The 54,971-nt window shown below is 68.9% G+C and carries 56 protein-coding genes (2 of these 56 cut by a window edge); 35 read left to right on the forward strand and 21 right to left on the reverse strand.

Translation table 11 applies throughout. The features are described from left to right. Positions 1 to 285, reverse strand: partial view of a MarR family winged helix-turn-helix transcriptional regulator gene (locus ACZ6DT_RS30770; RefSeq protein ID WP_465601954.1) — the 5' portion only. Its footprint begins 159 nt before the window's first position; 285 of the gene's 444 nt are visible here — the first part of the coding sequence; its start codon is at positions 283 to 285; the stop codon falls past the left edge of the window. 181 nt (positions 286 to 466) lie between these two features. Here ACZ6DT_RS30770 and ACZ6DT_RS30775 point away from each other — a divergent pair, with 181 nt between their 5' ends. Next, entirely contained in the window at positions 467 to 730 is a 264-nt protein-coding gene (locus ACZ6DT_RS30775) for a hypothetical protein (protein WP_465601955.1), read from the forward strand. 293 nt (positions 731 to 1,023) lie between these two features. On the opposite strand, the gene ACZ6DT_RS30780 is transcribed toward ACZ6DT_RS30775, so the two are convergent. Then, on the reverse strand, positions 1,024 to 2,244 hold the full coding sequence (locus ACZ6DT_RS30780; protein ID WP_465601957.1) for an FAD-dependent monooxygenase: 1,221 nt from the start codon (positions 2,242 to 2,244) through the stop codon (positions 1,024 to 1,026). 103 nt (positions 2,245 to 2,347) lie between these two features. Between ACZ6DT_RS30780 and ACZ6DT_RS30785 the strand changes: the two genes are divergently transcribed. Continuing rightward, entirely contained in the window at positions 2,348 to 3,271 is a 924-nt protein-coding gene (locus ACZ6DT_RS30785; protein ID WP_465602075.1) for a TetR/AcrR family transcriptional regulator C-terminal domain-containing protein, read from the forward strand. A gap of 127 nt (positions 3,272 to 3,398) precedes the next feature. On the opposite strand, the gene ACZ6DT_RS30790 is transcribed toward ACZ6DT_RS30785, so the two are convergent. Continuing rightward, on the reverse strand, positions 3,399 to 3,809 hold the full coding sequence (locus tag ACZ6DT_RS30790) for a MerR family transcriptional regulator (RefSeq protein WP_465601959.1): 411 nt from the start codon (positions 3,807 to 3,809) through the stop codon (positions 3,399 to 3,401). A 64-nt stretch (positions 3,810 to 3,873) separates the two neighbouring features. Here ACZ6DT_RS30790 and ACZ6DT_RS30795 point away from each other — a divergent pair, with 64 nt between their 5' ends. Continuing rightward, a complete protein-coding gene (locus tag ACZ6DT_RS30795; protein WP_465601961.1) occupies positions 3,874 to 4,782 on the forward strand; it encodes an NAD(P)-dependent oxidoreductase in 909 nt (302 codons plus the stop codon). A gap of 76 nt (positions 4,783 to 4,858) precedes the next feature. Here the strand turns inward: ACZ6DT_RS30795 and ACZ6DT_RS30800 are convergent, their stop codons facing one another. Both ACZ6DT_RS30800 and ACZ6DT_RS30805 read right to left on the reverse strand, forming a co-directional pair. Further along, positions 4,859 to 5,986: a C40 family peptidase gene (locus ACZ6DT_RS30800; protein WP_465601963.1), complete on the reverse strand. Its 1,128-nt coding sequence runs from the start codon at positions 5,984 to 5,986 to the stop codon at positions 4,859 to 4,861. Then, complete coding sequence (locus ACZ6DT_RS30805; RefSeq protein ID WP_465601964.1) at positions 5,986 to 6,945, reverse strand: nucleoside hydrolase; 960 nt, start codon at positions 6,943 to 6,945, stop codon at positions 5,986 to 5,988. Before ACZ6DT_RS30805 ends, ACZ6DT_RS30800 begins: the two co-directional genes overlap by 1 nt. A gap of 53 nt (positions 6,946 to 6,998) precedes the next feature. Here ACZ6DT_RS30805 and ACZ6DT_RS30810 point away from each other — a divergent pair, with 53 nt between their 5' ends. Then, complete coding sequence (locus tag ACZ6DT_RS30810) at positions 6,999 to 7,757, forward strand: acyltransferase (protein ID WP_378373345.1); 759 nt, start codon at positions 6,999 to 7,001, stop codon at positions 7,755 to 7,757. 55 nt (positions 7,758 to 7,812) lie between these two features. Here the strand turns inward: ACZ6DT_RS30810 and ACZ6DT_RS30815 are convergent, their stop codons facing one another. Continuing rightward, positions 7,813 to 8,379, reverse strand: coding sequence for an NADAR family protein (locus ACZ6DT_RS30815; RefSeq protein WP_465602076.1), 567 nt, complete (start codon positions 8,377 to 8,379; stop codon positions 7,813 to 7,815). A gap of 92 nt (positions 8,380 to 8,471) precedes the next feature. Here ACZ6DT_RS30815 and ilvA point away from each other — a divergent pair, with 92 nt between their 5' ends. Further along, complete coding sequence (ilvA, locus tag ACZ6DT_RS30820) at positions 8,472 to 9,728, forward strand: threonine ammonia-lyase IlvA (RefSeq protein WP_465601966.1); 1,257 nt, start codon at positions 8,472 to 8,474, stop codon at positions 9,726 to 9,728. A 103-nt stretch (positions 9,729 to 9,831) separates the two neighbouring features. Here ilvA and ACZ6DT_RS30825 read toward each other — a convergent pair whose 3' ends face one another. Further along, positions 9,832 to 11,259 carry a short-chain fatty acyl-CoA regulator family protein gene (locus ACZ6DT_RS30825; protein ID WP_465601967.1) on the reverse strand — a complete coding sequence of 476 codons (1,428 nt, stop codon included), beginning with the start codon at positions 11,257 to 11,259 and terminating at the stop codon, positions 9,832 to 9,834. A gap of 227 nt (positions 11,260 to 11,486) precedes the next feature. On the opposite strand from ACZ6DT_RS30825, the gene aceA reads away from it, so the two are divergent. The 3 genes from aceA (at position 11,487) to ACZ6DT_RS30840 (ending at position 15,190) form a co-directional block, all read left to right on the forward strand. After that, entirely contained in the window at positions 11,487 to 12,773 is a 1,287-nt protein-coding gene (gene aceA, locus ACZ6DT_RS30830; protein WP_465601969.1) for an isocitrate lyase, read from the forward strand. Positions 12,774 to 12,875: 102 nt separating this feature from the next. Further along, positions 12,876 to 14,480, forward strand: coding sequence for a malate synthase A (gene aceB / locus ACZ6DT_RS30835; protein ID WP_465601970.1), 1,605 nt, complete (start codon positions 12,876 to 12,878; stop codon positions 14,478 to 14,480). 578 nt (positions 14,481 to 15,058) lie between these two features. Beyond that, on the forward strand, positions 15,059 to 15,190 hold the full coding sequence (locus ACZ6DT_RS30840; RefSeq protein WP_465601972.1) for a hypothetical protein: 132 nt from the start codon (positions 15,059 to 15,061) through the stop codon (positions 15,188 to 15,190). A 123-nt stretch (positions 15,191 to 15,313) separates the two neighbouring features. Here ACZ6DT_RS30840 and ACZ6DT_RS30845 read toward each other — a convergent pair whose 3' ends face one another. The 4 genes from ACZ6DT_RS30845 to ACZ6DT_RS30860 form a co-directional block, all read right to left on the reverse strand. Continuing rightward, on the reverse strand, positions 15,314 to 16,567 hold the full coding sequence (locus tag ACZ6DT_RS30845; protein ID WP_465601974.1) for a glycosyltransferase family 4 protein: 1,254 nt from the start codon (positions 16,565 to 16,567) through the stop codon (positions 15,314 to 15,316). A gap of 107 nt (positions 16,568 to 16,674) precedes the next feature. Then, entirely contained in the window at positions 16,675 to 17,163 is a 489-nt protein-coding gene (locus ACZ6DT_RS30850) for a glutathione peroxidase (protein WP_465601976.1), read from the reverse strand. Positions 17,164 to 17,176: 13 nt separating this feature from the next. Then, entirely contained in the window at positions 17,177 to 18,688 is a 1,512-nt protein-coding gene (locus ACZ6DT_RS30855; protein ID WP_465601977.1) for a 1,4-alpha-glucan branching protein domain-containing protein, read from the reverse strand. Then, a complete protein-coding gene (locus ACZ6DT_RS30860; RefSeq protein ID WP_465601979.1) occupies positions 18,685 to 19,458 on the reverse strand; it encodes a class I SAM-dependent methyltransferase in 774 nt (257 codons plus the stop codon). The genes ACZ6DT_RS30855 and ACZ6DT_RS30860 overlap by 4 nt, the downstream gene beginning before the upstream one ends. Positions 19,459 to 19,528: 70 nt before the next feature. Between ACZ6DT_RS30860 and ACZ6DT_RS30865 the strand changes: the two genes are divergently transcribed. After that, positions 19,529 to 19,951, forward strand: a complete 423-nt coding sequence (locus tag ACZ6DT_RS30865; RefSeq protein ID WP_465601980.1) for a hypothetical protein — start codon at positions 19,529 to 19,531, stop codon at positions 19,949 to 19,951. Here ACZ6DT_RS30865 and ACZ6DT_RS30870 read toward each other — a convergent pair. Beyond that, positions 19,932 to 20,783 carry a DegV family protein gene (locus tag ACZ6DT_RS30870; protein WP_465601981.1) on the reverse strand — a complete coding sequence of 284 codons (852 nt, stop codon included), beginning with the start codon at positions 20,781 to 20,783 and terminating at the stop codon, positions 19,932 to 19,934. The genes ACZ6DT_RS30865 and ACZ6DT_RS30870 overlap by 20 nt on opposite strands. A gap of 243 nt (positions 20,784 to 21,026) precedes the next feature. On the opposite strand from ACZ6DT_RS30870, the gene ACZ6DT_RS30875 reads away from it, so the two are divergent. The 4 genes from ACZ6DT_RS30875 to ACZ6DT_RS30890 all read left to right on the forward strand — a co-directional run bounded on the left by ACZ6DT_RS30875 (position 21,027) and on the right by ACZ6DT_RS30890 (position 24,682). Then, the gene (locus ACZ6DT_RS30875; protein WP_465601983.1) at positions 21,027 to 21,812 is read left to right on the forward strand and encodes an electron transfer flavoprotein subunit beta/FixA family protein; all 786 of its coding nucleotides are present in this window, start codon (positions 21,027 to 21,029) and stop codon (positions 21,810 to 21,812) included. A gap of 25 nt (positions 21,813 to 21,837) precedes the next feature. Further along, on the forward strand, positions 21,838 to 22,797 hold the full coding sequence (locus ACZ6DT_RS30880; protein ID WP_465601985.1) for an electron transfer flavoprotein subunit alpha/FixB family protein: 960 nt from the start codon (positions 21,838 to 21,840) through the stop codon (positions 22,795 to 22,797). Positions 22,798 to 22,973: 176 nt separating this feature from the next. Further along, a complete protein-coding gene (locus tag ACZ6DT_RS30885) occupies positions 22,974 to 23,756 on the forward strand; it encodes a GNAT family N-acetyltransferase (RefSeq protein ID WP_465601986.1) in 783 nt (260 codons plus the stop codon). After that, positions 23,753 to 24,682, forward strand: a complete 930-nt coding sequence (locus ACZ6DT_RS30890) for a lysophospholipid acyltransferase family protein (protein ID WP_465601987.1) — start codon at positions 23,753 to 23,755, stop codon at positions 24,680 to 24,682. The genes ACZ6DT_RS30885 and ACZ6DT_RS30890 overlap by 4 nt, the downstream gene beginning before the upstream one ends. Positions 24,683 to 24,866: 184 nt before the next feature. Here the strand turns inward: ACZ6DT_RS30890 and ACZ6DT_RS30895 are convergent, their stop codons facing one another. Further along, complete coding sequence (locus tag ACZ6DT_RS30895) at positions 24,867 to 25,001, reverse strand: hypothetical protein (RefSeq protein WP_465601989.1); 135 nt, start codon at positions 24,999 to 25,001, stop codon at positions 24,867 to 24,869. Positions 25,002 to 25,109: 108 nt separating this feature from the next. Between ACZ6DT_RS30895 and ACZ6DT_RS30900 the strand changes: the two genes are divergently transcribed. From ACZ6DT_RS30900 to mnmA, 3 genes are read left to right on the forward strand one after another with little or no spacing between them, the layout of a single operon-like run. Further along, positions 25,110 to 26,507 (forward strand): MFS transporter, encoded by a 1,398-nt coding sequence (locus tag ACZ6DT_RS30900; protein ID WP_465601991.1) that lies wholly within the window; start codon positions 25,110 to 25,112, stop codon positions 26,505 to 26,507. Positions 26,508 to 26,556: 49 nt separating this feature from the next. Continuing rightward, entirely contained in the window at positions 26,557 to 27,756 is a 1,200-nt protein-coding gene (locus ACZ6DT_RS30905) for a cysteine desulfurase family protein (protein WP_465601992.1), read from the forward strand. A gap of 5 nt (positions 27,757 to 27,761) precedes the next feature. Next, positions 27,762 to 28,853, forward strand: coding sequence for a tRNA 2-thiouridine(34) synthase MnmA (gene mnmA, locus ACZ6DT_RS30910; RefSeq protein WP_465601993.1), 1,092 nt, complete (start codon positions 27,762 to 27,764; stop codon positions 28,851 to 28,853). A gap of 75 nt (positions 28,854 to 28,928) precedes the next feature. Here mnmA and ACZ6DT_RS30915 read toward each other — a convergent pair whose 3' ends face one another. The 3 genes from ACZ6DT_RS30915 to ACZ6DT_RS30925 form a co-directional block, all read right to left on the reverse strand. Beyond that, on the reverse strand, positions 28,929 to 29,372 hold the full coding sequence (locus tag ACZ6DT_RS30915; protein ID WP_465601995.1) for a GNAT family N-acetyltransferase: 444 nt from the start codon (positions 29,370 to 29,372) through the stop codon (positions 28,929 to 28,931). Further along, a complete protein-coding gene (locus ACZ6DT_RS30920; protein WP_465601997.1) occupies positions 29,369 to 30,406 on the reverse strand; it encodes an MBL fold metallo-hydrolase in 1,038 nt (345 codons plus the stop codon). The genes ACZ6DT_RS30915 and ACZ6DT_RS30920 overlap by 4 nt, the downstream gene beginning before the upstream one ends. An 84-nt stretch (positions 30,407 to 30,490) precedes the next feature. Beyond that, entirely contained in the window at positions 30,491 to 31,285 is a 795-nt protein-coding gene (locus tag ACZ6DT_RS30925) for an LURP-one-related family protein (RefSeq protein WP_465601998.1), read from the reverse strand. Positions 31,286 to 31,405: 120 nt separating this feature from the next. On the opposite strand from ACZ6DT_RS30925, the gene ACZ6DT_RS30930 reads away from it, so the two are divergent. The 4 genes from ACZ6DT_RS30930 to ACZ6DT_RS30945 are packed head-to-tail and all read left to right on the forward strand — an operon-like array spanning position 31,406 to position 35,790. Then, complete coding sequence (locus tag ACZ6DT_RS30930) at positions 31,406 to 32,443, forward strand: methionine synthase (protein WP_465602000.1); 1,038 nt, start codon at positions 31,406 to 31,408, stop codon at positions 32,441 to 32,443. 21 nt (positions 32,444 to 32,464) lie between these two features. Then, positions 32,465 to 33,157, forward strand: a complete 693-nt coding sequence (locus ACZ6DT_RS30935) for a hypothetical protein (protein ID WP_465602002.1) — start codon at positions 32,465 to 32,467, stop codon at positions 33,155 to 33,157. A gap of 10 nt (positions 33,158 to 33,167) precedes the next feature. Continuing rightward, complete coding sequence (ligA, locus tag ACZ6DT_RS30940) at positions 33,168 to 35,300, forward strand: NAD-dependent DNA ligase LigA (RefSeq protein WP_465602004.1); 2,133 nt, start codon at positions 33,168 to 33,170, stop codon at positions 35,298 to 35,300. Continuing rightward, entirely contained in the window at positions 35,293 to 35,790 is a 498-nt protein-coding gene (locus tag ACZ6DT_RS30945; RefSeq protein WP_465602006.1) for a GNAT family N-acetyltransferase, read from the forward strand. The genes ligA and ACZ6DT_RS30945 overlap by 8 nt, the downstream gene beginning before the upstream one ends. 99 nt (positions 35,791 to 35,889) lie before the next feature. Here ACZ6DT_RS30945 and ACZ6DT_RS30950 read toward each other — a convergent pair whose 3' ends face one another. After that, a complete protein-coding gene (locus ACZ6DT_RS30950; RefSeq protein ID WP_007031618.1) occupies positions 35,890 to 36,543 on the reverse strand; it encodes an ACT domain-containing protein in 654 nt (217 codons plus the stop codon). Positions 36,544 to 36,787: 244 nt separating this feature from the next. Here ACZ6DT_RS30950 and gatC point away from each other — a divergent pair, with 244 nt between their 5' ends. The 6 genes from gatC to ACZ6DT_RS30980 all read left to right on the forward strand — a co-directional run bounded on the left by gatC (position 36,788) and on the right by ACZ6DT_RS30980 (position 42,797). After that, the gene (gene gatC / locus ACZ6DT_RS30955; protein ID WP_005162012.1) at positions 36,788 to 37,087 is read left to right on the forward strand and encodes an Asp-tRNA(Asn)/Glu-tRNA(Gln) amidotransferase subunit GatC; all 300 of its coding nucleotides are present in this window, start codon (positions 36,788 to 36,790) and stop codon (positions 37,085 to 37,087) included. Further along, on the forward strand, positions 37,084 to 38,601 hold the full coding sequence (gene gatA / locus ACZ6DT_RS30960) for an Asp-tRNA(Asn)/Glu-tRNA(Gln) amidotransferase subunit GatA (RefSeq protein WP_465602008.1): 1,518 nt from the start codon (positions 37,084 to 37,086) through the stop codon (positions 38,599 to 38,601). Before gatC ends, gatA begins: the two co-directional genes overlap by 4 nt. Then, positions 38,598 to 40,103: an Asp-tRNA(Asn)/Glu-tRNA(Gln) amidotransferase subunit GatB gene (gene gatB / locus ACZ6DT_RS30965; protein ID WP_465602009.1), complete on the forward strand. Its 1,506-nt coding sequence runs from the start codon at positions 38,598 to 38,600 to the stop codon at positions 40,101 to 40,103. The genes gatA and gatB overlap by 4 nt, the downstream gene beginning before the upstream one ends. After that, the gene (locus tag ACZ6DT_RS30970) at positions 40,096 to 40,605 is read left to right on the forward strand and encodes a hypothetical protein (RefSeq protein ID WP_465602011.1); all 510 of its coding nucleotides are present in this window, start codon (positions 40,096 to 40,098) and stop codon (positions 40,603 to 40,605) included. The genes gatB and ACZ6DT_RS30970 overlap by 8 nt, the downstream gene beginning before the upstream one ends. 72 nt (positions 40,606 to 40,677) lie before the next feature. Next, positions 40,678 to 41,373 (forward strand): cupin, encoded by a 696-nt coding sequence (locus ACZ6DT_RS30975; protein WP_465602013.1) that lies wholly within the window; start codon positions 40,678 to 40,680, stop codon positions 41,371 to 41,373. A gap of 26 nt (positions 41,374 to 41,399) precedes the next feature. Continuing rightward, positions 41,400 to 42,797, forward strand: coding sequence for a DUF6351 family protein (locus tag ACZ6DT_RS30980; protein ID WP_465602014.1), 1,398 nt, complete (start codon positions 41,400 to 41,402; stop codon positions 42,795 to 42,797). A 6-nt stretch (positions 42,798 to 42,803) separates the two neighbouring features. Here the strand turns inward: ACZ6DT_RS30980 and ACZ6DT_RS30985 are convergent, their stop codons facing one another. Then, positions 42,804 to 44,027 (reverse strand): PQQ-dependent sugar dehydrogenase, encoded by a 1,224-nt coding sequence (locus ACZ6DT_RS30985; RefSeq protein WP_465602015.1) that lies wholly within the window; start codon positions 44,025 to 44,027, stop codon positions 42,804 to 42,806. A 62-nt stretch (positions 44,028 to 44,089) separates the two neighbouring features. Here ACZ6DT_RS30985 and ACZ6DT_RS30990 point away from each other — a divergent pair, with 62 nt between their 5' ends. The 3 genes from ACZ6DT_RS30990 (at position 44,090) to ACZ6DT_RS31000 (ending at position 46,522) form a co-directional block, all read left to right on the forward strand. Further along, the gene (locus tag ACZ6DT_RS30990; RefSeq protein ID WP_465602017.1) at positions 44,090 to 44,995 is read left to right on the forward strand and encodes a 2-hydroxyacid dehydrogenase; all 906 of its coding nucleotides are present in this window, start codon (positions 44,090 to 44,092) and stop codon (positions 44,993 to 44,995) included. A gap of 32 nt (positions 44,996 to 45,027) precedes the next feature. Beyond that, entirely contained in the window at positions 45,028 to 45,852 is an 825-nt protein-coding gene (locus ACZ6DT_RS30995; protein WP_465602078.1) for a DUF72 domain-containing protein, read from the forward strand. A gap of 127 nt (positions 45,853 to 45,979) precedes the next feature. Next, positions 45,980 to 46,522 carry a DoxX family protein gene (locus tag ACZ6DT_RS31000; RefSeq protein WP_465602080.1) on the forward strand — a complete coding sequence of 181 codons (543 nt, stop codon included), beginning with the start codon at positions 45,980 to 45,982 and terminating at the stop codon, positions 46,520 to 46,522. 88 nt (positions 46,523 to 46,610) lie between these two features. Here the strand turns inward: ACZ6DT_RS31000 and ilvD are convergent, their stop codons facing one another. Together ilvD and ACZ6DT_RS31010 are read right to left on the reverse strand one after the other, a co-directional pair. Beyond that, the gene (ilvD, locus tag ACZ6DT_RS31005) at positions 46,611 to 48,455 is read right to left on the reverse strand and encodes a dihydroxy-acid dehydratase (RefSeq protein ID WP_465602018.1); all 1,845 of its coding nucleotides are present in this window, start codon (positions 48,453 to 48,455) and stop codon (positions 46,611 to 46,613) included. 62 nt (positions 48,456 to 48,517) lie between these two features. Continuing rightward, positions 48,518 to 48,976 carry a PH domain-containing protein gene (locus tag ACZ6DT_RS31010; protein WP_465602019.1) on the reverse strand — a complete coding sequence of 153 codons (459 nt, stop codon included), beginning with the start codon at positions 48,974 to 48,976 and terminating at the stop codon, positions 48,518 to 48,520. Positions 48,977 to 49,321: 345 nt separating this feature from the next. Between ACZ6DT_RS31010 and ACZ6DT_RS31015 the strand changes: the two genes are divergently transcribed. The 5 genes from ACZ6DT_RS31015 (at position 49,322) to ACZ6DT_RS31035 (ending at position 54,135) form a co-directional block, all read left to right on the forward strand. After that, on the forward strand, positions 49,322 to 51,196 hold the full coding sequence (locus ACZ6DT_RS31015) for an acetolactate synthase large subunit (RefSeq protein WP_465602020.1): 1,875 nt from the start codon (positions 49,322 to 49,324) through the stop codon (positions 51,194 to 51,196). After that, positions 51,193 to 51,699, forward strand: coding sequence for an acetolactate synthase small subunit (gene ilvN, locus ACZ6DT_RS31020; protein ID WP_364036122.1), 507 nt, complete (start codon positions 51,193 to 51,195; stop codon positions 51,697 to 51,699). The genes ACZ6DT_RS31015 and ilvN overlap by 4 nt, the downstream gene beginning before the upstream one ends. A gap of 37 nt (positions 51,700 to 51,736) precedes the next feature. Next, a complete protein-coding gene (gene ilvC, locus ACZ6DT_RS31025; protein ID WP_410652044.1) occupies positions 51,737 to 52,750 on the forward strand; it encodes a ketol-acid reductoisomerase in 1,014 nt (337 codons plus the stop codon). A gap of 88 nt (positions 52,751 to 52,838) precedes the next feature. Then, positions 52,839 to 53,102 (forward strand): DUF397 domain-containing protein, encoded by a 264-nt coding sequence (locus ACZ6DT_RS31030; protein ID WP_465602023.1) that lies wholly within the window; start codon positions 52,839 to 52,841, stop codon positions 53,100 to 53,102. 253 nt (positions 53,103 to 53,355) lie between these two features. Then, complete coding sequence (locus ACZ6DT_RS31035) at positions 53,356 to 54,135, forward strand: hypothetical protein (protein WP_465602024.1); 780 nt, start codon at positions 53,356 to 53,358, stop codon at positions 54,133 to 54,135. Positions 54,136 to 54,209: 74 nt separating this feature from the next. Here the strand turns inward: ACZ6DT_RS31035 and ACZ6DT_RS31040 are convergent, their stop codons facing one another. After that, positions 54,210 to 54,536 (reverse strand): rhodanese-like domain-containing protein, encoded by a 327-nt coding sequence (locus ACZ6DT_RS31040; RefSeq protein ID WP_465602026.1) that lies wholly within the window; start codon positions 54,534 to 54,536, stop codon positions 54,210 to 54,212. An 81-nt stretch (positions 54,537 to 54,617) separates the two neighbouring features. Here ACZ6DT_RS31040 and ACZ6DT_RS31045 point away from each other — a divergent pair, with 81 nt between their 5' ends. Beyond that, positions 54,618 to 54,971: the 5' portion of a TetR/AcrR family transcriptional regulator gene (locus ACZ6DT_RS31045; RefSeq protein WP_465602081.1), read on the forward strand. Its footprint extends 252 nt past the window's final position; the window shows 354 of its 606 coding nt (coding positions 1-354); its start codon is at positions 54,618 to 54,620; its stop codon lies beyond the right edge, outside the window.

A 54,971-nucleotide genomic window follows, 5' to 3' on the forward strand; every position in this document is an offset into this window, starting at 1 on the left:
GGCGCGGCCCTGCGGCGCCGTCGTCGGGCGGGTGACCAGGCCGCGGTCCTGCAGGCCGCGCAGCACCAGGTTCATCGACTGCCGGGTGACGAACACGGCCCTGGCCAGTTCCGCGTTGGACAGCCCCGGGCGCTGCGAGAGCACTTCGAGGCAGGAGTACTGCGGCACGGTGAGGTCGAGCGGTCGCAAGGCGGTTTCCATCGCCATCCGGAGCGCCGTCGCCGCTCGCTTCAGCAGGTACCCCACCGCCAGGTCCAGCGGTCCGACCGTCTCGCCTCGACTCATGTCAGCATCATGACACGAGTTCGACTTCAGCGACGCCGAAGCGGTCAAGGCGCGGATCGCGGCGGAGTTCGCCGACTGGTCGCCGGAGCTCACCGCGCTGATCACCGAAAGCGACGTCGCGCCGATCCACCGTCCTGCCTACGCCTTGCCGTCCGGGCTGCGGTGGGCACGCGTTCCGGGCGTGACCCTGCTCGGCGACGCCGCGCACCTCGCGCTGGCGAACGGCGAGGGCGCCGATTCGGCGATGCTCGACGGTGCCGAACTCGGCAAGGCCCTCGCCGCGCGTCCGGACGACGTCGAGGCCGCGCTCGCCGCGGACGAACAGGCCATGTTCGTCCGCGGTGAAACGCCCATCCAGGAGGACTTCCTGCTCGAAAGCGTCTTCGGGGAGGACATCCCCGAACGGCTGCTCGACCTGTTCGGGATCGAGGAGCGGAAGGCCTGAGGGTCTTTGACCACAGCATCGTCTCGGGCCAGGATCGGGCACGTGCTGAAGCAGATCACGCACCGGGGTGTGCCCCGCTGGTCATCGAAGCACGCCGGGGTGCTCGTCGTCGGCGACATGCTCTCCGGCGTCCTGGTCCCGATGCTCGATTTGGCCTCCGCAGACCCGATCGAGGACTACTTGGCCGCGCTGCGGCTGCCACGGGTCGGTCGGCGGAGCCGGCCAGGTTCGCGCACGCGTCGAGCTGGACCGGGCGTACGTGCGCGCCTTGCGCGAGGTCGTGACGCGGCCCGTCACTCGTGCGAACGCGGCCCCGCGTACGGCTTCAGGGTGATCGAGTTGGCCGCTTTCTGCATCCCGCCCAGCATCTTGCCGCCGCCGGGCAGGTGCGGAAGCATCCGCATGAACCGGTTCCGCATCCGGATCCCGCGGCGGGTGCGCGGGGCGTAGCCGCCGGCGCCGCCGGGCGGCCGCTTCATGTTCATTGTCACGTACTCGCGCATTTCGCTGTCATATCGGGGAAAGGCGACACGGTGGTCGCCCTTGGCCGTGGCGAGTTCGCCCGCGAGCACGTACGCGCCGACCAGCGCCATGCTCGTGCCCATCCCGAGCGAGCCGCCGAAGGCGGAGTCGCCGAGCAACACGGTGCGGCCGCGGTACCAGTGGTCGACGCGGACCTCCCCGACCCGCGCGAAGTACAGGTCATCGGTCTGCCGCAGCTGATCGAGCAGCGCGGGGATCTCCCATCCCGCTCCGGCGAACACGTCGGCAAGCAACTTCTTCTGGGCCTGCGAGTCCTGCCGGTCGAAGGCCAGTTCCGGCGAAACGAACCCGAGCAGTGCCCGGACCTCCCCGGTCGCCCCCAGTGGGTACAGCACCGCGACCCGGCCGTCGACGCCGTTGCCCGCGGGCAGGTTGTACATCACCTCCCAGCCGTCCAGGTCGAGTGCGGTGCGGGCGGGAAAGTACGAGGTGTAGTAGCCGAGGTCCCGCACGAATTCCTTGTCCTGCCCGAAGGTCAGCGCTCGCACGCCGGAACGCAGCCCGTCCGCGCCGACCACGAGGTCGAAGGAGCGCGGCGGTGCGTTGTCGAAGGTGACCTTGACGCCTTCGGCACTCTCATCGATCTCGGTGATCACGGTGTCGTACAGGATTTCCAGGTCCGTGCCCGCCGCCTCGTGCAGGATCCGCACGAGGTCGCCGCGCAGGATTTCGATCTCGGCGACGATCCCGCCCGAATCACCGAAGTCGTCACCTCCCATCGCCGCCACGCGTTCCCCTTGCTCGTCGAGCCAGGCGATTCCGTGCGTGCCGGTGTGGTGGGCCTTGACGGCGTCCGTGATGCCCATCCGCGCCACCGCGTCGCGGGCCGTGCCGCGGATGTCGATCGCCTGCCCGCCGGATCGCAGGGCGGGGGAGCGTTCGACCAAGGTGGGTTGGAAGCCGTAGCGGCGTAGCCAGTACGCCAGGGAAAGTCCGGCGATGCTCGCGCCGGAGACCAGAACAGTGCGCATGCGGGCACCGTACAACCCTCTGGGTACGGTGTATATTTGCTCTAGTGCGATGCAGTTCAAAGCTAACTTATGCGCTTAATCGCACTAGTACGATGGGAGCTTGATGGAAAGCGAGGCGCCGTACCGGAGGATCGCCGCGGAGATCCGCGACAGCATCACGAGCGGACGGCTGCGCCCGGGCGACCGGATCCCGCCGACCCGGCAGATCACCCGGGAGTGGGGAGTCGCGATGGCCACCGCGAGCAAGGTGATCGCTGTCCTGCGCGACGAAGGCCTGGTGGACACCAAACCGGGCTCGGGAACGGTCGTGCGATCACGGGATCGCGCGTTCACCCCGGCGGCTTCCCGCCGTCTGGAGCTGGACCGTGACCGGATCGTGCGCACGGCGATAGCGATCGCCGACGCGGAGGGCATGTCCGCGGTGTCGATGCGCCGGGTGGCCACCGATCTCGGCGCGGCGACCATGTCGCTGTACCGTCACGTGTCCGGCAAGGACGATCTGATGCTGTACATGGTGGACCTGGTGGCCGCCGAGAAGACAGTGCATGCCCGGCCTCCGGCGCACTGGCGCGAATGCCTGGAGTTCACTTCCCGTCTGCTGTGGACGATCTGCCGCCGTCATCCCTGGGTGGCCGAGGTGCTGTCCACGACCAGGCCTCGGGCCATTACCCCGAACCTGTTGCTCTACGCGGAATGGGTGCTGACCGCGTTGCGCGGTCTGGGGCTGGGCATGGACGACATGATGTACGTCCACCTGAACCTTTTCAGCCACATCCGCGGCCTGGCCCTGTCCCTCCAGTCGGAGGCGCGGGCCCGGCAGGACACCGGCATGACCAGCGACGAATGGATGAACACCCAGCTGGCCGAGTTCCGGGAAGTCGTCGCCACCGGCCGGTACCCGACCATGGAATATGTGGTGACACAGGAATTCGAGCAGGACATGGACACCATGTTCGAATACGGCCTGCGGCTGTTGCTCGACGGCGTCGAGCGGCGGCTCGCGCGGTGTCGTTCCGCTCCGAGATGAACATTCGGACTGACTCTTTCTGTGGGTTCCGTTGCGCGCTTTCCGGAGTATCCGCGCATTTGCCTTGGTTCCCACGAACGGACATCGGCGCCGAGTTCAGCCGCTACCCACACGGCTCACATGTCCGTCACGACGGCGCGGCACCGGTCGTCATCGCAAGGCAGCTATCCGGCTCGGCGTCCTCGTGCGACGGGCTGGCCGTGATGACGGTGTCCAACACGGCGCGCGCGGCCATGAGATCGGCTACGGCGCGGTCGATCCGTTCGCGTTCCCGGTACAGGTCGGGAAGCAATTCAGGGCAACCCGGCGCCAGTCCCTGGCCTTCGCCGACCATACAGGGCAGCAACTCTGCGATCGCGCGGGTATTGAGGCCCGCGGCCAGCAGAGTGCGGATGTTCTGAACGGTGCGCGCATCCTCTTCGGCGTACTCGCGATACCCGCTGGGCCGACGGCATGGCGTCAACAGGCCCTGCTCCTCGTAGTAGCGCAGCAGCCGGACGCTGACCCCGGTCCGCTGGGACAAAGTTCCGATACGCACGTGCCGATCACCACACCGATTCGAGTTGACTCTCTCACCGATGTGAGACTCTAACGTCTCGCTCATGACGACACAGCGATCAACAGGCCCGTACAGCAACCCCGTCACCGTCGTTGGCCTTGGCCCCATGGGCATGGCCCTCGCCGAGGCGCTCCAGAAGCAGGGTCACCCCCTGACCGTGTGGAACCGCACCCCGGAGAAAGCCGAAGGTCTCGTCACCAACGGCGCCCACCTCGCGGCAACCGTCTTCGAGGCGGTGTCCGCGAGCCCCGTCACGATCACCTGTCTCAAGGACTACGAGACCGTGTACCGGGCCTTCGATTCCGCCGGTGACGCGGTGAAAGGCCGCGTCCTGGTGAATCTCAACTCCGGTACGCCGACGGAGGCACGCAGGGCACGCGACTGGGCGGCCGAGCGTGGGGCGGAGTACCTCGACGGTGCGATCATGGTGCCGCCGCCGCTTGTCGGACACCCCGAGTCCGTTTTCCTGTACAGCGGTTCGCGGGACGTCTTCGACAAGGCCGGGGTGGTGCTGGCGAGTATGGGTGACCCGCGGTACCTCGGCTCCGACCCCAGCCTGGCGGTGCTGTACAACACGGCACTGCTCGAGATGATGTACGCGACCATGAACGGCTTCCTGCACGCGACCGCCCTGGTCGGCTCGGCGAACGTCTCGGCGGTCGAGTTCGCCGAACTCGCGCTGGGCTGGTTCATGCCCTCGGTGGTGGACTCGATCCTGGCCGAGCAGGCGCCCGACCTGGACAACGGCAACTACCCCGGTGACCTCGGCACCATGGAGATGAATTTGAACGCGCTCGATCACATCACCCGCACAAGCGTGGAACAGGGCGTTCACTCCGACCAACCGCGACTGATGAAGGAGATCGCCGAACGGGCGATCACCGAGGGCTACAGCGGAAAGAACTACCTGGCCGTGTTCGAGATCTTCAAGAAGGCGACGCCGGCCTCGTGACCCTCTTGAACAGACGGCAAGCGGGGGCGGCGAGGTCGTTCCAGTCCGAGTCTGGACGGGCGAACCACACCCGGGGTCAGGCCGTCGGGCGGCCCGCCCCGGCGTAGTCGTCACCCTGTTTCCGGTAGGTGTGCACCTGCACCGCCTGCCCGGTCTGCGGGGCGTCGATCATCTGCTGATTCCCGATGTACAGCCCGACGTGGTGGATCTTCGTGTTCGGCTCGCCGTAGAAGATCAGGTCGCCCAGTTGGGGATCGGTCACCTTGTTGACGCTGTGGTACTGCGTGTGGGCGGTGCGCATGAGCTTGACGCCGGCGCTGGCGTACGCGGCCGTCGTCAGGCCGGAGCAGTCGAATCCGGGGTCGCCGCCGCCGGTGCCGTTACCGCCCCAGACGTAGGGCAGCCCGATCTTGTCGATGGCGAAGTTGACCGCGCTCAGCGCCGCCGCGTTCGGTGGCTGCGGGCTCTGGCCGACCGTGCCGTAGACGTTCACGGTCGCGAGCGTGCGGTGCATCAACAATGGCGCGGGCTGCAACGTGCTCACCGCGTTCCACCACGTCTGGCCCTGGCCGAGGTCACGCCCGCCCGCGCACAGGGCGCGTCCGGCGGTGAGCGTGGCGTCGTCGATGTTCTGCGGGTTCGGCTTCCCGCCGCTCGCCGAGGCCTGGAACTGGTTCCACACCGACGGGGTCAGCTGCAGCGGGCCGCCGGCGTTCGCGGACGAGACGACCTTGTTGTAGAAGTCGCGGACCTCGACGGCGCCGAGCGGCACGGTCATCACGCCGTCGGCGTTCAGACCCGAACCGGTGGCGCGGCCGTGGTCGGAGGCGATCTTCCCGAGCGCGGCCAGCGTCACCCAGGAAAGACGGCAGCCCGGCGTTTCCTTGCTCAGCGCCACGGTGGTCTTCGCGTAGCCGGTCATCGCTCGCAGCGGGATGTCGAGCCACCCGCTGGTCTTCGAGACCCAGGCGTCGAACTCCTGCCCCATCTGCTGCGGCACCTTCGGCTGCTCCTTCGGCATCTCCGCGGGGGCGGACGACGACGAGGGCGGCGCGGGCGGGGCCGAGGACTGGACGGCGGCGGCTTCCGGCTTCGGCTCGTCCTTCGGCGCGAAGGTGATGGCGGCGACCAAGGCGGCGCCGGCGACGACGACGGCGGCGACGATCACCGGAAGTCTGCGACGGCGGGAGGTCTGCTGCTCCATCAGAGCCCCCCGGCGATGCGGCCAAGAACGAACTCGCGGAAGGCGTCGACATCGGTGGTCAGCGCGACGTCGATGGTGCGGCCCGGCACGGCCTGCGGATCGGTGCGTCGCAGCCTTCGCCGGTCTACGAGTGTCGCGCCGCGCGCGGGACCGAAGCCGCACTCGACGTCCACGGGGTAGGACTCGATGTCGAGGATGCCCGGCCGGATCGCCTCGGCCACCGCGACCGCGTCGTGCATGACCATCCCGGGGAGACCGAGGATCGGTGTGTAGTGCTCGACGTAGGTGGGTGTCAGCGCTTCGAGCGCCGCGCCGAGCGGGCCGGACGCGGCGAGCTTGCCGAGCCACGTCGTGTCGACCGAGCACTGGTGCGTGATGTCCAGCGGGACCAGCACCGTCGGGATGTCCTCGTCGACCAGCACCCGGCGCGCGGCTTCGGGGTCGCTCCAGATGTTGAACTCGGCCGCGGTGGTCGAGTTCCCCTTGGTCACCCCGCCGCCCATGACGACGATCCGGCCGATCTTCTCGCGGATGTCCGGATGGGCCGCCAGCAGCAGCGCGATGTTCGTGAGCGGGCCGATCGGGGCGATGGTCACCGGCTCGTCGGCGGCTTCCAGCAGATCCACCAGCAGGCGGACGGCGCCGCGCTCGTCGAGCGGGCGCTTCGCCTCCGGCAACGTCCCGGCGTGGCCGGAAAGGCCGTCCTGACCGTGGACGAACCCGGCGGGCTTGGCGTTGTCGTACACCAGCGGCCGCGCGGCGCCGGCCGCGACAGGGACGTCGTCTCGGCCGAAGAGTTGCAGCAGGCGGCGCGCGTTCGCGGTGGTGTGGCTCAGCGGCACGTTGCCGAACACCGTGGTCACGCCCAGGAGTTCGACGTCCTCGGATCGCGCGGCCAGTGCCAGCGCGAAGGCGTCGTCGACCCCCGGATCGGTGTCGATGATCAGCTTGGTACCCATGCGCGTGCTCCCCTTTGCGGTCGACGGCCTGATCACAGGTTACGGTCACCGGTATGACGTCCATGTGGGGTGCGCCCGCGCTGTCGCGGCTGCGCGCTTGGGGCCAGGCCCGTCGTGATCCGCGTCAGGCGAAGTTCCTGACCAAGGATTCGCTGCGCTGGGTGCTGCGAAACCGCGCGTACACACCTTGGTACCTGGTCCGTTACTGGCGGCTGCTGAAGTTCCGCGTCGCGAACCCGCACATCATCCTGCGGGGAATGGTGTTCCTGGGCAAGGACGTCGAGATCCACTGCCGTCCCGGTTACGGGCGGCTGGAGATCGGCCGCTGGGTGCACATCGGCGACGGCAACGCGATCCGCTGCCACGAGGGTTCGCTGCGCATCGGCGACAAGGCGGTGTTCGGACGGCAGAACGTCCTCAACGGCTACCTCGACATCGAACTCGGCGCGGCCACCCTCGTCGCGGACTGGGTGTACATCTGCGACTTCGACCACGTCACGACCGACATCACCGTCCCGATCAAGGATCAGGGCATCGTGAAGTCGCCGGTGCGGATCGGGCCGGACACCTGGATCGGCACCAAGGTCTCCGTGCTCAAGGGCACGCGGGTCGGGCGCGGCTGTGTCCTCGGCGCGCACGCCGTGGTGCGGGGCGAGATCCCGGACTACTCGATCGCCGTCGGCTCGCCGGCGCGCGTGGTGCGGAACCGGCAGGACGACTACGCGGCCGACGCCGCCCGCCGCGAGGCTGTCGCGGACATGGCGCGTAAGGCGAACAAGGCGCTCCAGAAGACCCTGGGCGTCGACTCCTGACACGTGAGTGCGGTCTTCGTCTCGTGTCGTCCGTTGGAACACCCATCGAACGGAGTCAGCCGCGCAGTTGCTCCCGGACCTCCATGAGCGCGAAGCCCAGAAGGTTCTGCCCGCGCCAGTAGTCGGGGCGCGTGGCGTTCTTGTCGTCCCGGGCGACGCCGCTGCCCCAGACCAGATCCATCCTCGACGCCTCGACGATCACCCTGTCGCCCGTGGCCAGCAGGAACTCGCGCTCCTCGGCGTGCTGGCGGAACTTCTCCAGGTTGCCGTCGATGACGATGTCGAAGCGGTGCCGCTCCCACAATTCGGCGTCGAAACCGGAGACCTCGCGGCCGAGGATCTTGGCGGTCTTCGGGTCCGCCGCCTGACGGATGGCCACCGCGGCCTCGTGGTCGCCGAACAGTTCCGCCTTGCTCGCCATCATGTAGTGCTCGGCCGTCGGGTACCGCTCGCCGCCCGCGACGAACGGCGCGTGCCACCACTGGCTCAGGCAGGCCGCGTTGACCCGGCCGCTCTTGAGCGGGGTGTGGCCGTAGAAGAGCTGGTACTCGGGCTCCGCGCCGCTGTGGACCAGCTCGCGCAACGCATCGAGACTCCGGACTCCGTCGACCTTGCTCACCATGGCGACCAGTGGACCACAGACCACCGACAACCCGTGAACTGGATCGGACCACTCTCCGTCGTGACCGGAGGCGGTCAGTACATTCAGCATTCGTGCAACGGATCGAAACGGTGAGCGCCCGAACGGTCGAAGAGGCCGCCAAGCGATTGGCCGGGGTGGTGACCCGCACGCCGCTCGAACCGAACGAACGGCTTTCGGCCCGGGTGGACGCCCGGGTCTGGCTCAAGCGCGAAGACCTCCAGACCGTGCGCTCGTACAAGATCCGCGGCGCCTACAACTTCATCGTCCAGCTCGACGCGGAGCACCGGGAACGCGGCGTCGTCTGCGCGAGCGCGGGCAACCACGCGCAGGGCGTCGCGTACGCGTGCCGTCGCCTCGGCGCGAACGGCCGGGTCTACGTTCCCGGCACGACTCCCCGGCAGAAGCGCGAACGGATCGCGACGCTGGGCGGCTCGCATATCGAGGTCATCGTCGTCGGCGAGACCTACGAAGACGCCTTCAGCGCCGCGAAGCACGACGCGGGGACCACCGGCGCGACGCTGGTCCCCGCGTTCGACGCGCCGGAGACGGTCGCCGGGCAGGGCACGGTCGCGATGGAGGTGGTCGCGCAACTCGGGTTCATCCCGGACGTCATGATGGTTCCGGTCGGGGGTGGCGGCCTGCTCGCCGGAATCGCCGCGTGGGCCGCGGAACGGGCGCCGGAGATGCGGATCGTCGGCGTCGAACCGGCGGGCGCGGCCTGCATGGCGGCCGCGCTGGCCGCCGGTGAGCCGGTGCGGCTCGAAACCGTCGACACCTTCGTCGACGGCGCGGCGGTCGCGCTGGCCGGAGCGGTGACGTATCCGCTGGTCCGCGACGGCGGCGTCGAACTCACCGACGTCGCCGAGGGCGCGATCTGCACGGAAATGCTCGCGATGTACCAGTCCGACGGCGTGATCGCCGAACCCGCGGGCGCGCTCGCGACCGCGGCGCTGGGCACGACGGTGAAGATCGACCCAGGACAGATCGTGGTGTGCGTCGTCTCCGGCGGCAACAACGACGTCAGCCGCTACGGCGAAGTGCTCGAACGGTCGCTGATCCACGAAGGATTGAAGCATTACTTCCTGGTGGGGTTCCCGCAGGAACCCGGCGCGCTGCGGCGGTTCCTCGACGAGGTCCTCGGGCCGGACGACGACATCACGCGGTTCGAGTACGTGAAGCGCAACAGCCGCGAGACCGGTCCGGCGCTGATCGGCGTCGAACTCGCGCGCGCCGGCGACCTGGAAGGCCTGCTGCACCGGATGGACGGGAGCCCGCTGCAGGTGGAGCGGGTGGCGCCGGGCAGTCCGCTCTTCCACTTCCTGGTCTGATCGCCTCTCGCGTTTCGTCCTCTGAATGCGGTACTTGCGCGTGCGACGACCGCATCCACCAGGCGGCCGTCGCCGGTCGCCCTGCCAGGGAGATCGGGACGGCTCAAGGCGCCTTGGGCACCGCCGGGTACGGGACGAAGGTGCTGGTGTTCTCGTCCACGGTCAGCTGTTTGCCGATCGTGGGGAACGCGCGCTGCGAGCAGGCAGGGCGTTCGCAGACTTTGCACCCCATACCGATCGGGGTGGCCGCGGCGCGGTCGTCGAGATCGAGCCCCGTCGAATAGATGAGCCGCTTCGCGTGCCGCAGTTCGCAGCCGAGGCCGACGGTGAACGTTTTGCCGGGGCTGCCGTAGCCGCCGATGTTGCGTGACACCGTCCGCGCCACCCAGAAGTAGCTCTTGCCGTCGGGCAGGGTGGCGATCTGGGTGAGGATCTTGCCGGGCTGGGTGAACGCTTCGTAGATGTTCCACAGTGGACACGCGCCGCCGACGCGGGAGAAGTGGAAACCGGCCGCGGACTGGCGTTTCGACATGTTCCCCGCCCGGTCGACCCGGACGAACGAGAACGGCACGCCGCGGTTCTTCGGACGCTGCAACGTCGAGAGCCGATGGCAGACCGTCTCGAACCCGACGCCGAAGTGGTCGCAGAGCCGCTCGATGTCGTAGCGGAACCGTTCCGCGCATGTCAGGAACGGTCCATAGGGGAGGATCAGCGCGCCCGCGAAGTAGTTCGCGAGCCCGACCCTGGCCAGCGAACGCGCGGCGGGTCCGGAGAACGCCCACGAGTCGGCGAGTTCGGTGATCAGGTCGTCGTATTCCAGCAGCGCGATCTGGGAAGCCATCCGGAACGCCTGCTGCCCGACGCGCAGGCTCGGCGCCAGCCGCAGCACACGCGGCCCGGGTTCGTACCGGTGCTGTTCGCCGTTGATCTCGTCGATGCCATCGCTGGTGACGTCGACGCCGTAGCGCTGGATCAGGGTCTCCTTCAGCGCCGCGAGCACCTGGCCACGCTGCAGGGGGATGTCGTGCGCCATCCGTTCGGCGCGTTCGTCCAGCTCGGCGACGTAGTTCTCCCGCTCGTAGAAGAAGTCGCGGACCTCTTCGTGCGGTAAGGCGGTGGCGGCGCTGCCGTGCATGCCGAGGCCGTTTTCCGTGGTCAGCGCGGCGGTGTTCTCCACGGCGTTGCGGTAGCTGCGGTGCAGTTTGACCAGGGCCTGGGCGATCGTCGGCAGGTTGGTGGCGAGGTCGTTGAGCTCGCTGTTCGTGACGCCCACGCCGAGGACCTCGTCGAGCAGCGCTTCTTTCACGTCCGCGACGAGCCGGGCGGTGTCGTTGTTCGCGAAGAACTCTGTGTCCACTCCGAACGCTTGCGTGATGCGAAGGAGCACCGGGACGGTCAGCGGACGCGAGTTGTGCTCGATCTGGTTGAGGTAACTGGGTGAGATCTCCAGCACACGAGCGAGGTCCGCCTGGCTCATCGACCGGTTTTCGCGCAGATGCCGCAGCTTCGCTCCGGCGAAGGTTTTGTCCACTGAGGCCTCTCTGTCCGCAAGGTTTCCTGACCTGAACGATTCAGTGAACGGTCAAGCACGTGGATTTGCCTTAGCTTGCGAACCTGTGATTCGCAACCTTTGCAAGATGCTACGGAAGATTCACAGAAATTGGCAAATTGGCGGCCTGGATCGGATTTCCCCTGTCATGTCAGGGTCAGGTCAGGAAAGGCGATCACTCGCAAACTTCGCAACACCGGGAGAATCCGATGACTCAGCACGCGCAGCAGCTGGAGCAGGCGGCCGCCGAACTGGCCAAGCAGTGGGAGACCGACCCCCGCTGGGCGGGCGTGAAGCGGTCGTACTCCGCGGCTGACGTGGTCAAGCTGCGCGGCAGCGTGGTCGAGGAGCACACGCTCGCTCGCCGCGGCGCCGAGAAGCTTTGGGACCTCCTGCACAACGAGGACTACGTCCACTCGCTGGGCGCCTTGACCGGTAACCAGGCGGTGCAGCAGGTCCGTGCCGGCCTCAAGGCCATCTACCTGTCGGGCTGGCAGGTCGCCGCCGACGCCAACCTTTCCGGCCAGACCTACCCGGACCAGAGCCTCTACCCGGCCAACTCGGTGCCGGCCGTCGTCCGCCGCATCAACAACGCGCTGAGCCGCGCCGACCAGATCAACTGGGCCGAAGGCAATACTGACATCGACTGGTACGCCCCGATCGTCGCCGACGCCGAGGCCGGCTTCGGTGGCCCACTCAACGCCTTCGAGCTGATGAAGGGCATGATCGCCGCCGGTGCCGCGGGTGTGCACTGGGAGGACCAGCTCGCTTCCGAGAAGAAGTGCGGTCACCTCGGTGGCAAGGTGCTCATCCCGACCAAGCAGCACGAGCGCACGCTGAACGCCGCCCGCCTCGCCGCGGACGTGCTGAACGTGCCGTCGCTGATCGTCGCCCGCACCGACGCGCAGGCCGCCACGCTGATCACCAGCGACGTCGACGAGCGTGACCGCAAGTACGTCACCGGCGAACGCACCGCCGAGGGCTTCTACAACGTCACCAACGGCATCGACCCCTGCATCGACCGCGGTCTGGCCTACGCCGAGTACGCCGACCTGCTGTGGATGGAGACCTCCAAGCCGGACCTCGAGGTCGCCCGCCAGTTCGCCGAGGCGATCAAGGCGAAGTACCCGGACCAGATGCTGGCCTACAACTGCTCGCCGTCGTTCAACTGGAAGAAGCACCTGGACGACGCGACGATCGCGAAGTTCCAGCGTGAACTCGGCCACATGGGTTACAAGTTCCAGTTCATCACCCTGGCGGGCTTCCACGCCCTGAACTACTCGATGTTCGACCTGGCGCACGGTTACGCCCGCGAGGGCATGACTGCCTACGTCGACCTGCAGGAGCGCGAGTTCGCTTCGGAGGACCGCGGTTACACCGCCACGAAGCACCAGCGCGAGGTCGGCACCGGCTGGTTCGACAACGTCGCGACCGCGCTGAACCCGGAGAGCTCGACCACCGCGCTCGCCGGCTCCACCGAAGCCGAGCAGTTCTGATCCCCCGCTAGTAGGTGCCAGGTGGCGGTCTCTCGACTCCCAGGGGGAGACCGCCACCGCCCTTCCCTCTCTATCCCTCGCGAAGCCCAGCGGAGGCACACCATGGTCGAGAAGCTGAACTACCGGATCGACGTCTGCGGACCCGCCGGTGACCGGTTCGACGAGATCCTCACCCCGGCCGCACTGGACTTCGTGGCCAAACTGGACAACGCGTTCGCCGGGCGCCGCCGCGAGCTGCTCGACGCCCGCCGTCTGCGCCGCGAGAAGCTCCAGTCCGGTGAGGAGCCGCTGGGCTTCCTGCCCGAGACGCACGCCGTCCGGGACGACGGCAGCTGGTCGGTCGCCCCGGCCGCGCCCGGTCTCGAGGACCGCCGCGTCGAGATCACCGGCCCGACCGACCGCAAGATGACGGTCAACGCGCTGAATTCCGGCGCGAAGGTCTGGCTCGCCGACTTCGAGGACGCGACCTCGCCGACGTGGCACAACGTCATCGACGGCCAGATCAACCTGTACGACGCGATCCGCCGCAACATCGACTTCACCACCGAGGCGGGCAAGCGCTACACGATCGGCGAAGAGCCCGCGACCATCGTCGCCCGCCCCCGCGGCTGGCACCTGGTGGAGAAGCACATCCGCATCGACGGCCGTCCGGTTTCGGCGAGCCTGGTCGACTTCGGCCTGTACTTCTTCCACAACGCGCGTCAGCTGCTGGCCCGCGGCAGCGGTCCGTACTTCTACCTGCCGAAGCTCGAGAACCACCTCGAAGCACGGCTGTGGAACGACGTCTTCCTGCTGGCGCAACGGGAACTCGGCATCCCGCGCGGCTCCGTCCGGGCCACCGTGCTGATCGAGACGATCACCGCCGCGTTCGAGATGGAGGAGATCCTCTACGAACTGCGCGAGCACGTCTCCGGGCTGAACGCCGGCCGCTGGGACTACATCTTCAGCGTCATCAAGAACTTCTCCTCGCACGGCGCGGACTTCGTGCTCCCGGACCGCGCGCAGGTGACGATGACCGTCCCGTTCATGCGGGCCTACACCGAACTGCTGGTGCGCACCTGCCACCGGCGCGGGGCGCACGCCATCGGCGGCATGGCCGCGTTCATCCCGAGCAAGGACCCGGAGATCAACGCGACCGCGCTCGAGAAGGTCCGCCAGGACAAGGAACGCGAGGCGAACGACGGCTTCGACGGCTCGTGGGTCGCGCACCCCGGCCTCGTCCCGGTCTGCCGCGAGGTGTTCGACAGCGTGCTCGGCGGCTGGCCCAACCAGCTCGGCAAACTCCGTGAAGACGTCGTCGTCACCGCCGAGGACCTGCTCGACGTCGCCAGCGCCGGCGGCGAGGTCACCGAAGCGGGTGTCCGCGCGAACATCAACGTCGCGCTGCGCTACATCGACGCCTGGCTGCGCGGCACCGGCGCGGCGGCGATCCACAACCTGATGGAGGACGCCGCCACCGCCGAGATCGCCCGTTGCCAGGTGTGGCAGTGGATTCGCAACGGCACCAAGCTCGAGGACGGCACCGCGCTCACCCGCGAACTCGCCGTGTCCTATTTGGACGAGGAGCTGGCGTCGGTGCGTGCCGAACTGGGCGAGGGCAACCGTCTCGGCGACGCCTACGAGATCTTCACCGAGACCGCGCTGGGCGAGAAGCTGCCGAGCTTCCTCACCACCGGCGCGTACGCGCGGTACCTGACCGCGCGGTGACGCAGGCTCCGGCCACCCCTACCTGACGCGGGGCGGCCGGGTTCCACACCGGTTTGGGACGGTGTGGCCCAACGGGTCCGGTGGTGGAGGCTCCCCGCCACCGGACCCGCTTCGCGCGCGCCTTCCGGTAGCGTCTGTCGGGCGCGCGCCGTCGCGGAGACCCCGCTCACCCCCACACCGCGGTGGGCGGGGTCTCCGCGGCTTTCAGGGGCGGCTGAGGAGTAAGGCGAAGGTGCCGTGGTCGGTCCGGGTGGTCGTGAGTGGCGATTCGGGCTAGAACCCGAATCGCCACTCACGACCACCGTGACGTCTCCCGCCCCTGGAGTCGAATCGTCTGGCTGGTTTGCTCGGTCCGTGAAGGCCTCCTTGAGGGACCCAGGGTCCCTCAAGGAGGCCTTCACGGACTTGGAAGCGGCAGCGCAAGGTGTAAGGGGCGAGTGGGCCAGCGGAATGGGGCGAATCGGTCACGGACGGCGAATAGGTAGGGGTACCTACTGAAACCCCCGTTGTTTCGGCGGCCGGGCGCGCGGATGCTCGGCGCCGGGTGGGAATTCCGCCCGTTTCCCCGAGGAGCCACCATGAAGAAGCAGTTGAGAACCGTCTTGGCCGCAGCCTTCGCCGTCCTCGCCGTCGTCCTCGCCGCCCCGGCGGTGTCCGCTTCGGCCGGGGTCTCGGTGCAGCCGGACTGCGTCCGGCCCTGCCACTTCTGATCTTCGTCACCTAGAGCAGCACCGGGGTCGCGCCCCTCGCGATCCGCGACGCTCGTGGAGGGCGGACCCGGGTTCCCCGACATCCCGGTCCGCCCTCCGCCCCACCTCCGGGGGCCGGGCGGATCAGGGCTCGAAAGCGTTACCGGTCGCGATCTTCGGGCGCCCCAGTTCCACGGGCTCCCCGACGCGGGCCCGCCGGTAGACGGCGGCGGTCGCCTCGGCGATGCGGCCCCAGTCGAAGTCCGCGGCCAGGCGCGACTGCGCGGTCAGTGCCCGCCGCGCCGCGGCGACCTCGTCGTCCAGCACCGCTTCGACGGCGTTCCCGAGGGCGTCGACGTCGCCGGGGCTGAACGCCAGGCCGGTCTCGCCGTCGACGACGACCTCGCCGAGCCCGCCGGCGGTCGACGCCACGAGCGGCGCCTTCGCGGCGGCCGCTTCCAGCGCGACGATCCCGAACGGTTCGTAACGGCTGGGCAGCACGACGGCGTCGGCCGCGGCCAGCGCGGCACGCAGTTCGCGGTCGGACAGGTGCCCGACGAAGTCCACCGCGCGGCGCACCCGCAGTTTGCGCGCCTGGTTGACCAGTTCCTCCAAGTGCCGTCCCTTGCCGGCGACCACCAGTCGCGTGCCTGGTTTGGCCCGGCGGATCCGAGGGAGCGCGGCGAGCAGGTCCTGCACACCCTTCTCCCATTCCAGCCGCCCGAAGTAGAGCAGCAGCGGCGCGCCGGAGGGGCTGTAGACCTCGCGAGCGTGCGCGACCTCTTCCGCGGGCACCTGCCAGGTGCGTTCCTCGATGCCGTTGTGGATCACGGTGACCGCGTCGCCGTCGACCTCGAACAGCTGCGCCACCTCACGGCGCATGGCCTGCGAGCAGGTGATCAACGCGTCCGATCGGTTCGCGAGCCACCATTCGACCGAGTGGATCTGCTGGCTCAGCGGATGCGAGAGCCAGCCGGAGTGCCGCCCGGCCTCGGTGGCGTGGATCGTCCCGACCAGCGGCACCCGCGCGGCCTCCGCGATCGCGATCGCGGGATGGGTGACCAGCCAGTCGTGCGCGTGCACGACGTCCGGCCGCCAGGTGCGCAGCAGATCGGTGGCGGCGCGGACCATCGCGTGTCCCATCGCCAGCGTCCACGCGACGAGGTCCAGTTCGAAGGTCAGGTGCATCGGGTCCTCGGCGACCCGGATGACCCTGACGCCTTCGACCACGCGATCGGTCCTCGGATGGGTCTCGGCGTCGGTACCCGCCGTGTGACGGCACAGGACGACCACGTCGTGCCCCTGCCGGACGAGGTGCCGGGCCAGGGCATGGACGTGCCGTGCGAGTCCGCCGACGACCACGGGTGGGTACTCCCACGACAACATCAGCACGCGCATGGGTGGAGGTTACTCGTGAGTCGGTCGGGACCGGACGGGGCGATCACCCCTGCAGGTGCAGGGCGCTTTCCGCGCAGCGCATGCGGGAAAGTCCCCCTTCAGCTCCATCAGGCGCCGATCGTCGCCTCGATCGCCTTGGTGATCGAGACGTCTTCGGGTTCGGTGCGCGGGCGGAATCGGCCCACCACGTCCCCGGACGGGGTGACGAGGAACTTCTCGAAGTTCCACTGCACGTCGCCGGCGGCGCCTTCCGCGTCGGCCGCCTTGGTGAGTTCGGCGTAGAGCGGGTGGCGGGTTTCCCCGTTGACGTCCAGCTTCGCGAACAGCGGGAACGAAACGCCGTAGGTCGTCGAGCAGAAGGTCTGGATCTCCTCGGCGGTGCCCGGCTCCTGTCCGGCGAACTGGTTGCACGGGAACCCGACGACGGAGAAACCCTTGTCCGCGTAGCGTTCCTGCAGCTTTTCCAGTCCGGTGTACTGCGGCGTCAGTCCGCATTTCGACGCCACGTTCACCACCAGCAGCGTCTTGCCTTCGAGCGCGCCGAGCGTGGTGTCCTCGCCCGCGAGCGTCTTCAGCGGGATGTCGTGGATGCCCATGGTTGCCCTTTCGTCATTTCCTCAGCAGGTCACGCGCGTCGACATGGCCGAAGGGCCCGTCGTCGCGCCGGAACGTGGCCGCGGTCTCCAGCGCGCGGTCGAGCGCGCCCTCGCGGAGCAGTCCGGCGAGCGTGTCGAACCGTTCGGTGTGCACTTTCGCCCGCCGCCGCGCGTAGTCGGCGGCGGAATCCTTGGTGACCATGAAGGCCCAGTCGCTCGAAAGCGCCAGCATCGCTTCGGCGACGGCCTGATCGCGGACGGCGTCCCGCGTCGTGGTGTCCATCCCGGTGACCAGGTCGAGCATCCGGTGCTGCAACGCGGTGTTGTCCCGCACCATGTCGGCGACCTGCTCGCCGTCCCAGACCCGCCAATCCTTGCCCGATCCCCACGACGACGCCGGGAGGTCGACCTTCCGGCCGAGGTGGCCTGCTTCGAGGGCGCCCTTGAGCGTGGTGACGCGGACGCCCGCCTCGGGCAGGGCGCGCAGGACGCCTTCGAGCCAGGCCGGGCCCTCGTGCCACCAGTGCCCGAACAGTTCCGTGTCGTACGCGGCGACGACGAGCGATTCGCGGCCGTGCTCGGCCTTGAGCGAGCGCAACCGGGCGACGACGGTGTCGACGAAGTCCTGGACGTGGCCGCCCAGGGTGGCCGCCGCCATCGCCGGGTCGTACGGCGCCTTGTCCGGTGGTTCGACGGTCTTGCCGGTCACCCGGGACGGTTTGAGGCCGACTTCGTGCGCCCAGGTGTGGAAGTCGCGATAGGCGGCGTGGCCGGGGTAGCCGGCCTTTGGCGACCAGACGCGGTACGTGACTTCGAGGTCGCGACCGAAGCAGACGACGTCGGAATCGCCGACGGTGCGCGCCGCCGACGTGTCGCCGTGCAGGGAGGGGCCGTCGACCATGAACCGCCGGACACCCGCGGCGGCGTATCCGGCTTCCATGCCGGGCTCGTAACCGCATTCGGGTGCCCAAATGCCTTCGGGACGCTGTCCGATCCGCAGTGCGGTGTCGGCTAGGCCGCCGCGCAGCATGAAGCCGCGGACCGCCGGGTCGAGCAGCGGCTGGAACGGATGCGCCAGCGGACCGCCGAGCAGTTCGATCGTCCCGTTGTCCACAAAGGACCGGAGGATCGGTGAGAAGCCGTGGCGCCACCGGGTTTCGAGTTCTTCCGACGCCTTGGTGGCGGTTCGGTACTCGCTCGCGGCGAGGTCGCGCAGCAGCGGGTCGCCGCGCCAGAGCGTGGACGCGTGCCAGGCGCGCAGCTGCCAGTGTCCGAGCCAGTCGTGGAAGGCGTCGATGCAGTACGGGTCGTCGAGCTGGGCGGCGAGGATCGGCGTAATGCCGAGGGTGAGGACGTCTTCGCGACCCTCGTCGGCGAAGCGGCGCAGGAGGTCGACCATCGGCAGGTAGGAATGCGCCCAGGCCTGATAGAGCCATTCTTCGCCGACCGGCCAGGAGCCGTGATGCGGCAGCCACGGCAGATGGCTGTGCACGACGAGGCAGAACGTGCCCTCGTACTCGCTCATGGGCGCACCGCCACGGCCACGAGGTCGAGACTGTCGTCGAGGTCTTCGCCGTGGATGGCGAAATCCGCGGCCTGGATGGCTTCGACGTCAGCGAGCAATTCCGCGGGCCAGGTCGCCTGACCGGGAAGCTGCCCCATGACGACGTCGAGCTGGGCGTCGATGATCGAGCCGCCGTACTTGACGTCGAGCTTCTTGACGCCCTCACCGTGGTGCAGACCGTGCAGCGTCTCGACCTCGAAACCGGCGTCGCGCAGCAGTTCGTCCAATTCGGACGGTGCGAGTTCCCTGGTGTGGAACGGGTTGAGCGGGGTGTCGCTGTCCGGGGTGAAGGTCAGCCGGTTGGGCGTGGTGACGATCAGCCGCCCGCCGGGGGAGAGCACACGGTGGCATTCGGCGAGGAAGGCGCCCTGGTCCCACAGGTGCTCGATCACCTGGAAGTTGGCGACGACGTCGACCGACGCGTCCCGCAGCGGCAGGAACACCAGGTTCGCCCTGGCCACGCCGATACCGGGGTAGCGACGGGCGACGTGTTCGGTGGTGGGGGCGTCGTAGTCGAGCGCGAGCACCCGCTCCGCGACGGTGGCGATGAGCCCGGCACCGTATCCCTCGCCGCAGCCTGCCTCCAGGACGGTCTTGCCTTCGCACAGCGGCAGGAGCTTCCGATACGCGGCCTCGTGACGGCGGTACCAGTAATTTTCCTCGGCGATGCCCGGCACGGTGCGTTCACCGGTGAGGTGCAGCGCTTCGGCCCTGGTGGCTGGGGTGGTCACGCCGCGACCCTACCGGCCGGTCACTTCGGCTCGCGTGTCACGTTTCGCGCGCCGCCGGAGTCCAGGAGGTATGCAAAGGACATTCACCCGCGTACTGCTCGTCGTCTTCGGCCTCGCCGAACTGCCCGTCGGGCTGTGGGCGCTGTTCAGCCCGGACGGCTTCTACCGCGACTTCCCGGGATTCCGCACCGGCTGGGTGGCGATGGACGGCCCCTTCAACGAACACCTGCTCCACGACTTCGGCGGCCTCAACCTGGCCCTCGCCGCCATCCTGATCGGGGCCGCCGTGATCGGGACGACCGCCGTGGCCAGGCTCGCGGCGCTCGCCACCTTCTGCTTCGGACTGCCGCACTTCCTTTACCACCTCGGCCACGTCTCGCATTTCGAACCGGTGGACCAGGTGCTGATCGTCGCGACGACGGCGCTGGGCGCGGTACTCCCGGTGGTGGTGGCACTGATCCCCTCGAAGCGGGCTACACCGGCGACACCGTGATGCCGATGGCGCCGGGGCCGAGGTGGGCGCCGAGGATCATGCTGGCGTCGACCAGGGTGCTGTCGACCATATGCGGCAGCCTCGCCCGCAGCCGCCCGCCGATCTCGAGGTCGCGTTCGTCGGGGCCGAACCTGGTGATGGCCACCTCGACCTCCCGGTCGCCCGCGCATTCCACCGCGAGATCGACGAGTTTGTTGAGCGCGCGCCGCTGGCCCGGCACCCGGGTCAACGGTGCGACCTCGCCGTTCTTCAGCGTCAGCAGGGGTTTGATCGAGAACGCCGAACCGAGGAACGCCTGCGCGGCGCCGATCCGGCCGCCACGCCGCAGGAACTCCAGCGTGTCGACGTAGAGGATCTCCCGGCTGCCGCGGAACCGGCGTTCGGCGGCGTCGATGACCCGGGTGGCCTGCCCGCCGGCGGCGGCGACCTTGGCCGCCGAGGTCGCCGCGAAGCCGAGGCTCATCCCGGTGGTCCCGCTGTCGAGGACGTGGACCGGGACGTTCACCTGCTGGGCGGCCTCGCGGGCGGCGTTCACCGTCTCCGACATCCGGCCCGAGATGTGGATGCTGACGATCGCCGAGGCGCCCTTGCTCGCGGCCTCTTGGAACGCCCAGAAGAACGCGGCGACCTCGGGTGGCGCCGTCTTCACCGGGGTCCCGGCGCGCAGATGGCCGATGATTTCGTCGCGGTCGTAGCGGTTCTCTTCGTCGAACTGCTCTCCGACCTGCAATTGGACCTGAACGACGCCGATTCCCCAGCGTTCGGCGACCGAGGTGGGAAGGCAGGCGGTCGAGTCCGTGATCACGGCGACGGGGCCGGGAATGGAACGCATGGTGGGGCAGATTAGCCCGTCGAACGTACCGGGAGTACCCCGGAATACGGCCGTTCGGGTTAGTCGGCCGGTTACACTCACTTCCGGGTGAATTACCTGGACGATGGTCCCACTAAAACGTGCATCCAGGTGAATGAGGTCACCTCGGCGGGCCGCGGCGCCGAAATGGCCCTAATCTACCGGCCAGTAGAGCTGTTGCCCCGTGGCCGACGCCGGCCACTAACGGGAGGTCGAAGTAGACCCATGACGAATATCGTTGTCCTGGTCAAGCAGGTACCGGACACCTACTCGGAGCGGAAGCTCTCCGGTGCCGACAACACTCTTGACCGCGAATCCGCCGACGCCGTGCTCGACGAAATCAACGAGAAGGCCGTCGAAGAAGCCCTGAAGATCAAGGAAGCCGGCGAGGGCGAGGTCACCGTCGTCTCGGTGGGTCCCGACCGCGCGACCGACGCGATCCGCAAGGCGCTTTCCATGGGTGCCGACAAGGCCATCCACGTCTCCGACGAGGCCCTTCACGGCTCAGACGCGATCGCCACCGCCAAGGTGCTGGCCGCCGCGATCTCCAAGGTCGACGGCTTCGACCTGGTCATCACCGGTAACGAGGCCTCCGACGGCCGAGGTGGCGCCGTGCCGGCGATCATCGCCGAGCTGCTCGGCCTGCCGCAGCTGACCCACGTGAACGAGCTGACCGTCGACGGCAACTCGATCAAGGCCGACCGCTACACCGAGGACGGCGTCACGCACCTCGAGGCCAACCTGCCCGCGGTGGTGAGCGTCGGCGAGAAGATCAACGAGCCGCGCTACCCCTCCTTCAAGGGCATCATGGCCGCGAAGAAGAAGCCGGTCGAGACGCTGACCGTCGCGGACCTCGGCGTCGACGCGGGCGAGGTCGGCCTCGGCAACGCCTGGTCGTCCGTGCTCGAAGCCTCCCCGAAGCCGCCGCGCACCGCCGGTGAGCGCGTCGAGGACGAGGGTGACGGCGGCAGCAAGGTGGCCGCCTACCTGGTCGCGCAGAAGCTCATCTGAGACAGGTTCGAGGAGGAATAGGGAAATGGCTGAAGTACTCGTCCTCGTCGACCACGTCGACGGTGAAGTCAAGAAGGTCACGCTCGAACTGCTGACCGCCGCTCGGGAACTGGGTGAGCCGTCCGCGGTCGTCGTCGGCCCGACCGGCACCGCCGCCAAGGCGAAGGAAGCCCTCGCCGCGCACGGCGCCGCCAAGGTGTACGTCGCCGAGGGCGACAACGCCACCGGCTTCCTGGTCACCCCGAAGGTGGACGTCCTCACCGCGCTCGCCCAGCGGACCTCCCCGGCCGCCGTGCTCGTCGCGGCCAGCGCCGAGGGCAAGGAGGTGTCCGCCCGGGTCGCGGTCCGCCTCGGCTCCGGTCTGCTGTACGACGCCGTCGGCGTGAACGGCGACGGCTCCGTGGACCAGTCCATCTTCGGTGGCGCGTTCGCCGTGAAGTCCAAGTCCACCAAGGGTGTCCCGGTCATCTCGGTCCGCCCCGGCGCGGTCGAGGCCGCCCCGGCCGAAGGCGCGGCCGCCGAGGAGACCGTCGAGGTCCCCGCGGGTGATCCGGCGAAGTCCGCCAAGGTCACCGGCGTCGAGCCGATCGTCGGCGGCGACCGGCCGGAGCTGACCGAGGCCTCGGTCGTCGTCTCCGGTGGCCGCGGTGTCGGCTCGGCCGACAAGTTCGACGTCGTCGAGACGCTCGCCGACTCGCTCGGTGCCGCCGTCGGTGCTTCCCGCGCCGCCGTCGACTCGGGCTACTACCCGGCGCAGTTCCAGGTCGGCCAGACCGGTAAGACGGTTTCGCCGCAGCTGTACATCGCGCTCGGCATCTCCGGTGCGATCCAGCACCGGGCGGGTATGCAGACCTCGAAGACCATCATCGCGGTCAACAAGGACGCCGAGGCGCCGATCTTCGAGATCGCCGACTTCGGTGTGGTCGGCGACCTGTTCAACGTCGCGCCGCAGCTGACCGAAGAGGTCCAGAAGCGCAAGGGCTGAGTCCCTCGTTCGAAGCGGGGCCGTCCGGGATTTCTTTCCCGGGCGGCCCCTTTTCTGTGATCCGAAAGTGACCTTCCAGTCTGAGAGAACCCTGAGAACCCGCAATTAACTGAACGTGCACTGTTCGGCCATCGGGCGCATCGTCGTTGGTACCCCCCGAGGGGTAGACCTTGCTTATGACGACGTCACAGCTCCTCGTCAGTACTGACCAGGCAGGTGTCGAACTACCGGCCGACTCGCCGCGTTACTCCCTCCTCGTGGCCAACGGGAATGAAGAAGTCGTTGCCGCGCAACGTCTTCGATATCAGGTGTTCGCCGAGGAAATGGGCGCGACGCTCAATTCGCTCGAACCCGGCCTCGACGTCGACTACTTCGACGAGTTCTGCGACCACCTCGTGGTGCGGGACGACAACACCGGCGAGATCGTGGGCACGTACCGGATGCTGCCGCCCGATCGGGCCGCGCGGGCGGGAAAGCTGTACTCCGACAGCGAATTCGATCTCACCGCGCTCGATTCGCTGCGTCCTTCGCTGGTCGAGACGGGCCGCTCGTGCGTGCACCCCGACCACCGCAGCGGCGCCGTGGTGAGCCTCGTCTGGGCGGGGATCGGGCGTTACATGCTGCTGGCCGGTCACCGGTACCTCGCGGGCTGTGCCTCCGTGCCACTGACCGGCGGCGGGGTCTACGCGGCCGGTGTCTGGGATCTCCTGCGCGCCAAGCATTACGCGGACGAATCCCTGCGCGTGACGCCGTTGAACCCTTGGCGCACCGAGGAAGTCGAGCGGCCCGACCGAGCGATCCTCCCGCCGCTCATCAAGGGTTACACCCGCCTGGGCGCGAAAATCCACGGCCCGCCCGCGCTCGACGCGGATTTCGGTGTCGCGGACTTCTTCGTCCTGCTGGATCTGCACAACGTCGACGAGCGGTACCTCAAGTACTTCCTGGGAGTGCAGGGATGACTCACGCCTGGATGCCGAAGTCGCCATGCGGCGACGGCTGCCTGAGCGAAGGGGCGCCGACGGTGGCGTTCCCGCGGCGCGTCCTGCGGTTCACCGCGGCGATCGGCGTCATCTTCGGCGCCTTCCTGTCGGCGCCGCTGGTACTCGTGCTGCGTGGCATGCCCCGGGAACGGCTGGTGCGCCTGCTTTTCGTGGGGATCCTTCGCTCGTTCGGGGTGCAGCTGCGCGTGCTGGGTGACGAGCGTTTCCGCGCCGTGCCCGGCCGTGGCGCGCTCGTGGTGAACAACCACATCTCGTGGCTGGACATCATCGCCGTCAACGCCGTCCAGCCGATGCGGGCGCTCGCCAAGAAGGAGGTCGGCACCTGGGCGGTGCTCGGCCTGCTGGTCCGCCGCGGCGGCAGCATCTTCCTCGACCGGGAGAACCTGCGGAGCCTGCCCGCGACGATGGACGAACTCGCCGACGCGCTGCGCGGCGGATCACTCGTCAGCGTGACGCCGGAGGGCACCACTTGGTGCGGTCTGGGTTCGGGCCGGTTCCGACCAGCGGCTTTCCAGGCCGCGATCGACGGCGGGGTCCCGGTGCGGCCGCTCGCGCTGCGCTTCCGGCTCGCCGACGGGCGGGAGACGACCCAGCCGGCGTTCATCGGACCGGAGTCGCTCATCGCCTCACTGCGACGGGTCGCGGCTTTGCGCGGTCTGGTGCTGGAAGTGCACGTCTGCCCGGAGATCGCGCCGGGCCGCGCTTCGGACCGGCGGGAACTGGCGCTGCTGGCGGAATCCGCGGTGCAGGCGGCGCTCGGCCGGGTGCAGATCCCGGTGCAGCGGCGGCTTCGCGTCGCGGCTCCGGTCTTGGCCCCGGCCTTGGCCCCGGTCGCTCCTTCGGTGCCTCTGGTGCCTTCGGCTTCCGAGACGGTCTCTCCGTAGCGCGTATGTCAGGAAAGGGTCGTTCAGGACATCTTTCGTCCTGAACGACCCTTTCCTGACACTCGCGGCGCAGTATGACTGGCGGCCGGTGTGGCGACCCTCGCGCGCTATGAACGGACCGTTCCTTGCAAAATTTGCAAGGAACGGTCCGTTCATAGCAGCCGCCGGTGGGTACGCGCGGCCCTCAGTCGAAGGTCAGCGTGATCTTCCCGCCCGCGTGACCCGTAGCGCTCTCCCGATGCGCCTCGGCCGCGTCGGCGGACGCGTAGCTGGAACCGGACTTCAGCCCTTGGGCGTAAGCCGCCGGGTCCGCGATCACAGCGTGCGTCCGTGTTCGCACGGTACTGCCCACGCGGGCAGGCGTTGTTCGTTTCGCGGGATCGCGCCCCGGATGGCCCCCGCGCTCGCTTGACCTCCACCGGACTGGATGTTGCAGGCTCGTCGCATGGCGATCACTGGGGACAAATCCAAGTCGAAGGGGGTGCTCTGGACACCTGAGCACCGCGTGACCACGATCGGGCTGCTGCTCATGGTCACCCTCATCGCGTTCGAGAGCATGGGCGTCGCCACCGCGATGCCGACGATGGTGGCCGATCTCGACGGCCTCGCGCTGTACGCCTGGCCCTTCACCACGTTCCTGGTCGCCAGCGTGGTCGCGACCGTCCTTTCCGGACGCCTCGGTGACCGCAAGGGCCCGGCGCCCGCGCTGCTCGCCGGTACCGCGCTGTTCGCCGCCGGGCTGCTGGTCGCGGGGCTCGCGCACGACATGCCGCTGCTGCTGCTCGGCAGGGGATTGCAGGGCTTCGGCTCCGGTCTCCTGCTGGTCTCGGTGTCGCTCCTGATCGCGCTCACCTTCAGCGACCGCGAACGCCCGGTGATCTACGCCGCCAGCGCCGCCGCGTGGGTGCTGCCCGCGGTGATCGGTCCGTCGATCGCGGGCGTGGTGACCGTGAGCGTCGGCTGGCGCTGGGTGTTCCTCGGCCTGATCCCGCTCACCGGGATCGGCCTCGCGCTGCTGGTCGTCGTCACGCGCAAGCTGCCGGCTCACGTACCCGGCGAATCCACCAGCCGGGCAGGGGTCGTGCCCGCGGTGGTCGCCGCCCTCGGCGTCGCCGCGCTCACCTGGGCGGCGCAGCACCCGTCCCTCGCGGCACTGGCCTACGGTGGCGCCGGTCTCTTCGCCCTCGCGTACGCGCTCCGCAAACTCCTGCCCGCCGGGACACTGACGTCGCGGCCGGGGTTGCCCACAGTGATCGCCTCCCGCGCGCTGATCGCGGGCGCGTACGCCGGGATGGAGGCGTATCTGCCGCTCACGATGACCGAGGTCCACGGCTACAGCCCCGCGCTGGCAGGGCTGCCCCTCACGGTGACCGCGCTGGGCTGGTCGGCGGGCTCGATGCTGCAGGGCCGCATGCTCGACTGGTCGCGCGAAGCTTCCCTGCGGACCGGGTTCGCGCTGGTCGCGGCCGGTTTGGCGATCTTCGTCTTCGTCCCGTTGCCTTCCTTCCCCAGCTGGATGGCGTTCGTGGCGTCGGCGGTCGGCGGCGCCGGGATGGGGATCGCGATGCCCGCGATCTCGGTGCTGCTCCTTCGCTACTCGCCGGAGGCCGAACGCGGGTTCAACACCTCGGCACTGCAACTGGGTGACTGGGTCGGATCGGCCCTGACCATCGGTTTGGGCGGGGTTCTGCTCGCTTCCTTGGCCTCGGCGAAGGAACCTTCGGTGGCGATCGTGGTGCTTTCGGTCGTGCTGACCGGCATCGCGGCGCTCGGGGTGCGGGTGACCGGCCGGTGGCCGTCCGATATGAGCGGCGCCACCCGCTGAGCAGGGTGGGCTTGGTCACGCCCCGGAGCGGGCTACCCTGAAGAGTGCGATGACCTATCTCGACCACGCGGCGACCACCCCGATGTTGCCCGAAGCCGTAGCGGCGATGTCCGAGGCGCTGTCCACAGTGGGCAACGCCTCCGCGCTGCATTCCTCGGGGCGCCGGGCTCGCCGCCGGGTCGAAGAAGCCCGTGAAGTGATCGCGGAGGCGCTGGGCGCCCGGCCGTCCGAGGTGATCTTCACCGCCGGCGGCACGGAGAGCGACAACCTCGCGGTCAAGGGCATCTTCTGGGCCCGCAACGGTGAAGATCCGAAGCGGACGAGGGTGCTGTGCAGCACCGTCGAGCACCACGCCGTGCTCGAGTCGGTCGAATGGCTGGAGCAGCATGCGGGCGCCGAAATCGTCTGGGTCGAGGTCGACGAGGCGGGCCGGGTGACCCCCCAGGCGCTGCGCACCGCCCTCGGCGACAGCCCCGAGACGGTCGCGCTGGTCACCGTGATGTGGGCGAACAACGAGGTCGGCACGGTCAACCCGATCGCCGCGCTCACCGCCGTCTGCGCCGAACACGAGATCCCGCTGCACACCGACGCCGTCCAGGCCGTCGGCGCGGTGCCGGTCGACTTCGCCGAGAGCGGCGCGGCCGCGCTGACCCTGACCGCGCACAAACTGGGCGGCCCGTACGGCGTCGGCGCGCTGCTGCTCGGCCGCGACACCGCGTGCGTGCCGGTCCTGCACGGCGGCGGCCAGGAGCGTGCCGTGCGGTCGGGCACCCTCGACGTCCCCGCGGTGATCGCGTTCGCGACGGCGGTGAAGGCCATGGCCGAAGGCCGCGAGGAGTACGCCAAACGCGTCGCCGAACTGCGGGACGACCTGATCGAGGCCGTCCGGCGCGAGGTGCCGGACGCGGTGCTCAACGGCGGCGAGGGCGAGCGCCTGCCCACGCACGCCCATTTCACCTTCCCCGGTTGCGCGGGTGACAGCCTGTTGATGCTCTTGGACGCCAAGGGCATCGAATGTTCCACCGGTTCGGCGTGCACGGCGGGTGTCGCGCAGCCGAGCCATGTGCTGCTGGCCATGGGTGCCGAACCCGCGGCCGCGCGCGGGTCGCTGCGGTTCTCGTTCGGGCATACCTCGGCGCCGGAAGACGTTGAAGCGGTTTCGAGGGAGATCGCGGGCGTCGTCGACAGGGCGAGGCAGGCGGGACTCGCCGGAATGCGCAAGCAGCAGACGCAGAAGCAAGAGGTGTGAGGAAGATGCGCGTACTGGCCGCGATGAGCGGGGGAGTGGACTCGGCGGTGGCCGCCGCGCGTGCCGTGGACGCCGGGCACGAGGTCGTCGGCGTGCATCTGGCGCTGTCGGCGAAGCCCGGCACGCTGCGCACCGGATCCCGGGGCTGCTGCACGATCGAGGACTCGGGCGACGCGCGCCGCGCCGCGGACATCCTCGGCATCCCGTTCTATATCTGGGACTTCGCCGAGCGGTTCACCGAAGAGGTCATCGAAACCTTCGTCGGCGAGTACGCCGCGGGCCGCACGCCCAACCCGTGCGTCACCTGCAACGAGAAGATCAAGTTTGAAGCGTTGCTGGACAAGGCGATGGCGCTCGGGTTCGACGCGGTCGCCACCGGGCACTACGCCCGTCTGTCCGTTGTGGACGGTGTGCCGGAGTTGCGGCGCAGCGTCGACTCCGGCAAGGACCAGTCCTACGTGCTGGCCTCGCTCACTCCGGAGCAGCTGCGGCATTCGTTGTTCCCGCTGGGTGATTCGTGGAAGACCGACGTGCGCGCCGAGGCCGCGAACCGTGGCCTGTCGGTGGCGAAGAAGCCGGACAGCCACGACATCTGCTTCATCCCGGACGGCGACACCAAGAGCTTCCTGGAGAAGCGGCTCGGTCAGCGTCCCGGGCAGCTCGTCGACGCCGAGACCGGCGCCGTGCTCGGTGAGCACACCGGCGTGCACGGCTTCACCGTCGGCCAGCGCAAGGGACTCGGCATCGAGGCGCCGGCGCCGGACGGTCGGCCGCGCTACGTGCTTTCGCTGGAGCCGGTTTCGGGCACCGTGAAGGTCGGTTCCGCGCGGGATCTCGGCGTGAACGTGATCGAGGCGGACCGCCCGATCTGGCCGAGCGAGCGGCCGCTGGACGGCCCGACCGAATGTGTCGTGCAGGTGCGCGCGCACGGTGGGATCGTCGAGGCCGTCGCTGAGGTTTCCGGCGATGAGGTGACCATTCAGCTTCGTGAGCCGCTGCGCGGCGTCGCGCCGGGACAGGTCGTCGTGCTGTACCGCACCGACGCGACCGAAGGCGACCTCGTGCTCGGCAGCGCGAAGATCTCGGGGACGCGCTAACCCCGCTTTTCGTCCTCTGAATGCGTTCCTTGCGCGTGCAACTACCGCATTCAGAGGACGAAATGCGGCAGAGGGCTAGAACTTCAGCTTGAAGCCGGTGTGGCTCGCTTCGAAACCGAGGCGCTCGTAGAACCGGTGCGCGTCCTCGCGTTTCACGTCCGACGTCAGCTGTACGAGGGCGCAGCCCCGCCGCCGCGATTCGTCGATGGCCCACTTCATCAGGTCGCCCCCGAGACCGGAGCCACGGTGGCTCGCCCGCACCCGGACGGCCTCGATCTGCCCGCGCAGCGCGCCTTTCCTGGCCAGGCCGGGAATGATCGACAGCTGGAGCGTGCCGACGGCCTCCCCGCCGTCGTCGGCGACGATCAGCAGGTGCGCCGGATCGGCGTCGATCTCCTCGAAGGCCTCGAGGTACGGCGTGAGGTCTTCGGCGGAATCACGGGTGCTGCCGATCTGGTCGTCGGCGAGCATCCCGACGATCGCCGCGACGTCTTCCCGGCGCGCTGGACGGATGATCATGAGGCGTAGTGTCGCACCCCGTCGGTTTCGGCCGCGGTCAGTTTGCCTTGAGCCACCAGCAGGTCCAGATGCGACCCGGTCTCGAGGACGGCGAGCATCTGGTTGAACGGGTCCATCTCGCCGAGCTTGCGCCGCCTGCGCGTCCAGCCCAGCCGCAGCGCGACCTCGTACGCCGTCGTGACGTCCGCGGTGATCTCGGCGCCCATGACCTCGAGCCGGTCGCGGTGGTGCTCCAGCAGTGCGTCGACGCGCGCGTGAACGCTGTCGGCGACGGGGCCGTGCGCGGGGAGCATGCGCCGGTCCGGCATCCCGCGTACCAGGCGCAGGGAGTCGAGGTAGTCGCGCAGCGGCAGTTCGGCGGGCACCGGCTGGAACCCGATGGACGGCGTGATGTGCGGCAGTACATGGTCGCCGGAGAACACGAGACCCGCCTCGTCGTCGACGAAGACGACGTGCCCGGTCGTGTGGCCCGGCGTGTGCACGACGTCGAACTCGCGCCCGGGCACGATCACGCGTTTGCCGGAGGTGAGCCATTCGTCGGGCCGCTCCCACAGATGCGCCTCGGTGTGCCGGACACCGCCGAAGGCTTTGGCGAGCTCCTCGACGACGGGTCCCGCGCCACCGCGTTCGAGCAGGCCGACCTGCGCCTCCATCGGGAACCGGTCCGGATCGCCGGAGCGCGTCAGCGACGGCTCCTCCAGCTTCCCGAGCCCGAGCTTGCCGCCGAATTCGCGGCGCAGTTCCACGGCGAGGGTGTAGTGGTCGCGATGCACGTGGGTGATCAGGAACTCGTCGATGTCACCGAGGTCCGCGCCGAGCGCCTTCAACCCGCGCGAAAGCCGGTCGCGGGCCGACTCCAGCGCCCAGCCCGAGTCGACGAGCACCAGACGGGTGCCGTCGGTGACGACGTAGACGTTGACCGCGCGCAGCGCGTCCTGCGGCAGGGGCAGCGGGATCCGGTGGACCCCTGGCGCAACCGGGTAGACACCTGGCTCGGCCCAGTCCCGCTCGCCGTCTTCAAGCACCGGCTCCATGCGACCTCCGTCCCGCACGCGTTTAGTCCTCTGAATGCGGTCCTTGCACACGCAACTACCGCATTCAGAGGACTAAACGCGGCGTCAGCCCTCGTCCTGTTTCAGCGCCGTGTCGATGGTCAGCGCCGAGGCGACCACCATCGAGGCCAGCGGATCCCGCAGCGGCCGGTGGATCTCGACGACGTAGTTGTCGGCGGTGGTGAAGGCGGCCTTCACGAAACCGCCCCAGGTCTTGGAGATCCGCGCGATCTCGACGCCGGCCTCGTCCTTGATCGCGAAGTTCCACGCCCGCCAGTTCTCCGCGAAGATACCGCCGATCTTCCGGCCGTCGACCACGAAACCCAGCCGGATCTTGCCGAAGACGTTCTCCTGCACGATCTCGCCGATCGGGGAGTCGTCGGCCTTCGTCACCAGGAAGCGGGATTTGAAGACCTTCGCCGGCCGGGTCACCTTCAGTACGGTGCTGTGGTTCGCGTCGCGGATTTCGAAGCGGTGGGTGAGGAACTGGTCGTAGTTCGTGAGCAGCCGGATGGCCTTCTTCAACGTGCTCTGCCCGACCTGGACGACCCCGCCGAGGCGGTTGCCGTCCTGGTCGAACACCCCGAACTCGTTCGACATCTCGATGAGTTTCGCGCGCTGGTTGACCACCAGCACGGGTTCGGAGAACAGGGTGCCGCCGCCGTTGCGGCCGGGGGTCGCCCTCGCCGCCTGCGCCCGGACCTTCGCCGGGTCGTGCGTGCCTTCGACGTCCAGCTCGATCATCTCGGCGTCGTGCGACGGCCGCGTGTTCGCGGTCCAGGCCTGCCCGTCCCACCATCGGTACATCCGGGGGTTCTGCTGGTCGGGGTACCAGCCGGCGGGCTGTGGAGAGCTCGTCATGGCAGGTCAGCGTAATCCGCTCGGCGCCGTCACGGGCTCGCCGACGGCAATTGCGTCGAATGTCCGTGTCCTTCCCCGCCCCGCCGTCCTCTCAGGTCGGACCAAGGGGAGAATCCGGGTGTGAACGAACGACCTTGGCCTCTCGGCGCGGCCACCGCGATCGGTTCCTTGCCCGGCACCGACCCGGTCGAGGCCGCTTCGATCGTGTTCGGCGAATTGCCCGAATTCCCCTGTATGCCCGAACTTCCCGCCCGCGGCGTCGGGGCCGACATGATCGGCCGGACGGCGGCGCTGCTGGTCGACCTCGCCGTCGAGGTGGTGCCGAGCGGGTACCGGGTCGCCGCCCGTGCTGGGCACGACCACCGCCGGGCCGTCGACCTGATGAACTGGGACCTCGACGCCGTCCAGGAGGCGAGGGAAAAGGCAGGCGCCGCGCCGCCCGCCTTCAAGATCCAGGTCGCCGGGCCGTGGACGCTGGCCGCGAACATCGAACTCCCGCGTGGGCACCGGATCCTCACCGACAAGGGCGCGCTGCGCGATTTCGCCGCGTCGCTGCTCGACGGACTGGCCGGGCACGTCGCGGAACTGAAATCGCGCATCGGCGCGCCGGTGGTGATCCAGTTCGACGAACCGTCGCTGCCCGACGTCCTCGCCGGTGCTCTCCCGACGGCGTCCGGCTACGGCACCGTTCCCGCCGTGCCCGCGCCGGAGGCCCGCGAACTGCTGTCGACGGTGATCTCCGGGGCGGAGCGCGTCACCGGGCAGCCGGTCGCGGTGCACTGCTGCGCCGAAAAGCCACCGATCTCGTTGCTGCGCGCGGCCGGGGCGCAGGTGATCGCCTTCGATTTCACCCTGCTGAAAGGCGCTTCGCCCGCGCAGCTCGACGAGATCGGCGAGACGCTGGACTCCGGGACGACGCTGATGTTCGGCCTCGTCCCCACGACCGACCCCGGCGTGCCGGTGGAACTGCGTGACGTGGTCACACCCGTGTTCAAACTCGTCGACCGGCTGGGTTTCCGCCGCGAGATCCTCGCCGAACGGGTCGTGCCGACCCCGGCGTGCGGTCTCGCGGGCGCCACCCCCGATTGGATGCGCCGCGCGCTCACGCTCAGCCGGGAGGCGGGCAAGGCTTTCACCGAACCGCCTGAAGGCTGGTGAACGGCGCGGTAGCGTGCCTCCATGCGTTTGTTCCGCCGACCTCGTAAGTCCGAGGACGTTCCCGACCCCCGCACCGCCTGGCCGGAGCAGCCGGTCCCCGAGGACGCGGCGGCCGCGGCGGCGACGTTCTGGGAGGCGTGGTTCGCGCTCCTGCCGGAGGTCAGCGCCGCCCTCGGCGACCGTGAACCGCATCGGGTGGAACACGACCTCTGCACCATCGTCGAGGCACTGCACCCCCGGATGCACTTCTCCCTCGATCGTGGGCACCGGGCGATCTACTCGCTGGTGCTGACCGGCCAGGAGGATCCGGAACTGCGCCCGTACACCGACGCGTGGAAGGCCGCGGCGCCGCCGGAGGACGCCATCTGGGAGTACCACGACTCCGTGCCGCCGGTCCCCGATCCGAGTGAGGTCACCGTCAACCTCGGCGAGACCCGCATCGCGCTCGCCGACGTGCGGGTGACGGCAAAGGTGGACGAATCAGCCGGACGGGTGAACGTGACCGTGTTCCATCCGCTGCTCGACGAGCTCGCGCCGGAGAAGCGGACGACCATGACCTTCCTGCCGCTGGACGCCACGCTGGGTGAGCGGATCGCGGCCGAACGGCTGGGCAAGGTCGAGCTGGTGACCGAGGCCCAGGACGGGCAGCTGACCTTGCTGGAACTACGCGAGGTGGTCGGCAGGTTGTCCGGAAATGTCGGTACCCCCGACTAGAGTCACCCCCGTGAGCAGCGAACTTCCCGAAAACCTCGAGCCCGCGCAGGACGTCACGGACGTGCCCGCCGACGTCCGTGAAAGGCATGCCGAACTGGCGGAGGAGATCCGCGGCCACCAGTTCCGGTACTACGTGCTGGATTCACCGATCGTGTCCGACGGCCGGTTCGACGAGCTGCTCAACGAACTCCAGGCCATCGAGGACGAGCAGCCGGGGCTGGTGACGCCGGATTCGCCGACGCAGAACGTCGGCGGCACGTTCTCCACCGAGTTCGTCGCGCACGACCACCTCGAGCGCATGCTCAGCCTGGACAACGTCTTCGACACCGAGAGTTTCGAGACGTGGGTCGAGCGGGTCCAGAAGGAGATCGGCGCGACGAAGTACCTCGCCGAACTGAAGATCGACGGGCTCGCGATCAACCTGCTGTACGAGAACGGCAGGCTGACCCGGGCGCTGACCAGGGGCGACGGCCGCACCGGCGAGGACGTCACGCTCAACGTCCGCACGCTGGAGCAGGTGCCGGAGCGGCTGACGGGGACGGACGAGTTCCCGGTGCCCGCGCTGGTCGAGGTCCGCGGTGAGGTGTACTTCCGCGTCGAGGACTTCCTGGCGCTGAACGCGAAGATGGTCGAGGCGGGCAAGGATCCGTACGCGAACCCGCGTAACACCGCCGCCGGGTCGTTGCGGCAGAAGGATCCCAAGATCACGAAGTCCCGCAACCTGCGGCTGATCTGCCACGGCCTCGGCAAACGCGAGGGCTTCGAGCCGAAGCGCCAATCCGAGGCGTACGACGCGCTCGCCGCGTGGGGTCTGCCGGTCTCGCCGCACGGCAAGGTGCTCGGTTCGGGCAAGGAACTGCTGGAACACATCGAATACTGGGGCGAGCACCGGCACGACGCCGAGCACGAGATCGACGGCGTCGTCATCAAGGTCGACGAGGTCGCGCTGCAGCGCCGTCTCGGGACCACGTCGCGGGCGCCGCGTTGGGCGATCGCCTACAAGTACCCGCCGGAAGAGGCGATCACCACCCTCCTGGACATCCAGGTCAACGTCGGCCGCACCGGGCGGGTCACCCCGTTCGCGGTGATGGAGCCGGTGAAGGTGGCCGGATCGACGGTGGCGATGGCGACGCTGCACAACCAGGAAGAGGTCAAACGCAAGGGCGTGCTGATCGGGGACAAGGTCGTCATCCGCAAGGCGGGCGACGTCATCCCCGAGGTGCTCGGCCCGGTCGCCGACGCGCGCACCGGCGAAGAGCGCGAGTTCGTCATGCCGTTGCGCTGCCCCAACTGCGACACCGAGCTGGCGTACCAGAAGGAGGGCGACATCGATATCCGTTGCCCGAATTCGCGGTCGTGCCCGGCGCAGTTGCGGGAGCGGCTGTTCCATCTGGGTGGCCGGGGCGCGTTCGACATCGAGGTGCTCGGCTATGAGGCCGCGGTCGCGATCCTGGACGCCGGTGTCGTGCACGACGAGGGTGACATCTTCGATCTGGACGAGGAAAAGCTGCTTCAGGTGGAGCTGTTCCGCACCAAGGCGGGAGAACTGTCGGCCAACGGGCGCAAGCTGCTGGACAACCTGGAAACGGTGAAGGACCGCCCCTTGTGGAAGGTCATCGTCGGCCTGTCGATCCGGCACGTCGGCCCGACGGCGGCGCAGGCGCTCGCGCGGGAATTCGGTTCGCTCGAACGGATCGAGAACGCCTCGGAGGAAGAGCTCTCCAGCGTCGACGGCGTCGGCCCGACCATCGCGCGTGCGGCGAAAGAGTGGTTCGAGGTCGATTGGCACTGCGAGATCGTCGAGAAGTGGCGCGCGGCCGGCGTACGGATGGAGGAGGAACGCGACGAGTCCATCCCGCGCAACCTCGAAGGCCTGTCGATCGTCGTCACCGGTTCGCTGAACGACTACTCCCGCGACGAGGCCAAGGAATACATCATGGCCCGCGGCGGGAAGGCGGCCGGTTCGGTGTCGAAGAAGACGGCGTTCGTGGTCGTCGGTGACGCGCCGGGCACGAAGTACGACAAGGCGGTCCAGCTGAAGGTGCCGGTGCTCGACGAGAACGGCTTCCGCGTGCTGCTCGAAAGCGGCCCCGAGGCCGCCGCCGGACTCGCGCTGCCGACAGAGGAGGAAAGCGGTGAGTGACCTGGAGATCCGGCCCGCCCGCCCCGAGGAGCTGACGGCGATCGGGGAACTCACCCTGGCCGCGTACTCGGCGGACTATGGCCTCGTGGAGGGCGTCGGCTACGCGGCCGTACTCGCCGACGCCGCCCGCCGGGCGGAGCTGGCCGAACTCCTGGTCGCGGTGGACGGGGACGGCACGCCGGTCGGTACGGTCACCATCGCCCTGCCGGGGACCCCTTTCGCCGAGCTGTCCCACGAAGGCGAACTGGAGTTCCGCATGCTCGGGGTGCTGCCCTCGGCGACCGGACGCGGCATCGGCGAGGCCCTGACCAGGGCGGTCATCGCGCGGGCGCGGGAACTGGCCGTGGCCAGGGTGGTGCTGTGCAGCCTGGTCACGATGACACGGGCACACCGGCTCTACGAGCGGCTCGGTTTCGTGCGGCTGCCCGACCGGGACTGGGAGCCGCATCCCGGGGTGGCCCTGATCGCCTACGGCCTGGAACTCACCTGACCACCGCCCGCCGATGCCATGAACGGTCCGTTACTTGCAAAATTTGCAAGTAACGGACCGTTCATAGCGCGCGTAAGGGGCGAGACGGGGAGCGAGCGCTCAGCTGTCCAGCACGACGGCGACGATCCCCGCGAAGTGCGCCAGCCGCGCCACCTCGGCGGCCCGGAAGTTCGGCCCGCCCGGCCGCGCGACCAGCAGCGCCTTCCCCGGCTTCCCCAGCGGCGTGGCCGCGAGTTCGGTCCCCAGTTCCTTCCACGTCTCCGGCACCCACGCCTCCTCGGCGTCGAGGATGGTGGCGCGTTCCAGCGGCAGCCACGGCAGGTCGGTGATCGGCGTCTCGGGCGCGGCGTTGGACGACGCCAGGCGCACCGCCCCGGACTCCGCGTGTTCGACGACGACGGCCCAGCCCGCGCGGATGATCCGCGGCACACCTTCGGCGAGGATCTCCAGCCCCGAAGCGGGCTTCGCGGCGATCTCCTCGACCAGTTCGAGTTCGCGATGGGTGTCGAGCACCCCGGCGTACGGGCGGACGGCGTCGACCTCGACACCGTCGACGCTTTCGGCGGCGGTGATCAGCGCGTCCGGCAGCCTGCCGGAGGGGATCTCGACGACGAGGTCGTCGATCGCGACACCGCCGCCGCGTTCGACCACGTCCACGCTCAGGATGTCGGCGCCGACGGTGCCGAGCGCGGTGGCGACCGCGCCGAGGGTCCCCGGGGTGTCCGGTAATTGGACCCGGATCAGGAACGACACACGCGCCCCTCTCGCCTCAGGCGTCCCAGCCTCGCCGTGGAACGCGCTACGCCGGGCGCCGATTGTGACAGACCGGACGAGGTAATGGGACCCGACGTCCGGGGCGTGGGATAACGAACCGAGCACTCCTTACCCGACATGGGAGCGCAGGCCGCGGCATAACCCAGTCGAGTTCGCCGACGCCGCCACCATAGACTTGCAGCTTCCGACAGAACCCGCACAGCACACCCCGGGAGTCACCCGCGTGCCCAACATTTCCCGCGACGAGGTCGCACACCTCGCCAAGCTGGCCAGGCTTGCCGTCACCGAAGAGGAGCTGGACGTCTTCGCGGGCCAGCTCGACCAGATCCTGGACTCGGTGGCCAAGGTGAGCGAGGTCGCAGGCGAGGATGTCCCGCCCACGTCGCACGCCGTGCCGCTGACCAACGTGTTCCGTGAGGACACGGTCCGACCGGGGCTGACCCAGCAGCAGGCGCTGGCCGGTGCGCCGGCCAGCGAAGAGGGTCGTTTCCGGGTGCCGCGGATTCTGGGAGAAGAACAGTGACCGAACTCATCAAGCTGACCGCCGCCGAGCTCGCGGAGAAGATCCAGTCCCGCGAGGTCTCGGCCGTCGAGGTCGCTCAGGCCCACCTGGACCGGATCGCCGAGGTCGACGACCACATCCACGCGTTCCTGCACGTGGACACCGAGGGCGCGCTCGACGCGGCCCGCGCGGTGGACGCCGACGTCGCCGAGGGCAAGGCGCCGAAGTCGCCGCTCGCCGGCGTGCCGCTGGCGCTCAAGGACGTGCTGACCACCAAGGGCATCCCGACCACGGTCGGTTCGAAGACCCTGGAGAACTGGATCCCGCCGTACGACGCCACCGTGACGCGCAAGCTGCGCGAGGCCGGTGTCGTGGTGCTCGGCAAGACCAACATGGACGAGTTCGCGATGGGCTCCTCCACGGAGAACTCCGCGTTCGGCCCGACGCACAACCCGTGGGACCACGCCCGTATCCCCGGTGGATCCGGCGGTGGCTCCTCGGCGTCCATCGCGGCGTTCGAGGCCGCGATCGCGATCGGCACCGACACCGGCGGTTCGATCCGCCAGCCCGGCGCGGTCACCGGCACCGTCGGCGTGAAGCCGACGTACGGCGGTGTCTCCCGCTACGGTCTCGTCGCCTTCTCGTCGTCGCTCGACCAGGCCGGTCCCTGCGCGCGGACGGTGCTCGACGCCGCCCTGCTGCACGAGGTCATCGCCGGATACGACCCGATGGACTCGACCTCGATCAACGCGCCGGTCCCGCCGGTGGTCGCCGCGGCCCGCCAGGGCCTCACCGGTGACCTCAAGGGCGTCCGCGTCGGCGTGGTGAAGGAATTCGCCGGCGACGGCTACCAGCCGGGCGTGTTGCGGTCGTTCGAGGCCGCCGTCGAGCAGCTGCGCGCGCTCGGCGCCGAGGTCGTCGAGGTCTCGTGCCCGAACTTCACCTACGCGCTGCCCGCGTACTACCTGATCGCGCCGAGCGAGTGCTCGTCGAACCTCGCCCGGTTCGACGCCATGCGCTACGGCCTGCGCGTGTCCGACGACGGCGCGCACAGCGCCGAAGAGGTCATGTCGCTGACCCGTGAGAAGGGTTTCGGCCCCGAGGTCAAACGCCGCATCATGCTCGGCACGTACGCGCTCTCTTCGGGCTACTACGACGCCTATTACGGCTCGGCGCAGAAGGTCCGCACCCTCATCACGCGGGACTTCGAAGCCGCCTACGAAAAGGTGGACGTGCTGGTCTCGCCGACCACGCCGACCACCGCCTTCAAGATCGGCGAGCGCGTCGACGACCCGATGGCGATGTACCTCGCGGACCTCTGCACCATTCCGTCGAACCTCGCCGGCAACGCCGCGATGAGCGTCCCGAGTGGACTGTCGCATGAGGACGGCCTGCCGGTCGGCCTGCAGATCATGGCCCCCGCGATGGCCGACGACAGGTTGTACCGCGTCGGCGCCGCCTACGAGGCCGCACGCGACGCCGCCAACGGTGGCTCGCTGGTGCACGAGGTTCCTGAGCTGGGAGGAAAGAAGTGACCGCCGTAGTGGAACTCATGGACTACGCCGACGTCATCGAGCGGTTCGACCCGGTGCTGGGCCTCGAGGTGCACGTCGAGCTGAATACGAACACCAAGATGTTCTGCGGCTGCGCCAACGAGTTCGGTGGCGAGCCGAACACCAAGGTGTGCCCGACCTGTCTCGGCATGCCCGGTTCGCTGCCGGTCGTGAACGGCAAGGCGGTCGAGGGCGCGATCCGCATCGGTCTCGCGCTCAACTGCGAGATCGCGGAATGGTGCCGGTTCGCCCGGAAGAACTACTTCTACCCGGACATGCCGAAGAACTTCCAGACCTCGCAGTACGACGAGCCGATCGCCTTCAACGGCTACCTCGACGTGACGCTGGACGACGGCGAGGTCGTGCGCGTCGAGATCGAGCGCGCGCACATGGAGGAGGACACCGGAAAGTCGCTGCACGTCGGCGGCGCCACCGGGCGGATCCACGGCGCCGAGCATTCGCTGCTCGACTACAACCGTGCGGGTGTTCCGCTGATCGAGATCGTCACCAAGACGATCGAGCACACCGGTGGCCGCGCCCCCGAGGTCGCCCGCGCGTACGTGAGCGCCCTGCGGGATCTGCTGAGCGCGCTGGATGTCTCCGACGTCCGCATGGACCAGGGTTCCCTGCGCTGCGACGCGAACATCTCGCTGATGGCCAAGGACGCGACCGAGTTCGGCACGCGCACCGAGACCAAGAACGTCAACTCGCTGCGCAGTGTCGAGCGCGCCGTGCGCTACGAGATGACCCGCCAGGCGGCGATCCTCGCCGAGGGTGGCACGATCAAGCAGGAGACGCGGCACTTCCAGGAGGCCGACGGCACCACGTCGCCGGGCCGCACCAAGGAGACCGCCGAGGACTACCGGTACTTCCCGGAGCCCGACCTGGTGCCGATCGCGCCGTCGCGCGAATGGGTCGAGGAGCTGCGCAAGACGCTCCCGGAGATGCCGTCGGAGCGCCGCAAGCGCATCCAGCGCGAGTGGAACCTGACCGACGAGGCACTGCGTGACCTGCTCAACGTCGGCGCGGTCGATCTGGTCGCCGCCACCGTCGAGGCGGGCGCGACGCCGGACGAGGCCCGTAGCTGGTGGGTCAACACGCTGGCGCAGGAGGCCAACTCCCGCGAGATCGAACTGGCGGAGCTGGCGATCACCCCGGCGCAGCTGGCCGAGGTCATCGCGCTGGTCAACTCCGGTGAGCTGACCAACAAGCTGGCCAAGGAGGTCACCCACGGCGTCCTCGCCGGCGAGGGTTCGCCGTCCGAGGTCGTCGAGAAGCGCGGCCTGAAGGTCGTCTCCGACGACTCCGCGCTCATCGCGGCGGTCGACGAGGCGCTGGCCGCGCAGCCCGACGTCGCCGAGAAGATCCGCGGCGGCAAGGTGGCCGCGGCCGGGGCGATCGTCGGTGCGGTCATGAAGGCCACCAAGGGCCAGGCCGACGCCAAGCGCGTGCGCGAACTGATCGTCGAGCGAGTCGGTGCCTGAGCTCGCTTTGAAGAAGGTCACCTGGCGTGAGTGGCTCGGCCTCGGGGCCGGGCTGCTCGCGTTAGTGGCCTTGTTCCTGCCGTGGACGACGCTGACCGCGTCGCGCCCGGAGATCGAGGACGTCCTGACGACGTTGCCCGCCGACGACGTCACGCGTGACGCTTGGCGTTCGGGTTTTCTCGCCTGGGCGCCGGTGTTCCTGCTGGTCCTGCCCGGCCTCGCCGTCGTGCTGTTCGGCCGCGTCGACGCCGTCCGCCGCGCGGGTCTGCCGCATCTGTGGCTGATGGCGGCCGTCGGCGCGCTGCTGCTGATGCTGCTCGGCTGGATCAGCCTCGACTGGCAGTTCGACGCCGACCAGCGCGGGATCCTCTCCGCCGCCGGCATCGAGATCGGGTCCGGCCTCGGCCGCTACCTCGGCCTGCTCGCCGCCGTCGTCTCCGCGGTCGTCGCGTTCTTCGACGTCCGGCGTCTGCGCGCGGAAACCCGCGTCCGCCGCCCCTGAGTTCTCCTCGCATTCAGTCCTCTGGATGCGAAGGGGTCCCGTGAGAAAGCGCTTTCTTTGGAGGAGTTCATTTTGTTCCCTCTTCCCGGCGGCATCGGTCTTTCCCATCTGCGCGCCTACGAATGGGAGGCCGTGGACGGGGTGTGCGGCGGCAGCCCGCATCTGCACCTGGCTTGCACCGAGGCCTACGTCGTCACCGGTGGACGTGGCGCGGTGCAGACGCTCGACGTCGGCGGCTATCGGGAGACCGAACTCGAACCCGGTGTCGTCGCGTGGTTCGCGCCCGGCACGGTCCATCGGATGGTGCAGCGCGACGACCTGCGGATCACTGTGCTCATGCAGAACAGCGGGCTGCCCGAAGCGGGGGACGCGGTCTTCACCTTTCCGCCGCCGATCCTCGCCGACCCGGGCGCGTACGAGGAGGCGGCCGCGATGCCCGCGGACGACGACGCCGCCCGCCGTCGCCGCGATCTCGCGATCGAGGGCTATCTGCCGATGCGCGAAGCCCTCGTGTCGGGAAACCCCGGCCCGTTGAGGGATTTCCACCGCGCGGCCGCCGCGTTGGCCGCGCCGAAGGTCGCCGCCTGGATCCCACGTTGGCGTGCCGGTGCGCTGGCCGCCGCCGAGTTGACCGGGGAACACCTGGAAGCGCTCGCGAACGGCGACGTGAGCCATCTGGAGCGGGCCGGGGTACGGGTCGCCGCTCCGTCCAAAGAGGACGGTTATGGCATGTGCGGGCACCGAACGGAGTACCTCCTTGACATGTGACCATATGGTCACCTATTTTTGCCGGTATGACCCACTCGCGCAGGACCCTCGTCACCGTGCTCGTCGCGCTCCTCTTCGGGACGCTGTTCACCACCGCGCCGGCGGCCGCCGGAGAACGCCCCCGTGTCCATGAGGGAACGATCGACGGCGCGGACTTCCTGGTCAAAGTGCCGAAACGCTGGAACGGCACGCTGGTGCTCTACAGCCACGGGCTCTACGTGCACCCATGGAAGCCGGAGCGGATCATGCTGGCCACCAGACCCGAGACCGAGACCTGGCTGCTCGACCAGGGCTACGCGCTGGCCGCGTCGAACTACAAGGGCGTTTTCGGGCACGCGATCGAGGAGGCCTTGACCGATCAGATCGCGCTGCTGGACTGGTTCCAGGTCAAGGTGGGGAAACCGCGGCGGACCATCACCAGCGGGATGTCCATGGGCGCCGTGATCTCCCTGAAGCTGGCTGAGAACAACCCGGGCCGGTTCGACGGCGTCCTGACGCAGTGCGGCGAGTACGACGCCAACGGCACGTGGAACAGCGCGCTGGACATGCTTTTCGCGCTCAAGATCCTGTTGGCGCCGGAGGCGGACATCGACCTCGTCCGGCCCCGCGACCCGCGGGCCGCGCAGGCGGCACTCGAAGCCGTCGTGCTCGAAGCCCAAAAGACCGAGGCGGGCCGGGCGCGGATCGCGCTGGCCGGAGCGCTGGGCACCATTCCGGGCTGGGCCCTCGCGCACGAACCGGAGCCGACGGCGCCCGCCGACCGCCTCGCCCAGCAGGCGCTGTGGGTCACCGGGGCCTACCTGTACGGCTACGGACCGTCCGCACGCCCCGAAATCGAACGCCGGGCCGGCGGTAACCCGTCCTCCAACACCGGGATCGACTATCGGCGTCAGCTCGGCCGCTCCGCCGGGCTCGACCTGGTGCGGCACGCCTACCGGGCGGGAGGCGTGGATCTGGAAGCCGATCTGGACCGGCTCGCCGCGGCCCCGCGGATCTCGGCGGATCAGAAGGCGCGGGCCTACCTGCACCGCTACACCGTGGCGCGCGGGACCACGCCGTCACCCGTGCTGACCGCGCACACCACCGGTGACGGCGGTGCCGTCGCGGGACAGGCCCGGTGGTACGGCGATCAGGTCCGGCGCAATGGTGATCCCGGTCTGCTGCGGCAGACCTACGTCAGCCGGGGCGGTCACTGCTCGTTCAACGCCGCCGAGGAGATCGTCCTGCTGCGCACCCTGCTGTCCCGAGTGGACACCGGCCACTGGCCGTCCACCGAGCCGCGCCGGCTCACCGCCGCCGCGACCGCACTCGGCTCCGCGTACCGGCTCGTGCCGGAGCTGTTCGACCCGCGGGGCGAGGAGAAGGCCATGGCGCCGTTGTTCACCCGATTCACCCCGCCGGCCCAGCCGAGGCCGTCCAGGTGAGGCCGCTCAGTCCTTGCCGCCACCACCGGCGCTGGCCGACGGCGTGATGATGACGACGCGGTCGTCGCTCGAAACCGGTGAGCCGCCGTCCTTGTTCATCGTCCCGGTGAGCGCGATCTGCGGATTGACCATGCTCATCGCGGAAAGCCTGCCGAAGGTCTTCGGCGGCTTGCCGACCTTGCCGTCCATGGCGACGCTGGGTTTCCCGGTCACCGCTCCGTCCGGGGTGACCGGGAGATTCTGCAGGTTGCCCGCGATCGACGTCGTGATGGAGAGATAGCCGGTGGCACCGACGAAATCCGCGCAACCCGCCACGCCGGGTTTGTCGGTCCAGCTCCACGCCGGGGTGGTCAGCGGCTGGCCACCCCGGAGCCGGTGCAGCACGTCCTTGTCGGCCAGCCTGTCGGTCAGCCACAGGCGCGAACCGGTCTGGTCACGGCAGATCCCGCCGGGGGAGTGCACGCCGGTCGAGAAGACCGCCGAACCCGGCGTGGGGTTGCCCGCCGCCGGTTTGCCCGACGTGTCGATGCGGAGCACCTTCCCCGCGAGCGACGCGGGATCGGCCGAGAGCCCGGCGTTGCCCGCGTCGCCGGTGGCGACCAGGAGCGCGCCCTTGGCGTCGGTGCCGATCGCGCCGCGATTGCCGGTGGCGCCCTTGGGGATGCCGGTCAGCACCGGTTTCGGTGCCTGGCCCTTCGCCAGCCGGACGACCCGGTTGTCGGTCGGCGTGGTGATGTAGGCGAAGACGAGCTGGTCTTCGGCGAAACCGGGGGAGAGGGCGAGCGAGGTGAGGCCGCCGTCGCCGGAGCCGTCCACGGGGATGGTGGCCCAGGCTGCCGGGTCCTTCTCCGCGGCGGCGAGCACGATCCGGCCGCTCTTGCGTTCGCCCGCGAGCGCGCTGGGCGCGGTGCCGTCGCCGGGAAGCGCGGCCACGGCGGCGACGGTGTCCAGGCAGGTCGCGATGACGGCCTTGTCGAAGTCCTTGCACCCCTGCGGCGGCGGGACCGGCGTCGGCGTCTGGTTCGGCCCGTTGCCGCGGCCGGGACCGGTGTCGCCCGCTTCACCGCCGGGCCCGATCTGCGGCGGGACCACGGGGGACGGCGGATTGACCGGGGTGAACTTCTGGCCGGCGGCCGTATTGTCGAAGTCGGCGCAGCCGGAGAGCATCAGCGCGCCGCAGGCCAGCATGGCCAGCGGCGCGGTCCATTTCCGCCGGTACCGGGTACGCACGGGCCAAGCCTAGGTGGGCGTGCGTGAGCCAACGGTAAGCGGCACTGGATACCGTGGTGATCATGACAGTGACCGTTCTCGTGCCCGACGCAGAGGGAGTGGCCGCGCTTTCGGAGATCGAGGGGGTGCGTCCGGTGGTGTACCGCCACGGCGAGCCGGTGCCCCCCGAAGCCGCCGAGGCCGAGGTCCTCGTGACCGGTGACCGGCCCACCGAGGAACTCTGGCGCGAACTGCCGAACGTCAAACTCGTGCAGCTGCTGGTGGCGGGCGCCGAGGACTGGATCGGCAAGGTGCCGGACGGAGTCCTGCTCTCGACCTGCCGCGGCGCGCACGGCGGAAGCTCGGCCGAGTGGGTCGTCGCGGTCCTCCTGGCGATTTACCGCGGTCTCCACGACTTCGCCGACGGCCTGCGACGGAAGCACTGGGAACGCCGGACCACCGACACCCTCCAGGGCAAGCGAGTCCTCATCATCGGCGCGGGCGACCTCGGCAGGCACCTGCGCCATCGGCTGGAGACGTTCGACGTGCGCTGCACGATGGTCGGCGTGAGCGCTCGTGAGGGCGTCCACGGCGTCGACGAACTCCCCGCCCTGCTGCCCGAGCACGACGTCACGGTCCTGATGGTGCCGCTCACGCAGCACACCCGCGGCATGGTCGACGCGGAGTTCCTGGCCGCGATGCCGGACGACGCGATCCTCGTCAACGTCTCGAGGGGACCGGTCGTGGACACCGGGGCGCTCGTCGCGGAACTCGCTTCCGGACGGTTGCGCGCGGCTCTCGACGTCACCGACCCCGAGCCGCTGCCCGCCGGGCATCCGCTGTGGGACGTGCCGGGACTGCTGCTCACCCCGCACGTCGCGGGCGCGGTGAGCGGGCGGCGGCAGCGCGCCTACGCGGTGGTGGCCAGGGAACTGAGCCACTATCTGGGCGGGGAGCTGCCGAGGAACCTGGTCCACGGCGAATACTGAACAGCGTGGCGAAACTTCATGTCGGCTGTGCGATGTGGGCGCACAAGGCGTGGGCCGGTCGGTTCGTGCCGCGGTCGTTGCCCGCGGGGGAGCGGCTGCGGGCCTACGCCGGCTGGTGCAACGCGGTCGAGGGCAACACCACCTTCTACGCGACCCCCACACGGGACACCGTCGCGACGTGGGCACGGCAGACCGATCCCGGCTTCCGGTTCGTGGTGAAGCTGCCCAAGATCGTCACGCACGAACGACGGCTCACCGGTGTCGAGACCGAGATGCGGGCGTTCCTGGACGCGATCGAACCCCTCGGCGAACGGGCGGTCCTGTGGACGCAGTTGCCCGGCTCGTTCGGCCCGCCGGACACCGACGTCCTCGGCCGCTTCCTGCGCCGGCTCCCCGCCGATCGCCGACGCGCCGTGGAGGTGCGGCATCCCGAGTTCCATACCGACACCCGCTCGACGTCGCTGCTGGAGAGGACACTCGCCGACGCGAACGCCGAATGGGTGCCGTTCGACACCACGGTCTTCTTCCGGAGACCGCCCGCCGGCGAGGCCGAGCAGGACGCCTGGGGCAAGAAACCGCGGCTGCCGCGGCGGACGCGGGCGCTGACCGACCGGCCGATCGTCCGTTACCTGGGCCGGGACTCGACCGAGGAGACCGTCGAGGGCTGGCGCCCGTGGACCGAGGTGGTCGCCGAGTGGCTGCGTGAGGGCCGGTCGCCGACGGTCTTCGTGCACACCCCCGACAACGACGACGCACCGCCGCTCGCCCGCCGGTTCCACGACGACGTGCGTGCCCTGGTACCCGGCCTCGCCCCGCTGCCCGAGCCCGAACCGATCGAGCCGGCGACCCTGTTCTGAGCCGTCCGTCCAATCACGTGTGTCGTCTGTTCCGACACGGGAGGGGTCGGCGTAGGACGTGGCACTGGTCGCCTGACGGGCCGGTTTCGCCTACCCTTCGCGCGTGAGCGATGACTACCAGACCAGCATGATCTCGGACGTGGCCGAGCCCGCCAACGGCCCGAACCCGGCGGAGACCAGGGGCGGGATCGATCTCGGTCTGCTCGTCCTGCGAGTGGTGCTCGGCGTGACCATGGGCGCGCACGGACTGCAGCACCTCTTCGGTGCCTTCGGCGGGCCCGGGGTCGGCGGCTTCGCCAGGGTGCTCGGCAACTTCGGCTACACCACCCAGACCACGCTGCTTTCGTGGATCACCGGGATCAGCGAGGTGGTCGGTGGCACGCTCGTACTGGTGGGCCTGTTCACCCCCGTCGGCGCCGCCGCGCTGCTGGGTGTCTGCGCGAACATCGTGTACGTGAAATTCGGCGGAGGGTTCTTTCAGAAGGAAGGGCAGGGCTTCGAATTCGAACTCCTGCTGGCCGCGGCTTCGCTGACCGTCCTGCTCGCGGGCTCCGGGCGGATCGCGCTCGACGTCAACACCCCGTGGCGGAAGCGGCCGCTTTCGTTCGGGCTGATCGGTCTTCTGCTGGCGGCGGCCGCCTCGGTCGTGGTGATCGTTCTCTGCCGCTGACGGCCCCTCGCGTGTGCTATGAACGGACCGTTCCTTGCAAATTTGGCAAGGAACGGTCCGTTCATAGCAGCCGGAGTGCCCGAGTGACCTACTTGTTCGGGTCCCGCACCGCGCCGGTGTCGGCCGAAGTCGCCATCCGCGCGTAAGCCCGCAGCGCGGCGGTGACCTTCCGGTCCCGCGCGACCGGCTGCCACGGCCGCTCGCTCGCCTCCATCTTCGCGCGCCGCTCGGCGAGGACGTCCGCGTCGACGAGCAGTTCGAGACGGCGTTCGTGGACGTCGAGCAGGATCCGATCGCCGTTCTGGACCAGGCCGATCGCCCCGCCCGCGGCCGCCTCGGGCGAGATGTGCCCGACCGAGATGCCCGACGAGCCACCGGAGAACCGGCCGTCGGTGATCAGCGCGCACTTCTTGCCGAGGCCGGAGCCCTTGAGGAACGCCGTCGGGTGCAGCATTTCCTGCATACCGGGGCCGCCCGCCGGGCCTTCGTAGCGGATCACCAGCACCTCGCCGGGCTGGATCTCCTTCTTGAGAATGGCCGAAACCGCCTCTTCCTGGCTTTCCAGCACCCGGGCCGGGCCCTCGAAGTGCCAGAGTTCCTCGTCGATGCCCGCCGACTTGATGACGGCGCCGTTCTCGGCGAGGTTGCCGCGCAGGATCGCGAGCCCGCCGTCCTTGGTGAAGGCGTGTTCGACGTCGTGGATGCAGCCGTCCGCGGCGTCGGTGTCCAAAGAGGACCAGCGGTTCTCGGTGGAGAACGCCTCCGTGGTGCGGACCCCGCCCGGCGCGGCGTGGAACAGTTCGATCGCGCGCTCCGACGGTTTCTCCGCGCGGATGTCCCAAGTGGACAGCCAGGACTCGAGATCCGGCGAGTGCACGGAGTGGACGTCGGTGTTCAGCAGGCCGCCGCGGTACAGCTCACCGAGGATGGCCGGGATTCCGCCGGCGCGGTGGACGTCCTCCATGTGGTAGTCCGAGTTCGGCGCGACCTTCGACAGGCACGGCACGCGGCGGCCGATGTCGTCGATGTCGTCGATGGTGAAGTCGACCTCGCCCTCCTGCGCGGCGGCGAGGATGTGCAGCACCGTGTTGGTCGAGCCGCCCATGGCCATGTCGAGGGCCATCGCGTTCTCGAACGCCTTCTTCGACGCGATCGAACGCGGGAGCGCGGACTCGTCGTCGTTCTCGTACCACCGCTTGCACAGCTCGACGACGGTGCGTCCGGCGTCCTCGAAGAGCGCCTTGCGGGCAGCGTGCGTGGCGAGGGTGGAACCGTTGCCCGGCAAGGAGAGCCCGAGGGCCTCGGTGAGGCAGTTCATCGAGTTCGCGGTGAACATGCCCGAGCACGAACCGCAGGTCGGGCAGGCCGAACGCTCCACAATGGACAGCCCGTCCTCGTCGACCTCGCTGCTGGCCGACGCGGCGATCGCGGTGATCAGGTCGGTCGGTGCCTGCGCGACCCCGCCGACGACCACGGCCTTCCCCGCCTCCATCGGCCCGCCGGAGACGAACACCACGGGGATGTTGAGCCGCATGGCGGCGTTCAGCATGCCCGGGGTGATCTTGTCGCAGTTGGAGATGCAGACCAGCGCGTCGGCCTGGTGCGCGTTCACCATGTATTCGACCGAGTCGGCGATGATCTCACGCGAGGGCAGCGAGTACAGCATTCCGCTGTGCCCCATGGCGATCCCGTCGTCCACGGCGATCGTGTGGAACTCGCGGGCGACACCGCCCGCCTCCTTCACCGCACCGGCCACGATCTCGCCGAGGTCCTTGAGGTGCACGTGCCCCGGCACGAACTGGGTGTAGGAGTTCGCGATGGCGACGATCGGCTTGCCGAAGTCGCTGTCGGTCATTCCGGTGGCGCGCCAGAGTGAGCGCGCGCCCGCCGCGTTGCGGCCGTGGGTGGTGGTCCGGGAACGGAGTTGAGGCACGGCTGACTCCAAGGTTCGGGATGAGACCAGGGCGAACGGGCACCAAACTGGTCCTACCAATCCTACTCCCCGGAAGCTTCCCGCTTTTCCGGAGCCTTGTCCACGTCGTCGGTAAGCCCGGAAGGATCGGCCACATGCCCCGCGCTGACCAGCGAGATCACCGGCAGATGGCGAGTACGTACGGCGGGGAGGGCGATCTTGGTGTCGTCCTTCAGTACGGCCCGCACCTTCGCCTTCTCCGTGATGGCGAGGCCCTTGAGCGAGGCCCACGGCAGATCCCGCCGCCCGAACATCGTGCGGACTTCCAGTCCCTTGGCCGTCGCCGTCGTGCGGGTCCGGATGACGAACACCGCCAGCGCGATGGGGAAAAGGTAGAGCCACTGGAGGTACGGCACGTCGCCGAACGCGACAGGCGTCACACAAACGACGAGGAATGCGATCGCCAGCAACGCCGTGTTCGGGATTTTGAAGACGGCCGTGCGGTCCTCGTTCGCCTGTTCCTGCTGCTTTTCTTCTGCCACGTCAAAGATGGTGCACCGCCGCCTCCCTGGCCCCGAACGCGGGTCGCGCCATCCACCGATGGTGTCCAGCATGCGGAATCGCCGTCCCGCAGAGTTGACACTCTTGACGGCGACCGGCTAGCTTCACTCTCGTGACAACGCAGACCGGCCTCGTACTTCCCAAGCGCGTCGACGCTTAGGGAAGTCTCCGCTGCGTCGACGCGCGACCCTCGTGCGACCACTACGGTCGGCGGGGGTTTTTTGATGTTCAAAACATTGGCACAGCGTTGCCTGGAACAATTTCACTTGCCCGACCAGCCGATGAATACCCGAACGAGTGACTAGACAAGACGAGGCAGACAAGCGATGACCAGTGCCACCTCGCGAGCTGAAGCGAATGCCGGAACCTCTGGAGCACGTCCCAAGCCGGCGCCGCCGGCCGGGACCCCGGTGCGGGTCACGGGCGCGCAGTCGCTCGTCCGCTCGCTCGAGTCGGTGGGCGCGGAAGTCGTGTTCGGTATTCCCGGCGGCACCATTCTCCCGGCGTACGACCCGTTGCTCGATTCGACGAAGGTCCGCCACGTCCTGGTCCGCCACGAACAGGGCGCCGGCCACGCCGCCACCGGGTACGCGCAGGCGACCGGCAAGGTCGGTGTGTGCATGGCCACTTCGGGTCCCGGCGCGACCAACCTGGTCACCCCGCTGGCCGACGCGAATATGGACTCGGTCCCGGTGGTCGCCATCACCGGTCAGCAGTCCCGCGCGCTGATCGGCACGGACGCCTTCCAGGAAGCCGACATCTGCGGCATCACGATGCCGATCACCAAGCACAACTTCCTGGTCACCGACCCGGCGGACATCCCGCGCACCATCGCGGAAGCCTTCCATCTCGCCTCGACCGGCCGCCCTGGCCCGGTCCTCGTGGACATCCCCAAGGACGTCCTGCAGGAGATGACCTCCTTCTCCTGGCCGACGGAGATGCGGCTGCCGGGCTACCGGCCCACGCTGCGCCCGCACGGCAAGCAGGTCCGCGAGGCCGCCCGGCTGATCAGCAAGTCGCGCCGCCCGGTCCTCTACGTCGGCGGTGGCGTGATCAAGGCCGACGCCTCGCGCCAGCTGATGGAATTGGCCGAGCTGACCGGGATCCCGGTCGTCACCACGCTGATGGCCCGCGGCGCCTTTCCCGACTCGCACCCGCAGCACCTCGGCATGCCGGGGATGCACGGTTCGGTCGCGGCGGTCGCCGCGATGCAGCGGGCGGATCTGCTGATCGCCCTCGGCGCCCGCTTCGACGACCGCGTCACCGGGCAGCTGTCGTCGTTCGCGCCGGACGCCGCCATCGTCCACGCCGACATCGACCCGGCCGAGATCTCCAAGAACCGCAAGGCGGACGTGCCGATCGTCGGCGACTGCGCGGAGATCATCACCGAGCTGATCGAGGCCGTCCGCGCCGAGACCGACAAGTCCGCGAAGCCGGATCTGAAGGACTGGTGGACGCAGGCGAGCGCTTGGCGTGACGACTACCCGGCCGGTTACGAGTGGCCCGAGGACGGGACACTTTCCCCGCAGTACGTCATCGAGCGCATCGGTTCGCTCGTCGGCCCCGACGCGGTCTACACCGCGGGCGTCGGCCAGCACCAGATGTGGGCCGCGCAGTTCGTCAAGTACGAGAACCCGCGCACCTGGATCAACTCCGGTGGTCTCGGCACGATGGGCTTCGCCGTCCCCGCCGCGATGGGTGCCAAGTTCGGTATGCCGGACAAGCAGGTCTGGGCCATCGACGGCGACGGCTGTTTCCAGATGACGAACCAGGAACTGGCCACCTGCGCCATCGAAGGCGCGCCGATCAAGGTCGCCGTCATCAACAACGGCAACCTGGGCATGGTCCGCCAGTGGCAGAACCTTTTCTACTCCGAGCGGTACTCCAACACCGATCTCGGTACGCACAAGCACCGCATCCCCGACTTCACCCTGCTCGCGGAGGCGCTCGGCTGCGCCGGGCTCCGCTGCGAGACCAAGGAGGACGTCGACGCCACCATCCGGCGCGCCATGGAGATCAACGACCGCCCCGTCGTGATCGATTTCGTGGTGGGGAAGGATGCCCAGGTGTGGCCCATGGTGGCCGCGGGCACCGGTAACGACGAAATCATGTCCGTGCGCGGAATCCGCCCGCTCTTCGACGACGACGAGGTCGCCGCCGAGGCGGAGCTGAACGCCGCCACAGAAGGAGACGCCCGATGAGCGTGCACACCCTGAGCGTTCTGGTCGAGAACAAGCCCGGTGTCCTCGCGCGGGTTTCCGGACTGTTCTCCCGGCGTGGTTTCAACATCGAATCCCTCGCCGTCGGGCCCACGGAGAATCCCGAGGTGTCCCGGATGACGATCGTGGTCGCCGTCGAAGAGCTACCGCTCGAACAGGTGACCAAACAGCTCAACAAGCTGATCAACGTCATCAAGATCGTGGAATTGGAAAAGTCCACAGCCGTGCAGCGCGAACTGCTGCTGGTCAAGGTCCGGGCCGACGCCACCGTGCGCAGCCAGGTCCTCGAGACAGTCCAGCTTTTCCGCGCGAAAGTGGTGGATGTGTCCCCCGAGGCGCTCACCGTCGAAGCCACCGGGACTTCGGACAAGATCGGTGCCCTGCTGCGGATGCTGGAGCCCTATGGCATCCGCGAACTGGTCCAGTCCGGAATGGTCGCGGTCGGCCGGGGCGCCCGATCCATTACCGCCACCTCCGCTCGATAAAGAATTCTGTAAGTCAGGAAAGGAAGTAGTACCCCTCATGGCAGTGGAAATCTTTTACGACGACGACGCGGACCTTTCGATCATCCAGGGTCGCAAGGTCGCCGTGATCGGCTACGGCAGCCAGGGTCACGCGCACTCGCTGAGCCTGCGCGACTCCGGCGTCGATGTCCGCATCGGTCTGCCCGAGGGCTCGAAGTCGCGGGCCAAGGCCGAGGAGCAGGGTCTCCGCGTGCTCACCCCGGCCGAGGCCAGCGCCGAAGCCGACCTGATCATGATCCTCGCGCCGGACACCAAGCAGCGCGCCATCTACGAGAAGGACATCGAGCCGCACCTCAAGGACGGCGACGCGCTGTTCTTCGGCCACGGCTTCAACATCCGCTACGACCTGATCAAGCCGCCGGCAGGCGTGGACGTCGCCATGGTCGCCCCGAAGGGCCCGGGCCACCTGGTCCGCCGCCAGTTCGTCGACGGCAAGGGCGTCCCGGCGCTCATCGCCGTCGAGCAGGACGCCTCCGGCAACGCGCAGGCACTCGCGCTCTCCTACGCGGCCGCCATCGGTGGCGCCCGCGCCGGTGTCATCAAGACGACCTTCACCGAGGAGACCGAGACCGACCTCTTCGGCGAGCAGGCCGTGCTCTGCGGTGGTGCCTCCGCGCTGGTGCAGACCGGTTTCGAGGTGCTCACCGAGGCCGGCTACGCCCCGGAGATCGCCTACTTCGAGGTGCTGCACGAGCTGAAGCTGATCGTCGACCTCATGTACGAGGGCGGCATCGCGCGTCAGCGCTACTCGATCTCCGACACCGCCGAGTACGGCGACCTGACCCGCGGTCCGCGCGTCATCTCGCCGGCGGTCAAGGAAGAGATGAAGAAGATCCTCGGCGAGATCCAAGACGGCACCTTCGCCCGCGAATGGGTCGCCGAAGACGAGGCCGGACGGCCGAACTTCACCAAGCTCGAGGAGCAGGGCAACCAGCACCCGATCGAGGAGACCGGCAAGAAGCTGCGCGACCTGATGTCGTGGGTGGACCGGCCGATCACCGAGACCGCCTAGTTTCACCGCTTAGTTGTCGCCGCGAAGGGGCCCTTCATCGTGAAGGGCCCCTTCGTTTTGCGCGCTGGAAAGCGATAGCGTGGACACCATGAGTGAGCAGCCGGTGGACGACAAGGCCCACATCCGGCCAGAGCTGGATCTGCGCGACGCGAAGTGGATCCGAGGGGAACCGGAAGGCGCGAACCTCGAAGACAGCGTCGAGTACGCGCTCGTGCCGCACAGCGACGGCGTCACTTACACCGCGATGCGCCGATCGTCCGATCCGGACGGTCACCTGCTGGTGTTCACGCCGACCGAATGGGACGCGTTCGTGAAAGGCGTCCGGGACGGCGAATTCGACCTGCCCGCCTAGACCGTATGATCGAGCCGCTTGCCCGTGGTTCGGTCAGTCCGGGTAGTCGACGCTCATTCCTCGCAGGCCCGTGGTGTCCTGGGGGCAGTTCACCTTCGATTCCTCGTTCCTGTTCGCCCACGCGCCGAAGTACCACCGGTATGTGGGCTGCGTATAAGTGCGGCACTCCGCCGCGGCTCGGTGTGCGCGTTGGGTGCATTTCGACGAAACCGCCCACGAGCCTGTGCTCCGCCACACCCTGCAGTCAGGTGGAATGGCCTGGGTCGACGCGGATACGGCCGGTGCGGCCGCCACCAGCAGGCCGGCGGCGATCGCCATCACCGCCGCGGCCGGCCTTCCCGCGACTCCCGCGCGCACTGTCGATCGAATTCTCGACATCGAGTCCTCCCTCACGGTGGCAAAGCCCGGCGGATCCGAACTCGCCATCGGGTGCACGCATTCGCCGATGAGGCCGTTGCCACCCGATAAGCACGATCACCCGGATGGAGCCGTGGCGCCTTGTCTGACCATCGGGCCGATGTCGCCGGTCTCACGGGTCTTCCAGTCGACCGGGTGGACGCCGGCGGCGTGCACCCGGACCAGGATCCGGGCTGGGGACGGATCTTTCGACGTCGACGAGTTCGAGGATTTCGGGGCCGCCCAGGCGGTTCTGGCTGATCGCTCACATGGGGCCCTGACCCAGGTGCTCGACGACGCCACCTTCGATGGCACCGCGAAGGCCACCGTCACTTACGCGGTCACCGTGAAGTCGCCCGTGCGCGGTGACCACCGGCTCCGCAACGTCGTCACGTCCGACACGCCGGGCGTCAACTGCCCGCCCGGTTCGGCGAAGCCGGATTGCGGCACCGATCCCCGGGTGCCGCCTGATCCGCCGACACCGGAGAAGCCGAACCCGCAGCCGCCGACCACCCCGCGTCCGCCCGGTCTGGCCGTCACCGGTTCGCCGGTGAAGACGATGACGGTGCTGGCACTGGGGATGCCGGCCATCGGCGCCCAGCTGTTCCTGGCCGGATGGCGACGAAGGGAGTCCTGACCGCAGTTGAGGTCGTGAGTGTTTTCGGGTCGTCCCAATGACCCGAAAACACTCACGACCTCGCCGGCTCGAGGTCAGCCCTGTTCGAGGGGAAGGCCCGCGTCGGCCCAGTCCTCGATGCCTTCCCGGTACTTGCGGACGTCGGTGTAGCCGAGCGCGGTGAGCCGGTCGGCGACCTGTCCGCTGTTGGGGCAGGCGGGGTTCGAGCAGTAGGTGACGATCGCGGCGCCGCGGTCGGGCAGCACAGTGGCGGCCTGCGCGTCGACGTCGGCGAGAACGAGGGGAACGGCGCCGGGCAGATGCTGCTTGGCGTAGTACTCGCCACCCAGGGCGTCGACCACCGTCACGGTCTTCGCGTCGATTGCGGCCTTCAGCTCGTCACGGGTGATGAGTGTGGTCATGTCGCTACCTCCAGTCAATCGGACTATAGTCCGCATGTGCCTCTTGACCATAACGGACCGCAGTCCGCTTATGCAACCTCGTTGGAACTCCTGCGCACGCCGCCGCCCAAGGAGCGCGCGGACGCCGCCCGCAACCGGGCCGCCATCCTGGACGCGGCCGCGTCGCTGTTCGCCGAGCACGGCGTCGACGCGGTATCGATGGACCAGGTGGCGGCGGCCGCGGGTGTGGGCAAGGGGACGCTGTTCCGCCGCTTCGGCGACAAGGCGGGACTGGCCGCGTCGCTGTTGGATGCCAGGGAACGCGTGCTCCAGGAGGGAGTCCTGCAGGGACCGCCTCCGCTGGGCCCCGGCGCCCCGCCATCGGAACGGCTCGTGGCCTTCGCCGATGCTTACCTCGATTACTTGTTCAAGCATTTGCCGCTGGTGCGGATGTCG

The sequence above is a fragment of the Amycolatopsis sp. NPDC041971 genome, from assembly GCF_055588925.1.

Bases quoted from the DNA above. Each gene is read 5' to 3' on its own strand.
- ACZ6DT_RS30780 (WP_465601957.1), bottom strand. From the start codon at position 2,244: ATGCGCACTGTTCTGGTCTCCGGCGCGAGCATCGCCGGACTTTCCCTG.
- ACZ6DT_RS30785 (WP_465602075.1), top strand. From the start codon at position 2,348: ATGGAAAGCGAGGCGCCGTACCGGAGGATCGCCGCGGAGATCCGCGAC.
- ACZ6DT_RS30795 (WP_465601961.1), top strand. From the start codon at position 3,874: ATGACGACACAGCGATCAACAGGCCCGTACAGCAACCCCGTCACCGTC.
- ACZ6DT_RS30800 (WP_465601963.1), bottom strand. From the start codon at position 5,986: ATGGAGCAGCAGACCTCCCGCCGTCGCAGACTTCCGGTGATCGTCGCC.
- ACZ6DT_RS30805 (WP_465601964.1), bottom strand. From the start codon at position 6,945: ATGGGTACCAAGCTGATCATCGACACCGATCCGGGGGTCGACGACGCC.
- ACZ6DT_RS30810 (WP_378373345.1), top strand. From the start codon at position 6,999: ATGACGTCCATGTGGGGTGCGCCCGCGCTGTCGCGGCTGCGCGCTTGG.
- ACZ6DT_RS30815 (WP_465602076.1), bottom strand. From the start codon at position 8,379: ATGGTGAGCAAGGTCGACGGAGTCCGGAGTCTCGATGCGTTGCGCGAG.
- aceA (WP_465601969.1), top strand. From the start codon at position 11,487: ATGACTCAGCACGCGCAGCAGCTGGAGCAGGCGGCCGCCGAACTGGCC.
- aceB (WP_465601970.1), top strand. From the start codon at position 12,876: ATGGTCGAGAAGCTGAACTACCGGATCGACGTCTGCGGACCCGCCGGT.
- ACZ6DT_RS30840 (WP_465601972.1), top strand. From the start codon at position 15,059: ATGAAGAAGCAGTTGAGAACCGTCTTGGCCGCAGCCTTCGCCGTCCTC.
- ACZ6DT_RS30845 (WP_465601974.1), bottom strand. From the start codon at position 16,567: ATGCGCGTGCTGATGTTGTCGTGGGAGTACCCACCCGTGGTCGTCGGC.
- ACZ6DT_RS30850 (WP_465601976.1), bottom strand. From the start codon at position 17,163: ATGGGCATCCACGACATCCCGCTGAAGACGCTCGCGGGCGAGGACACC.
- ACZ6DT_RS30855 (WP_465601977.1), bottom strand. From the start codon at position 18,688: ATGAGCGAGTACGAGGGCACGTTCTGCCTCGTCGTGCACAGCCATCTG.
- ACZ6DT_RS30865 (WP_465601980.1), top strand. From the start codon at position 19,529: ATGCAAAGGACATTCACCCGCGTACTGCTCGTCGTCTTCGGCCTCGCC.
- ACZ6DT_RS30870 (WP_465601981.1), bottom strand. From the start codon at position 20,783: ATGCGTTCCATTCCCGGCCCCGTCGCCGTGATCACGGACTCGACCGCC.
- ACZ6DT_RS30875 (WP_465601983.1), top strand. From the start codon at position 21,027: ATGACGAATATCGTTGTCCTGGTCAAGCAGGTACCGGACACCTACTCG.
- ACZ6DT_RS30880 (WP_465601985.1), top strand. From the start codon at position 21,838: ATGGCTGAAGTACTCGTCCTCGTCGACCACGTCGACGGTGAAGTCAAG.
- ACZ6DT_RS30885 (WP_465601986.1), top strand. From the start codon at position 22,974: ATGACGACGTCACAGCTCCTCGTCAGTACTGACCAGGCAGGTGTCGAA.
- ACZ6DT_RS30890 (WP_465601987.1), top strand. From the start codon at position 23,753: ATGACTCACGCCTGGATGCCGAAGTCGCCATGCGGCGACGGCTGCCTG.
- ACZ6DT_RS30900 (WP_465601991.1), top strand. From the start codon at position 25,110: ATGTTGCAGGCTCGTCGCATGGCGATCACTGGGGACAAATCCAAGTCG.
- ACZ6DT_RS30905 (WP_465601992.1), top strand. From the start codon at position 26,557: ATGACCTATCTCGACCACGCGGCGACCACCCCGATGTTGCCCGAAGCC.
- mnmA (WP_465601993.1), top strand. From the start codon at position 27,762: ATGCGCGTACTGGCCGCGATGAGCGGGGGAGTGGACTCGGCGGTGGCC.
- ACZ6DT_RS30915 (WP_465601995.1), bottom strand. From the start codon at position 29,372: ATGATCATCCGTCCAGCGCGCCGGGAAGACGTCGCGGCGATCGTCGGG.
- ACZ6DT_RS30920 (WP_465601997.1), bottom strand. From the start codon at position 30,406: ATGGAGCCGGTGCTTGAAGACGGCGAGCGGGACTGGGCCGAGCCAGGT.
- ACZ6DT_RS30925 (WP_465601998.1), bottom strand. From the start codon at position 31,285: ATGACGAGCTCTCCACAGCCCGCCGGCTGGTACCCCGACCAGCAGAAC.
- ACZ6DT_RS30935 (WP_465602002.1), top strand. From the start codon at position 32,465: ATGCGTTTGTTCCGCCGACCTCGTAAGTCCGAGGACGTTCCCGACCCC.
- ACZ6DT_RS30980 (WP_465602014.1), top strand. From the start codon at position 41,400: ATGACCCACTCGCGCAGGACCCTCGTCACCGTGCTCGTCGCGCTCCTC.
- ACZ6DT_RS30990 (WP_465602017.1), top strand. From the start codon at position 44,090: ATGACAGTGACCGTTCTCGTGCCCGACGCAGAGGGAGTGGCCGCGCTT.
- ACZ6DT_RS30995 (WP_465602078.1), top strand. From the start codon at position 45,028: ATGTGGGCGCACAAGGCGTGGGCCGGTCGGTTCGTGCCGCGGTCGTTG.
- ACZ6DT_RS31000 (WP_465602080.1), top strand. From the start codon at position 45,980: ATGATCTCGGACGTGGCCGAGCCCGCCAACGGCCCGAACCCGGCGGAG.
- ACZ6DT_RS31015 (WP_465602020.1), top strand. From the start codon at position 49,322: ATGACCAGTGCCACCTCGCGAGCTGAAGCGAATGCCGGAACCTCTGGA.
- ilvN (WP_364036122.1), top strand. From the start codon at position 51,193: ATGAGCGTGCACACCCTGAGCGTTCTGGTCGAGAACAAGCCCGGTGTC.
- ilvC (WP_410652044.1), top strand. From the start codon at position 51,737: ATGGCAGTGGAAATCTTTTACGACGACGACGCGGACCTTTCGATCATC.
- ACZ6DT_RS31030 (WP_465602023.1), top strand. From the start codon at position 52,839: ATGAGTGAGCAGCCGGTGGACGACAAGGCCCACATCCGGCCAGAGCTG.
- ACZ6DT_RS31035 (WP_465602024.1), top strand. From the start codon at position 53,356: ATGGCCTGGGTCGACGCGGATACGGCCGGTGCGGCCGCCACCAGCAGG.
- ACZ6DT_RS31040 (WP_465602026.1), bottom strand. From the start codon at position 54,536: ATGACCACACTCATCACCCGTGACGAGCTGAAGGCCGCAATCGACGCG.